General features: G+C 58.9%; 56 protein-coding genes and 2 pseudogenes (2 of these 58 only partly in view). 40 read left to right on the top strand and 18 right to left on the bottom strand.

Features of this window, described 5'->3' with window-relative positions; translation table 11 throughout:
- The 3 genes in view from HHJ16_RS11670 to HHJ16_RS11660 are tightly spaced (each overlapping or abutting the next) and all read right to left on the bottom strand, a layout consistent with a single transcriptional unit that may run on beyond the window.
- Positions 1-166 carry the 5' end (the start) of an extracellular solute-binding protein gene (locus HHJ16_RS11670; RefSeq protein ID WP_296900707.1) on the bottom strand. 671 nt of this gene lie to the left of the window's left edge, so only the first 166 of its 837 coding nucleotides appear in the window; it begins with the start codon at positions 164-166; its stop codon lies beyond the left edge, outside the window.
- A complete protein-coding gene (locus tag HHJ16_RS11665; protein ID WP_296900705.1) occupies positions 163-852 on the bottom strand; it encodes a phosphate ABC transporter ATP-binding protein in 690 nt (229 codons plus the stop codon). The genes HHJ16_RS11670 and HHJ16_RS11665 overlap by 4 nt, the downstream gene beginning before the upstream one ends.
- Positions 849-1613 (bottom strand): ABC transporter permease, encoded by a 765-nt coding sequence (locus HHJ16_RS11660; protein ID WP_296900703.1) that lies wholly within the window; start codon positions 1611-1613, stop codon positions 849-851. The genes HHJ16_RS11665 and HHJ16_RS11660 overlap by 4 nt, the downstream gene beginning before the upstream one ends.
- 167 nt (positions 1614-1780) lie before the next feature.
- Between HHJ16_RS11660 and HHJ16_RS11655 the strand changes: the two genes are divergently transcribed.
- Positions 1781-2884 carry a substrate-binding domain-containing protein gene (locus HHJ16_RS11655; RefSeq protein ID WP_296900702.1) on the top strand — a complete coding sequence of 368 codons (1104 nt, stop codon included), beginning with the start codon at positions 1781-1783 and terminating at the stop codon, positions 2882-2884.
- Positions 2885-2930: 46 nt separating this feature from the next.
- Here the strand turns inward: HHJ16_RS11655 and senA are convergent, their stop codons facing one another.
- The gene (senA, locus tag HHJ16_RS11650; protein WP_296900700.1) at positions 2931-4166 is read right to left on the bottom strand and encodes a selenoneine synthase SenA; all 1236 of its coding nucleotides are present in this window, start codon (positions 4164-4166) and stop codon (positions 2931-2933) included.
- Between the two features lie 70 nt (positions 4167-4236).
- Between senA and senB the strand changes: the two genes are divergently transcribed.
- Together senB and selD are read left to right on the top strand one after the other, a co-directional pair.
- Positions 4237-5259, top strand: a complete 1023-nt coding sequence (gene senB / locus HHJ16_RS11645; protein ID WP_296900801.1) for a selenoneine biosynthesis selenosugar synthase SenB — start codon at positions 4237-4239, stop codon at positions 5257-5259.
- A 22-nt stretch (positions 5260-5281) separates the two neighbouring features.
- Complete coding sequence (gene selD, locus HHJ16_RS11640) at positions 5282-6346, top strand: selenide, water dikinase SelD (RefSeq protein WP_296900698.1); 1065 nt, start codon at positions 5282-5284, stop codon at positions 6344-6346.
- A 66-nt stretch (positions 6347-6412) separates the two neighbouring features.
- Here the strand turns inward: selD and dxs are convergent, their stop codons facing one another.
- From dxs to xseB, 3 genes are read right to left on the bottom strand one after another with little or no spacing between them, the layout of a single operon-like run.
- A complete protein-coding gene (dxs, locus tag HHJ16_RS11635; RefSeq protein ID WP_296900696.1) occupies positions 6413-8311 on the bottom strand; it encodes a 1-deoxy-D-xylulose-5-phosphate synthase in 1899 nt (632 codons plus the stop codon).
- Positions 8312-8342: 31 nt separating this feature from the next.
- Positions 8343-9263, bottom strand: coding sequence for a polyprenyl synthetase family protein (locus HHJ16_RS11630; protein ID WP_296900695.1), 921 nt, complete (start codon positions 9261-9263; stop codon positions 8343-8345).
- Between the two features lie 48 nt (positions 9264-9311).
- The gene (gene xseB, locus HHJ16_RS11625; RefSeq protein WP_296900693.1) at positions 9312-9593 is read right to left on the bottom strand and encodes an exodeoxyribonuclease VII small subunit; all 282 of its coding nucleotides are present in this window, start codon (positions 9591-9593) and stop codon (positions 9312-9314) included.
- 294 nt (positions 9594-9887) lie between these two features.
- Here xseB and HHJ16_RS11620 point away from each other — a divergent pair, with 294 nt between their 5' ends.
- The 3 genes from HHJ16_RS11620 (at position 9888) to HHJ16_RS11610 (ending at position 12950) form a co-directional block, all read left to right on the top strand.
- Complete coding sequence (locus HHJ16_RS11620; RefSeq protein WP_296900691.1) at positions 9888-11006, top strand: aromatic ring-hydroxylating dioxygenase subunit alpha; 1119 nt, start codon at positions 9888-9890, stop codon at positions 11004-11006.
- A gap of 111 nt (positions 11007-11117) precedes the next feature.
- Positions 11118-12020, top strand: a complete 903-nt coding sequence (locus HHJ16_RS11615; protein ID WP_296900689.1) for a DMT family transporter — start codon at positions 11118-11120, stop codon at positions 12018-12020.
- Between the two features lie 18 nt (positions 12021-12038).
- The gene (locus tag HHJ16_RS11610; RefSeq protein ID WP_296900688.1) at positions 12039-12950 is read left to right on the top strand and encodes a sulfurtransferase; all 912 of its coding nucleotides are present in this window, start codon (positions 12039-12041) and stop codon (positions 12948-12950) included.
- A gap of 66 nt (positions 12951-13016) precedes the next feature.
- On the opposite strand, the gene HHJ16_RS11605 is transcribed toward HHJ16_RS11610, so the two are convergent.
- Positions 13017-13217 carry a hypothetical protein gene (locus HHJ16_RS11605; RefSeq protein ID WP_296900686.1) on the bottom strand — a complete coding sequence of 67 codons (201 nt, stop codon included), beginning with the start codon at positions 13215-13217 and terminating at the stop codon, positions 13017-13019.
- Between the two features lie 158 nt (positions 13218-13375).
- Between HHJ16_RS11605 and HHJ16_RS11600 the strand changes: the two are divergent.
- Positions 13376-13651 (top strand): annotated as a pseudogene (locus HHJ16_RS11600) (NAD(P)-dependent oxidoreductase); the annotation flags it as partial.
- A 78-nt stretch (positions 13652-13729) separates the two neighbouring features.
- Here HHJ16_RS11600 and HHJ16_RS11595 read toward each other — a convergent pair.
- The gene (locus HHJ16_RS11595; protein WP_296900684.1) at positions 13730-14641 is read right to left on the bottom strand and encodes a dienelactone hydrolase family protein; all 912 of its coding nucleotides are present in this window, start codon (positions 14639-14641) and stop codon (positions 13730-13732) included.
- A gap of 360 nt (positions 14642-15001) precedes the next feature.
- Between HHJ16_RS11595 and HHJ16_RS11590 the strand changes: the two genes are divergently transcribed.
- Positions 15002-15955, top strand: a complete 954-nt coding sequence (locus tag HHJ16_RS11590; protein ID WP_296900799.1) for a cytochrome-c peroxidase — start codon at positions 15002-15004, stop codon at positions 15953-15955.
- A 109-nt stretch (positions 15956-16064) separates the two neighbouring features.
- On the opposite strand, the gene polA is transcribed toward HHJ16_RS11590, so the two are convergent.
- Complete coding sequence (gene polA / locus HHJ16_RS11585; RefSeq protein ID WP_296900682.1) at positions 16065-18905, bottom strand: DNA polymerase I; 2841 nt, start codon at positions 18903-18905, stop codon at positions 16065-16067.
- Between the two features lie 153 nt (positions 18906-19058).
- Between polA and HHJ16_RS11580 the strand changes: the two genes are divergently transcribed.
- Genes HHJ16_RS11580 through HHJ16_RS11570 form a run of 3 tightly spaced genes read left to right on the top strand, consistent with a single transcriptional unit; the run spans position 19059 to position 21243 of the window.
- On the top strand, positions 19059-19412 hold the full coding sequence (locus HHJ16_RS11580) for a hypothetical protein (protein WP_296900680.1): 354 nt from the start codon (positions 19059-19061) through the stop codon (positions 19410-19412).
- A gap of 36 nt (positions 19413-19448) precedes the next feature.
- Positions 19449-20399 (top strand): homoserine kinase, encoded by a 951-nt coding sequence (locus HHJ16_RS11575; RefSeq protein ID WP_296900678.1) that lies wholly within the window; start codon positions 19449-19451, stop codon positions 20397-20399.
- Positions 20400-20436: 37 nt separating this feature from the next.
- Positions 20437-21243, top strand: coding sequence for a BPSS1780 family membrane protein (locus HHJ16_RS11570; protein WP_296900676.1), 807 nt, complete (start codon positions 20437-20439; stop codon positions 21241-21243).
- 27 nt (positions 21244-21270) lie between these two features.
- On the opposite strand, the gene HHJ16_RS11565 is transcribed toward HHJ16_RS11570, so the two are convergent.
- Complete coding sequence (locus HHJ16_RS11565) at positions 21271-23721, bottom strand: UvrD-helicase domain-containing protein (protein ID WP_296900674.1); 2451 nt, start codon at positions 23719-23721, stop codon at positions 21271-21273.
- A gap of 21 nt (positions 23722-23742) precedes the next feature.
- On the opposite strand from HHJ16_RS11565, the gene HHJ16_RS11560 reads away from it, so the two are divergent.
- Positions 23743-24474 carry a hypothetical protein gene (locus HHJ16_RS11560; RefSeq protein WP_296900672.1) on the top strand — a complete coding sequence of 244 codons (732 nt, stop codon included), beginning with the start codon at positions 23743-23745 and terminating at the stop codon, positions 24472-24474.
- A gap of 212 nt (positions 24475-24686) precedes the next feature.
- Entirely contained in the window at positions 24687-25664 is a 978-nt protein-coding gene (locus HHJ16_RS11555; protein WP_296900670.1) for a GMP reductase, read from the top strand.
- Between the two features lie 16 nt (positions 25665-25680).
- Here the strand turns inward: HHJ16_RS11555 and HHJ16_RS11550 are convergent, their stop codons facing one another.
- The 3 genes from HHJ16_RS11550 to HHJ16_RS11540 all read right to left on the bottom strand — a co-directional run bounded on the left by HHJ16_RS11550 (position 25681) and on the right by HHJ16_RS11540 (position 28781).
- Positions 25681-26586, bottom strand: coding sequence for an alpha/beta hydrolase (locus HHJ16_RS11550; RefSeq protein ID WP_296900668.1), 906 nt, complete (start codon positions 26584-26586; stop codon positions 25681-25683).
- A 171-nt stretch (positions 26587-26757) separates the two neighbouring features.
- The gene (locus HHJ16_RS11545; protein ID WP_296900666.1) at positions 26758-28611 is read right to left on the bottom strand and encodes a DEAD/DEAH box helicase; all 1854 of its coding nucleotides are present in this window, start codon (positions 28609-28611) and stop codon (positions 26758-26760) included.
- Positions 28612-28622: 11 nt separating this feature from the next.
- A complete protein-coding gene (locus HHJ16_RS11540; RefSeq protein ID WP_296900664.1) occupies positions 28623-28781 on the bottom strand; it encodes a hypothetical protein in 159 nt (52 codons plus the stop codon).
- Between the two features lie 364 nt (positions 28782-29145).
- Between HHJ16_RS11540 and HHJ16_RS11535 the strand changes: the two genes are divergently transcribed.
- From HHJ16_RS11535 to HHJ16_RS11510, 6 genes are all read left to right on the top strand, one after another.
- Entirely contained in the window at positions 29146-29856 is a 711-nt protein-coding gene (locus tag HHJ16_RS11535) for a c-type cytochrome (RefSeq protein WP_296900797.1), read from the top strand.
- Positions 29853-31154, top strand: coding sequence for a cytochrome c (locus HHJ16_RS11530; RefSeq protein ID WP_296900662.1), 1302 nt, complete (start codon positions 29853-29855; stop codon positions 31152-31154). Before HHJ16_RS11535 ends, HHJ16_RS11530 begins: the two co-directional genes overlap by 4 nt.
- Positions 31155-31364: 210 nt before the next feature.
- Positions 31365-31508 (top strand): hypothetical protein, encoded by a 144-nt coding sequence (locus HHJ16_RS11525; RefSeq protein ID WP_296900660.1) that lies wholly within the window; start codon positions 31365-31367, stop codon positions 31506-31508.
- 16 nt (positions 31509-31524) lie between these two features.
- Positions 31525-31821: a VF530 family protein gene (locus tag HHJ16_RS11520; protein ID WP_296900658.1), complete on the top strand. Its 297-nt coding sequence runs from the start codon at positions 31525-31527 to the stop codon at positions 31819-31821.
- Between the two features lie 90 nt (positions 31822-31911).
- Positions 31912-32559, top strand: coding sequence for a pseudouridine synthase (locus tag HHJ16_RS11515; RefSeq protein ID WP_296900795.1), 648 nt, complete (start codon positions 31912-31914; stop codon positions 32557-32559).
- A gap of 55 nt (positions 32560-32614) precedes the next feature.
- On the top strand, positions 32615-33370 hold the full coding sequence (locus HHJ16_RS11510; RefSeq protein WP_296900656.1) for an SDR family NAD(P)-dependent oxidoreductase: 756 nt from the start codon (positions 32615-32617) through the stop codon (positions 33368-33370).
- Between the two features lie 64 nt (positions 33371-33434).
- Here HHJ16_RS11510 and HHJ16_RS11505 read toward each other — a convergent pair.
- A pseudogene (locus tag HHJ16_RS11505) lies at positions 33435-33773 on the bottom strand (polyphosphate kinase 2); the annotation flags it as partial.
- Positions 33774-33826: 53 nt separating this feature from the next.
- A complete protein-coding gene (locus HHJ16_RS11500; protein ID WP_296900654.1) occupies positions 33827-34264 on the bottom strand; it encodes a universal stress protein in 438 nt (145 codons plus the stop codon).
- 306 nt (positions 34265-34570) lie between these two features.
- On the opposite strand from HHJ16_RS11500, the gene HHJ16_RS11495 reads away from it, so the two are divergent.
- The gene (locus HHJ16_RS11495; RefSeq protein WP_296900652.1) at positions 34571-34702 is read left to right on the top strand and encodes a GDCCVxC domain-containing (seleno)protein; all 132 of its coding nucleotides are present in this window, start codon (positions 34571-34573) and stop codon (positions 34700-34702) included.
- A gap of 102 nt (positions 34703-34804) precedes the next feature.
- Here the strand turns inward: HHJ16_RS11495 and lolD are convergent, their stop codons facing one another.
- Together lolD and HHJ16_RS11485 are read right to left on the bottom strand one after the other, a co-directional pair.
- Positions 34805-35512 carry a lipoprotein-releasing ABC transporter ATP-binding protein LolD gene (gene lolD, locus HHJ16_RS11490; protein ID WP_296900651.1) on the bottom strand — a complete coding sequence of 236 codons (708 nt, stop codon included), beginning with the start codon at positions 35510-35512 and terminating at the stop codon, positions 34805-34807.
- Positions 35513-35516: 4 nt separating this feature from the next.
- Complete coding sequence (locus tag HHJ16_RS11485; protein ID WP_296900649.1) at positions 35517-36773, bottom strand: lipoprotein-releasing ABC transporter permease subunit; 1257 nt, start codon at positions 36771-36773, stop codon at positions 35517-35519.
- 42 nt (positions 36774-36815) lie between these two features.
- Here HHJ16_RS11485 and HHJ16_RS11480 point away from each other — a divergent pair, with 42 nt between their 5' ends.
- The 20 genes from HHJ16_RS11480 to HHJ16_RS11385 all read left to right on the top strand — a co-directional run.
- A complete protein-coding gene (locus tag HHJ16_RS11480) occupies positions 36816-37859 on the top strand; it encodes a hypothetical protein (protein ID WP_296900647.1) in 1044 nt (347 codons plus the stop codon).
- Positions 37860-37893: 34 nt separating this feature from the next.
- Positions 37894-39618, top strand: a complete 1725-nt coding sequence (recJ, locus tag HHJ16_RS11475) for a single-stranded-DNA-specific exonuclease RecJ (RefSeq protein ID WP_296900645.1) — start codon at positions 37894-37896, stop codon at positions 39616-39618.
- Positions 39619-39991: 373 nt separating this feature from the next.
- On the top strand, positions 39992-40642 hold the full coding sequence (locus HHJ16_RS11470; RefSeq protein ID WP_296900643.1) for a Crp/Fnr family transcriptional regulator: 651 nt from the start codon (positions 39992-39994) through the stop codon (positions 40640-40642).
- 269 nt (positions 40643-40911) lie between these two features.
- Positions 40912-41265: an iron-sulfur cluster assembly accessory protein gene (locus HHJ16_RS11465; RefSeq protein ID WP_296900641.1), complete on the top strand. Its 354-nt coding sequence runs from the start codon at positions 40912-40914 to the stop codon at positions 41263-41265.
- Positions 41262-42698, top strand: a complete 1437-nt coding sequence (gene sufB, locus HHJ16_RS11460; protein WP_296900639.1) for a Fe-S cluster assembly protein SufB — start codon at positions 41262-41264, stop codon at positions 42696-42698. Before HHJ16_RS11465 ends, sufB begins: the two co-directional genes overlap by 4 nt.
- A complete protein-coding gene (sufC, locus tag HHJ16_RS11455) occupies positions 42695-43489 on the top strand; it encodes a Fe-S cluster assembly ATPase SufC (RefSeq protein ID WP_366557487.1) in 795 nt (264 codons plus the stop codon). The genes sufB and sufC overlap by 4 nt, the downstream gene beginning before the upstream one ends.
- On the top strand, positions 43486-44808 hold the full coding sequence (gene sufD, locus HHJ16_RS11450; RefSeq protein ID WP_296900637.1) for a Fe-S cluster assembly protein SufD: 1323 nt from the start codon (positions 43486-43488) through the stop codon (positions 44806-44808). The genes sufC and sufD overlap by 4 nt, the downstream gene beginning before the upstream one ends.
- Positions 44805-46073, top strand: a complete 1269-nt coding sequence (locus HHJ16_RS11445; protein WP_296900635.1) for a cysteine desulfurase — start codon at positions 44805-44807, stop codon at positions 46071-46073. The genes sufD and HHJ16_RS11445 overlap by 4 nt, the downstream gene beginning before the upstream one ends.
- Positions 46070-46558: a Fe-S cluster assembly sulfur transfer protein SufU gene (gene sufU / locus HHJ16_RS11440; protein WP_296900633.1), complete on the top strand. Its 489-nt coding sequence runs from the start codon at positions 46070-46072 to the stop codon at positions 46556-46558. The genes HHJ16_RS11445 and sufU overlap by 4 nt, the downstream gene beginning before the upstream one ends.
- 36 nt (positions 46559-46594) lie before the next feature.
- On the top strand, positions 46595-47155 hold the full coding sequence (locus HHJ16_RS11435) for a NifU family protein (protein ID WP_296900631.1): 561 nt from the start codon (positions 46595-46597) through the stop codon (positions 47153-47155).
- A gap of 178 nt (positions 47156-47333) precedes the next feature.
- Positions 47334-48503, top strand: a complete 1170-nt coding sequence (locus tag HHJ16_RS11430) for an NnrS family protein (RefSeq protein WP_296900629.1) — start codon at positions 47334-47336, stop codon at positions 48501-48503.
- 34 nt (positions 48504-48537) lie between these two features.
- Positions 48538-49014 (top strand): Rrf2 family transcriptional regulator, encoded by a 477-nt coding sequence (locus HHJ16_RS11425; protein WP_296900627.1) that lies wholly within the window; start codon positions 48538-48540, stop codon positions 49012-49014.
- Positions 49015-49152: 138 nt separating this feature from the next.
- Positions 49153-49578 (top strand): hemerythrin domain-containing protein, encoded by a 426-nt coding sequence (locus HHJ16_RS11420; protein WP_296900625.1) that lies wholly within the window; start codon positions 49153-49155, stop codon positions 49576-49578.
- 117 nt (positions 49579-49695) lie between these two features.
- Positions 49696-49893, top strand: coding sequence for a DUF2892 domain-containing protein (locus tag HHJ16_RS11415; protein ID WP_296900623.1), 198 nt, complete (start codon positions 49696-49698; stop codon positions 49891-49893).
- Between the two features lie 247 nt (positions 49894-50140).
- Complete coding sequence (locus HHJ16_RS11410) at positions 50141-51001, top strand: 3',5'-nucleoside bisphosphate phosphatase (RefSeq protein ID WP_296900621.1); 861 nt, start codon at positions 50141-50143, stop codon at positions 50999-51001.
- Between the two features lie 89 nt (positions 51002-51090).
- A complete protein-coding gene (locus HHJ16_RS11405) occupies positions 51091-51726 on the top strand; it encodes an L-threonylcarbamoyladenylate synthase (protein ID WP_296900618.1) in 636 nt (211 codons plus the stop codon).
- 45 nt (positions 51727-51771) lie between these two features.
- The gene (locus tag HHJ16_RS11400) at positions 51772-52440 is read left to right on the top strand and encodes a site-2 protease family protein (RefSeq protein ID WP_296900616.1); all 669 of its coding nucleotides are present in this window, start codon (positions 51772-51774) and stop codon (positions 52438-52440) included.
- A 31-nt stretch (positions 52441-52471) separates the two neighbouring features.
- Positions 52472-53779 (top strand): tryptophan--tRNA ligase, encoded by a 1308-nt coding sequence (locus HHJ16_RS11395; protein WP_296900614.1) that lies wholly within the window; start codon positions 52472-52474, stop codon positions 53777-53779.
- Between the two features lie 174 nt (positions 53780-53953).
- Positions 53954-54301: a metalloregulator ArsR/SmtB family transcription factor gene (locus HHJ16_RS11390; RefSeq protein ID WP_296900613.1), complete on the top strand. Its 348-nt coding sequence runs from the start codon at positions 53954-53956 to the stop codon at positions 54299-54301.
- A 20-nt stretch (positions 54302-54321) separates the two neighbouring features.
- Positions 54322-55445: the 5' portion of an efflux RND transporter periplasmic adaptor subunit gene (locus HHJ16_RS11385; protein WP_296900611.1), read on the top strand. It continues 1 nt past the right edge of the window; only the first 1124 of its 1125 coding nucleotides appear in the window; the start codon lies at positions 54322-54324; only part of the stop codon is in view: it crosses the right edge, with 2 bases visible at positions 55444-55445.

Here is a 55445-nt window from a genome sequence, read left to right as displayed (position 1 = left end):
CAGGCAACAGGACACCGAACAGCCCGGACTGCTCGGTGGAGGTGGTCGAGGCCATCACAATGCTGGGTGTTTGCGCTGTCGAAACAGTCGCTGCAAACACAAGCGATGCAAGCGCCACGACCCGGATAGAGCTAACAAGGCTCCCCTTCATGTTTAAACCGTTCATCCAAGTTCTCCCTTTAAAAAAATTTCAGCTGCTTCAGGCAACGGCCCGTTAAAGAAAGCTTCCGTCAACAAATCAGCCACCAGGCGCCCTTGCTCCAGATAGATGACACGGCTCGCCAGACGTTTGACCTGGCCGAGGTTGTGACTGCTAAAAATCAGTGTCATACCGGCGTCCGCGAATTCAGCCATCAGGCGCTCCACCTCGCGCTTGGCCGTGGGGTCCAGGCTGGACGTAGGTTCGTCGAGCAGCAAGACCTGCGGCTTGAGCGCCCAGGCCCGCGCCAGTGCGACACGCTGCTGCTGCCCGCCCGACAGCGCTTTGGCACCGCGGTGCGCCAGGTCTTCCAGGCCCACGCGCGCAAGCGCCTCCAATGCCTGCGCTTTGGCAGGCTTCCAGGCCACGCCTTTTAACCACAGTCCCAATGCCACATTATTGAGAACGCTGGCGCGCAACATGTAGGGACGCTGAAACAGCATCGCCTGGCGGGCATTCAAATCACACTGAAAGTTCCCCGCCACCGGCCGCACCAGACCATGCAGTGTGCGCAGCAGGGTGCTCTTGCCACTGCCGTTCGCGCCCACTAGCGCCAACCGTTCACCGGCTTTGACGCGCAGCGTGCAGGCGGTCAGCGCGTTGATGTGTCCGAAGCGCACGTTAATGGCCTGCAGATCAAAAAGTTGTGTCACGCGTGCAAGCCTCCGGCGACCGGGCGCTCTGCCAGCGTCGACATCGCGTCTGCCAGCGGATCTCCGGCCTGCTCGCGCCAACGCCGCACCAGCGCAATCAGAACATTCAGCACCAGCACAATGCCGAGCAGCAAAATACCCAGCGCCAGCGCCAGGGGCAAATCTCCCTTGCTGGTTTCCAGCGCAATGGACGTCGTCATGACGCGCGTGAAACCATCAATATTGCCGCCCACCACCATAACGGCGCCGACCTCGGAAATTGCGCGGCCGAACGCGGCAATCAGCACCGTCAGCAACGCATAGCGCTCGTCCCATAAAAGGATCAGGCTGCGCATGAAGCGGCGTGCGCCGAGCGACTGAAACTGTTCGCCATGGCTTCGGTCGGCATCTTCAATGGTCTGCCTTACCAGCGCCATGACGACCGGTAGCACCAGCACCGACTGCGCCAGCACCATCGCCTTGAAGGAAAACAGCCACCCCAAAAAACCCAACGGTCCGGTGCGCGACAGCAGTAGGTACACCACCAGTCCGACCACCACGGACGGCAAAGCCAGTGCGGTGTTCAGCAACGCCAAGACCACGCCACGCCCCTGGAAGCGCGCCACCCCAAGCCAACTGCCCAGCAGCAAACCAGTACTGCAGGCGATGACACAGGCGGTCGCGCTCACAGACAGCGATCGGAGGACGATGCTCGCCAACATGGGATCGAACGAGGTGATGAGCGAAAAAGCCGTGACGGCGCTGTCTGAAAAGGTGTTCATGCGAGAGGTTTTGCGGAACTTTATCTTAGGACACAAGGCCCTGAGTACGCATCGGTAATCACCGTTATGAAGTCGTTTGCATAGGAAAATCAAACTTCCCGGGGCTTGAAGCCGGTCTGTTCGCACTGGGGGTCGCGCTCATAATCACGTCATCGCCTCCACCCTCCATGCATAAAGTCGAACTCTCTTACCTCTTGACGCCACAGCGCGGCAAAGACGCCCTGATACGCAATCCCTTGATGGACCTGCTCCAGGCAGTGCGCGACCAGGGCTCCATCTCCAAGGCGTCCAAAGCGCTGGACCTTTCTTATCGGAACGTCTGGGGTGCGCTCAAGGACTGGGAACGAACCTTGTCGCGGCCGCTGATTGTCTGGGACAAGGGCCAGCGCGCCCGACTGACCGAATTTGGCGACAAATTGCTGTGGGCCGAGCGTCAGGCGCAGGCCCGACTCGCGCCGCAGATTGAGGCCCTGCGGGGGGACATTGAACGCGCATTTTCAACCGCGTTTGACGAGAATATCCACGTACTCACGCTGTACGCGAGCCACGATGCGGCGCTGTCTGCCCTGCGCGAGCAAGCCAGCGCACATGGCCTTCACCTCGACATCCGGTTCATGGGCAGTGTCGATGCGATTGCGGCGTTGAACGCGGGACGCTGCAAGATGGCGGGCTTTCACACGCTGGAACAACCCGGCAGCAACTCGGTGGCCGCACAGACCTACCGAAGCCTTCTGAAGCCGGGTCTTCATAAATTGATCGGTTTCGCGCATCGCCAGCAGGGCCTCATCGTGGCTAAAAACAACCCCCTCGGCATTGCCAGCCTCACCGATTTGAAGCGACCGGGTCTTCGCTACGTTAACCGCGCCGAAGGAGCCGGCACGCGTGTGTTGCTAGACCAGCTACTGGCCGAAGCCAACCTGCTGGCGTCGGATATTCAGGGTTACGCCAGCCAGGAGCCCTCCCACACGGCGGTGGCCCAAGCCATTGCCAGCAACTCGGCGGATGCCGGGTTAGGCATAGAAGCTGCCGCGGTTGAGAAAGGATTGGGCTTTGTGCCTCTGATACAGGAGCGCTACCACTTGGTGTGCCTGAAGTCCGAATTGCCGGCGCCGCAGGTGCAGGCGCTTCTCAACGAACTGCGGAGCCGTGACTGGCAAATCACGCTGAAAAAACTGCCGGGATATAACGGCGATCACGCCCAAAGCGGGCAGGTGCTGTCGTTGCGTGCGGCGTTGCCGTGGTGGAGTTACCGCAACAAAAAAGCTGATTAAAAACCGCGGTAGCCTCCAAAGAGGCTTTATTAGTTCGGCGCTCCTGCTACGGCGAACAAGATCTGAATCCACAGAAAATATCGTCACGCTCAGGCAGGTAGAAGTTGCGATATTTCGGGTGCTTAAGGCGCGCGCGGGTGGCAAATGAGGCACCGCGCAACACCTTGTGCGACCCGAACCAGGGCTGCGAATAAGCCAGGTAGGGATCGGCTGCAAAACCCGGGTAAGGACGGAACGTCGTACCCATCCACTCCCAGACATCGCCCCAGCGAAAGCCCCGCCGCGCCGCCGTGTGCGCAGCGACTTCCCACTCTACTTCGGCTGGCAAACGGCGCCCGGCCCAGCGGCACCAGGCGTCGGCCTCCCACCAAGTCATGTGCATCGCCGGCTGACCGCCTTGCATGCGCACCGGCTGACCAAACCGGGTTTGCAGGACGGCGCCGCTGCCCAGGCTTATCTGCTCGACATAACGCGGACCTCTGCGGCCCTCCCCTCTGGCGGCAATTTGCAGCCACTCCCAGCCTCCAGGATGCCAGAGTTCTTGGCGGTCGTAACCGCCATCGCCGACAAACTCCACGTACTGCGCCCAAGTCACCGGCTGGGCATCGATTTCAAACTCGGGCACGCGGAGGGCATGCACCGCCTTTTCGTTGTCGAACACAAAACCGGCCCCTGTGCTTGCCGCGCTACCCATCTGCCATACGGTGGCAGGAATCAGCAGCGGCTCGCGCACGGCCACTGGCGGCGGGGTGAACGCGGCTCGCAAAGGCTTGTCCAGCGGCAAGCCCAAGGTTTGGGCGGTGTAGGCAAAGGCCTCGCCGTGCATGTCTTCGTGAAACAGGCACAGGCGGTAAAAGTAAAGCGCGTCATCACTTTCGTCCTGATTCCCGATCTTTCCCAGCAGGTCCAGCGTGCTTTCCAAAGTGTCAAGCAAATACGCCCGGGAACTGCCCACGTCCGGCAAGGCCAGCGACCAGCGCGTGTCATGCGCCACCTGGCCAGAGTCCCACCAACGATCTGCGTTCGGTTCCAGGGAGGCCAGTCGCGCATGGTCGGGCTCACAGCGCGTGCCCAGTGCCCGCTGCAGGTTGCGGCTTATCCACCATTCCTGAAACCACCCTACGTGGCCCAGTTCCCAAACCGGAGGGTTTACCGTGGCGAGTTGGGGCACTTCAAAATTAACCCCTTCCAGCGCATTCTGGAACTGGCTGAACAGGTGCAGCGTATGATTGCGCGCGTCTATCAGCGCGAGCGACAAAAGCTCTCTTCCCCCTTTACGCATGAGGGTCGAATCAATCAGGTCCGGGCTCGCTGTCGAAGGCGAACCGGGCAAAGCGGGTGATGCATTAGGTATGGAATCTGAAGCCAAAACTATAGTCCTGATAAGCCCGTCAATGGCCGAATCCAACAACGGCAACTGGCACACTGCGCACCGCTGGGCACGATTTCTATCGAGTCATTGTGACATTACGCTGGCGCAGCAGTGGCCGGGAAAGCCGGAATCCTCCGACGACTTCACGCGCCACACGCCGCAAGCGATGATTGCCTTGCACGCCCGCCGTTCGGCCGCCTCCATCCAGGCCTGGGCACAAGCGACCCCCGAAAAACCGCTGATCGTGGTGCTCACCGGAACCGATCTTTACGGTGACATCCGCAGCAACGCCGATGCGCAGCAGTCACTGGCACTGGCGTCTCATATTGTGGTGTTGCAGGACGCCGGACTTCAGGAGCTGCCGGAGGAGTGGCGCGCCAAGACGCGAGTGATTTATCAGTCAGCCCCCCCATTGACGCCAGCCCGCAAATCCAGCCGCCGTTTCGGTGTGCTGATGGTCGGCCATCTGCGCGAAGAAAAAGATCCGTTGACTTATATGCGGACGGCGTCCCACGACTTTCCGGCGGGCATTCACTTTGACCAAATAGGATTGGCGCTGGAGCCGCGTTTCGCAGAGGCCGCCCGCACCACGGGACTGCGCGCGCCCCGCTACCGCTGGCTGGAGGGTCTGCCGCGCGCTGCGACGCGCCAGCACATCAAACGGGCGCACGTACTGGTGAATTGCTCGAACATGGAGGGCGGCGCGCAAGTCATTCTGGAGGCAGTGCAGTCGGGAACGCCGGTGTTGGCCTCACGCATCAGCGGCAATATCGGCATGTTGGGGGAGGACTATGCCGGGTACTTTTCGCCGGGTGATGATGCGCAGCTTGCAGCTCTCATCAGACGCTGTGCGGCAGAGACTGGCTTTTTGAACCTGCTGCAAAGGCAATGCAGAGCGCGTGCCTATCTGTTTGAGCCGCAAGAAGAAAAACGCCTTGTCATAAACTTGCTTGCATCTGCATTAAATGAAGACAGTCCGGCGCAGCGCGCTGCGCGTATTTAAAAACACCTCTAAACACTTTCTGATGATTACGCCTGACACTCCAATAACGCGCGCCACACCCCGATTAACCAGCCTGTCGCACGGAGGCGGCTGCGGTTGCAAGATCGCCCCGGGCGTTCTGAGCGAGATTCTTAAAAACTCCAGCAACCTGCCGATTCCGCCGCAGCTGCTGGTGGGCATCGAGACTGCCGACGACGCTGCGGTATACCAACTCAACGACGAACAGGCACTGATCGCCACCACCGACTTCTTCATGCCTATCGTTGACGACCCGTATGACTTTGGCCGCATCGCCGCCACCAACGCCATCAGCGACGTCTATGCCATGGGGGGCACGCCCATCATGGCGCTGGGGCTGGTCGGCATGCCCATCAATGTGCTGCCGCTGGAGACAATCGGCGCAATTTTGCGCGGTGGCCAGGACGTTTGCCGCGACGCCGGTATTCCAATTGCGGGCGGTCACACGATTGATTCCGTAGAACCGATTTATGGACTCGTCGTGCTGGGGTTGGTTCACCCGTCCCGCGTGAAGAAAAATTCAGGCGCCCAAGTGGGTGATGTGCTGGTACTGGGTAAGCCGCTGGGCATCGGCATACTTTCCGCGGCGCTTAAAAAAGATGCGCTGAGCGCTGAAGGTTATACCCGCATGATTGCTCTGACCACGCAGCTTAACAAGCCCGGCATTGCACTGGCCCAACTCGATGGCGTACACGCACTGACCGACATCACCGGCTTTGGCTTGGCGGGCCACACCTTGGAGCTGGCGCGCGGCGCGGGCCTCCAGGTCCGAATCGACTGGACCCGCACACCGCTGGTCGTTGGCGCAAGCGCGCTCGCGGAGCAAGGCTACATCACCGGAGCTTCTGGACGGAATTGGGCCAGCTATGGCTCTGAGATCAGCTTGCCCGCCACATTTTCGGAAGTAGACAAGGCTTTGCTCAGCGATCCGCAAACTTCGGGCGGCTTGCTGGTTTCCTGCAGCGCCAACAGCGCCGCTGAAGTGCTGGCGATTTTCCGGGCGCAAGGTTTTGGCGATGCAGCGGTAATCGGCGAAGTCATCCCTGGACACGGCGTCAGCGTTTACTGAGACGTTGACGCGTCGACACGTTCGCCAGGTACTCTTGCATGCTGCGCCCTGGCGGGCCAAAGCAGTTTAAGCCACCGACTTGAGTGCCGGCTTGGCAGGCCTGTCGGATTGCTGGAGCGCACCAAAACGACCGCTGATTGACGCCTCGATGCCAGCAGCGTCCAGACCTTGCAAAGCCAGCAACTTGGCCGGGTCGCCATGCTCGATAAATTCGTCCTTCAGGCCCAACTGAAGCAGCGGTTTGACGACGCCTGCGGCCTGAAGCGCTTCGCCTACAGCACTGCCAGCTCCGCCCATGATGGCGCCTTCTTCCACGGTGACCAACGCTTCGTGGCTGGCGGCCACTTTCAGCAACAGCTCAATGTCAAGCGGCTTCGCCCAACGCATATTAACCACGGTCGCCCCGAGCTTTTCCGCAGCTAGCAGCGCGGGATACAGCAAGGTACCAAAGGCCAGGATGGCGATGCCGGTCCCCTCCCGGCGAATCTCACCCTTGCCAAACGGCAGCGACTGCAACCCGGCCTCGGTTGCGACGCCAGCACCCGGTCCGCGCGGATACCGCACGGCCACCGGATGATTCTGCTCAAAGGCTGAGGTCAAGAGCTTGCGGCATTCGTTCTCATCGGCCGGGCAGGCGATGCTCATGTTGGGAATACAGCGCAGAAAGGGGATGTCGTACGCGCCTGCATGGGTGGCACCATCGGCGCCCACCAGGCCCGCCCGGTCAAGCGCAAACACAACCGGCAGGTTCTGCAACGCCACGTCGTGAATCAACTGGTCGTAGCCGCGCTGTAAAAAGGTCGAATAGATCGCGACCACCGGTTTCAGCCCCTCGCAGGCCATGCCAGCGGCAAAGGTCACCGCGTGCTGCTCGGCAATGCCCACGTCGTGGTAGCGGCTGGGAAAGCGCTGGTGAAACTCGACCATGCCCGAGCCTTCACGCATCGCCGGGGTGATGCCGACCAAGCGGCTATCTTGCTCCGCCATATCGCAGAGCCAGTGGCCGAAGACTTGAGTGAATGTCTGCTTGGCCGGCGCACTGGATTTCTGCAGGCCCATGGCCGGATCAAACTTACCGGGGCCGTGGTAGGCGATGGGGTCGGCTTCGGCCAACTTGTAGCCCTGGCCCTTTTTGGTAACGACGTGCAGGAACTGCGGTCCCTTGAGGTGCTTGATATTTTCCAGCGTGGGGATCAGGGACTCCAGATCATGACCGTCGATGGGACCGATGTAGTTAAAACCAAAGTTTTCAAACAACGTCGCGGGTACCACCATGCCCTTGGCGTGTGCCTCGAGTCGTTTGGCCAGTTCCAGCAGCGGTGGCGCTACCCTGAGAACCTGCTTGCCGACATTTTTGGCTGACGCGTAAAAACGCCCGCTCATCAATTGGGCCAAATAGCGATTCAAGGCGCCCACCGGAGGGCTGATGCTCATGTCGTTGTCGTTGAGCACGACCAATAACTTGCAGTCGTCATGAACGCCCGCATTGTTCAGGGCCTCAAACGCCATGCCGGCACTCATTGACCCGTCACCAATGACGGCTATTGCGTGACGGTCTTCCCCCTTTTGCTGGGAAGCCAGCGCCATGCCGAGCGCCGCAGAAATTGAGGTTGACGAATGCGCGGTGCCGAAGGTGTCGTACGGGCTTTCGTCCCTGCGGGGAAAGCCCGAGAGGCCGCCGAACTGGCGCAGGCTGCCCATGCGCTCGCGTCGCCCGGTCAGAATTTTGTGCGGGTAAGTCTGGTGACCCACGTCCCAAACCAGGCGGTCATCGGGGGTATTGAAAACATAGTGCAGCGCCACTGTCAGTTCTACCGTGCCAAGGTTGGAGCTTAAATGACCGCCCGTTTTGGAAACACTGTCGATCACATAGGCACGCAACTCGTCGGCCAAGGTCTTCAGCTGGGCACGGGGCAGCCGTCGCAAATCGGCAGGGCTGTTGATGGTTTCAAGCAATTGGTACATCTTGGTGAATTTTCAGGGCAAGAGCGCTTGCCTAGTGGTGGCGATTGACCAGCATATCGGCCAGCGCCTGCAATGCATGGGTATTCTGAAGCCCGCTGGCTTCCAGACTGGCCAAGGCTTGGGCCAGCAATTGCTGGGCGTAATTTTTTGAGGCCTGAAGTCCCATCAGCGAAACGAAAGTGGGCTTGTCTTGCGCCGCGTCCTTGCCCGCTGTCTTGCCGAGCGTGGCCGAGTCAGCCGTCACATCCAGAATATCGTCCACCACCTGAAATGCCAGGCCCACGGTGGCACCATAGTCGCGCAGCGCGGTTTGTGCGGCCAGCGGGATGGCGCCACAGGCCGCCCCCATCATCACGCTGGCCTGCAGAAGCGCGCCGGTTTTAAGTCGATGCATAGCGTGCAGTTGCTCGGAGCTCAAAGGCTTGCCGACACTCGCAAGATCGATCGCCTGTCCCCCCGCCATACCTTGAAAGCCTGCCGCCTGGGCCAGCATGCGGCAAAGACGGGCCTGCGTTGCGACCTCTACCGAGCCGTCATCGGGCGTGAGAAATTCAAACGCCAATGCCTGCAAGGCATCACCGGCCAGTAGCGCCTGCGCCTGGCCAAACTTGACGTGCACCGTGGGCTTGCCGCGACGCAACACGTCGTTGTCCATGCACGGCATGTCGTCATGCACCAGCGAGTACGCATGAATCAGCTCCACCGCGCAGGCCGCGCGCAGAGCCGCGTGTGCATTGCCATTCGAAGCTTCACAGGCCGCCATCACCAACAGCGGACGCAGGCGTTTGCCGCCATCCAGCACGGCATAGCGCATGGCATCGCCCAAGCCAGCAGGCGCAGGGGTGTCGATCGGGCTGACCACCCAGCAGGACAAGGCCTGCTCGACGTTGGCAAGCTGCTCCGCACTCCAGGCGCTCAGCGTGAATAAAGGCAGTTTTTCAGGGGCGTTCAATCGGGAATCTCTTAGGCTTAGGCGCTTGTGTGTTGATGACTCTGCCAGTTACTCTTGCACCCAAGGCTTCAACTCCGTGCCTTCCAGCACTTTAATCTGGGTTTCTACCGCTTCCAGCTTGTCCCTGCAAAACTTCAGCAGCTGCGCACCGCGCTGATAGCCGATGAGCAGCTGGTCCAACGGCAACTGCCCTGACTCGAGACCGGCGACCAACCCCTCAAGCTCTTGCAGTGCAGCCTCGTAACTGACGGGCAATGGGGAAGGCGAGGCTGCACGCGCTCCGGAAGCGGACAAATTGGACGATGTGGAGGACGCGGAGCTTTTAGCCATGATATTTTACGGAAGGCCTGATTTTAGGCCGTTGCAGGGAAATTCGGGCTCTGGCACCAGAGCGACACCCCATTATCAGGTGGCACCGCGCAAAGGCCTGCCAACCGTCCCCCGCAGGTAGAATTAATAATTATTTTCAACAACAGCGCTCAGCAGCAGTTTAAGACTTGCCCCCTGCCAAACATTGCGGCGTTGTTTCCCTTTGTATGCTGTTGCCCGGCCTCTCAAGTCATCTGGCTTTTCCACCGGCCTTCGCAGCCTGTCTGCGACGGCCGGTTCACTGAAATTACTCGCATGTCCGATCTAAATCTTCGCCTGTTGCAAGCCACCAGCCAGCTCCCCATCTCCAGCTACTTTGATGCGGGGCTGTATGAGCGCGAGCAGCAAAGGCTATTTGCGCGCTGGCCGCGTTACCTTGGGCATGAATTGGCGGTACCTAATCTAGGTGACTTTTATACCATTCCCCAAGAGGGCGATGGCCGAGCACTGGTTCGGAATGCTTCAGGTATTGAGCTGATTTCCAATGTCTGCCGCCACCGTCAGTCCACGATGCTGCAAGGCCGCGGCAACACGGGCAGCAACATCGTCTGCCCGCTTCACCGCTGGACCTACAACACCTCCGGCGAGCTGATCGGCGCGCCGCACTTCGAGGTCGATCCCTGCCTGAACCTGAACCGTTACAAAACCACCACCTGGAACGGCTTGGTGTTTGAGGACAACGGTCGCGACGTTGCAGCGGAGATGGCGTCTTTGGGCCCCAAGGCCGATCTTGATTTCTCGGGTTACCAGCTCGACAGGGTGGAGCTGCACGAGTGCAACTACAACTGGAAAACGTTTATTGAGGTGTACCTGGAGGACTACCATGTCGGCCCTTTCCACCCCGGACTCGGAGCGTTTGTGACCACTGACGACTTGCGCTGGGAACTGAGTCCGCACCACTCGGTGCAGACCGTGGGGGTATCCGACAAGCTCGGCAAGCCCGGCACTGCAACCTATAAAAAATGGCACGACGTGGTGCTTCAGTACCGCAAGGGCATGCCCCCCAAGCACGGCGCCATCTGGCTTACCTACTACCCGCATGTGATGGTCGAGTGGTACCCGCATGCGCTGGTAGTTAGTACGCTGCATCCGCAAGGCCCGGACAAAACGCTCAACGTGGTGGAGTTTTTCTATCCCGAAGAAATCTACGCCTTCGAGCGCGAGTACATGGACGCGCAACAAGCCGCTTACATGGAGACCTGTATTGAAGACGATGAACTCGCGCTTCGCATGGATGCGGGCCGCAAAGCGCTGCTACTGCGCGGGGACAACGAGTTCGGCCCCTACCAGAGCCCCATGGAAGACGGTATGCAGCACTTTCACGAGTGGTACCGCCGTGAAATGGGCGCCAGCAAAACCACACAAACGATTTAGGGGCCTGACCCTCACTTTGTTACCCGACACATTTTTCATCTACTTAATCGCTAGCCGCGCCATGTCCTATTTGGCTTAGGCCAATTCATCTCCAGAAAGACTTTTTACGCGATGCAAGCCTTCTGGATGATTCTTTCCTCGTTCTTGTTTGCCAGCATGGGGGTGTGCGTCAAATTCGCATCCGAGCACTTCAACCCTGCTGAGTTGGTGTTTTACCGCGGCGTCCTGGGCATTCTTTTTATGACGGCCTATGCCCACGCACGCCGCACCTCTTTGCGCACCACGGTGTTGGCTATGCATGCCTGGCGCAGCGTCATCGGCGTGATGTCGCTGTCAGCCTGGTTTTACGCAATTGCCCACCTGCCGCTAGCCACAGCCATGACGCTCAACTACATGAGCAGTGTCTGGATTGCCACGTTTCTGGTGGGTGGCGCGCTCATGCTCGGGAAGTCCGGCAAAAAAGGGCCCAGTCAGGGACCGCTGGTGCTGGCGATTCTGGCCAGCTTTACGGGTGTGGTCATGCTGCTCCGCCCTGCGATGGACCAAAACCAGTCCTTTGCTGGCCTGATTGGGTTGATGTCAGGCCTGGGCGCCGCGTTTGCTTACATGCAGGTCATGGCGATTTCACGCCTGGGTGAACCCGAAACGCGAACCGTTTTTTATTTTGCCGTGGGCACTGCCATCGCTGGCGCTTTGGGCGTGCTGGTGATGGGCATTTCGCCCTGGAACTGGCGGCATGCGCTGTGGCTACCACCGCTGGGCATTCTGGCCTCCCTTGGCCAGTTGGCCATGACCAAGGCCTATTCCATGTCCGAAAATCATGGCGGAACCCTGATGGTGGCCAATTTGCAGTATGCGGGTATTGTCTTTGCCGCGCTGTACAGCTTGATTCTGTTTGGCGACAATATTCCCCTGATGGGCTGGGCTGGCATGGCGCTCATCATCGTCAGCGCTATTGCCGCCACAGCGTTGCGGGCGCGCGCCGCGCCCGACGCACCCGCTGAAGAGCATTAATCACTCCAGGAGCATGAGATGACTTACACAACCCTGATTTCTGCCGAGCAGCTTCAGTCTTTGATGACGAGCGGTGAACCGCTGCGCGTGTTTGACTGCAGCTTTGATCTGATGCAAGTGCACGCCGGTGAGCAGCAATACTTGGCCTCGCACATTCCCGGCGCCGTATACGCCCACCTGGACACTGCGCTAACTGCCAAACACGGTGTTAATCCAGCCAAGGTCGGTGCCCAAAGCGTCATCATGGCCGCTGGTGCCGATGCCCCCGCCTCGGGTGGCCGCCACCCGTTACCGAACCGCGAAAAATTCGCCACATGGCTCTCGAGCGTAGGCTTTTCCAACGAGATGCAAGCAGTGGTGTATGACCGCAACGGGGCCAACTTCTGCGGCCGCCTGTGGTGGATGCTCAAATGGGCGGGCCACACCAATGTAGCCATGCTCGATGGCGGACTGCAGGCCTGGCAAGCCGCTGGCGGTATCGTCAACAGCGGTGAGGAGTCGTCACATTTTCAAGCCAGTTTCATGCTGGCCCCTACTCTGGCGGTGTTGGTCGATAGCCAAACGGTGCTGTCCCGGCTTGGAAACCCCGCCCAAACTCTCCTTGATGCGCGCGCGGCACCCCGCTTCAGAGGCGAAATCGAACCACTGGACCCGTTTGCCGGCCACATTCCAGGTGCACTCAACCGGCCTTTCGGTCAGAACCTAGGCCCCGATGGCAAGTTCAAGCCTGCAAAGCAGCTCAAGACAGAATTTGAAGCCTTGCTGGGTAAGCGCGACCCAAGCTCAGTGGTGCACTACTGTGGTAGCGGTGTGAGCGCACTTCCTAATCTGATCGCCATGGCGGTCGCGGGCTTAGGTATCACTGGCCTTTATGCAGGCAGCTGGAGTGACTGGTGCAGCGATCCGCAACGGCCGATCGAGCAGGGGTAATTTCGCGAGTGGACCCTGGCGCCGAAACGCCTCAGTCCCTTTTAAACCCGCTCCGTCCCAGACAAATTAGCCGCCCGGGGCGCTCGCACCCTTTGCGGGCGCTTGCGTACCCGAATCGGTACCCGTGGCAGGGCTGCTCATCGGCGCAGAATATTTGCTGGTGTCATCCACTTTTTTGCCACAAGCGCCGAGCGCCAACGCAGAAGCCAGAACGGTGGCTACGGCGATGCCTTTGGCCGCAGCGGATTTAATTTGAGTTGCGTGCATGTCAGTTTCCTTTAAAACGTAAATCGACTGGATGTCAGCCAAACTTGACTCTAACCAACCCCCGCGTTTTCCCCATGAGACACCCACTCAAGCCGTTGTAAGGGTTTTTCGATTGGGCACGCTTAGGCGGGCCTGACACCCACCGGAAGGTGACTTGCGTCAACGGTGCTCGCGGCGCCATCGTGCAGGAAGACGCCCTGCTCAATGCCTTGAACCACAGCACCCTGCGCGCTGCAGGCGTGGACGTGTTTGCGACCGAGCCGCTACCGCTGGATTCGCCCTTGCGCATCCACCCCAAAGTAAGCGCATTGCCGCACATCGGCTCAGCCACGCTGGAGACGCGGCATCATATGGCGGTAATGGCCACGACTAATTTGCTGAAAGCCCTTGCCGGTGAGCGGCCGCTAGCGGTATTTGATGCGGCGGCAGCTTAGCGATAACGACGGCTTGGCAAAGAGGGATGACCGGGCGCTAAGCAGTTGATGCCAAATGAATGCAATGCTGTGCGCACGTCAGGCGACGCCATGGGTTTTGAACCACTCCAACGCACGCTTCCAGCCATCTTCTGCCGCCGGCTTGCGATAGCTGGGACGGTAGTCTGCGTGAAAAGCGTGGCCAGCTTCGGGGTAGACCACAAATTGAGAAGCTTTTGCAGCGGCGTTGCCATTCTTGCCCGCTTCAGCCAAAGCATCTTTCATCTGGTTAATGGTGGTCAGAGGAATGCCGCCGTCCTGCCCACCGTAAAGGCCCAGCACAGGCGCCTTGATGTCGGCGGCCAAGTCCATCGGTTGTTGGGGCGTCAGCTCAGAAGATTTTCCTGCCAGGGAACCGTACCAGGCCACTCCCGCCTTGACGGTTTTCCGCTGCTCGGCATACAACCAGACAATGCGACCGCCCCAGCAAAAGCCGTTAATGCCGACTTTTTGAGTATTACCGCCGTGGGCGCCCGCCCATTTCACCGCCCCATCCAGGTCGGCCATGACTTGCTCGTCAGGCACTCTGGAGACCACATCAGAGATAAGTTTGGAAATCTCGCCGTATTTGCTGGGGTCGCCTTGGCGGGCGTAGAGCTCGGGCGCAATGGCGAGGTAGCCCGCTTTAGCAAAGCGGCGAACGGTATCCGCTATGTATTCATGCACGCCAAATATTTCCTGGACAACCAGAATTACCGGCAAATTCGTCTTGCCGGCGGGGGCGGCGAAATAGGCCGGCACCTGGAAGCCGTTGACTTCAAACATGGTCTCACCCGCCTGAAGGCCTTCTGCCGAGGTTTTGATGGCGGTCTGCGCCATGATGGGCATGGCAGCCGCTGCGTAGCCTGCACCCAGCGCAGCCTTCAAAGCCGTGCGCCGGCTAACGCCACCATCGGTGCTTTGACCGGGCAGCAGCGCGTTGAACTCATTCATCTGATCGGCAGGAAGCATAAAACTCTCCAAGGGTTGAACATGAAAGACTTTGGAGTTTAGGCGGCCAGAGAAATATTGCTAGCTTCTCCCCTTTGGAAAACCCTGGCGCGGTGGGGTGATCAGGGATGGAGATTCTCTAATTACGAACTCCCGCGCCAGTCCTACGCCTGTAGCAGACACCACGCCATAAATCTCACTCATTTTCCCGTGCTGCTGAACGCCGCGAAGCGGACACGCTGGAGGCTGGCTCTAATTGTCAAAAGTCATAGAGTTGACATTAAATATGATTAAAATCACACAAATCCAGTGCTTTAAAGGTAAATCGTGCTTACTAAATCGATTCCATTAACCTTTGCGGTCGTCGCTTGTGCCGCCCTGATGGCGGCCGGGAGTGTGATGGCTCAGGGCCAAGAACCTATTCGTCCGATTCAAGCCGCCAAAGTTACGGCGCCGGCAAAGGTCGAGTTGGGGAAAAAACTCTTTTTTGACCCACGCCTGTCCAAGTCAGGCTCCATTTCTTGCAACTCATGCCATAACCTGAGCATGGGCGGCTCTGACAACCTGAAGACCTCCATCGGTGACAAATGGCAAAAAGGTCCGATCAACTCTCCCACGGTGCTGAATTCCAGCGGCAATATTGCCCAGTTTTGGGACGGCCGCGCGAAGGACCTGAAAGAGCAGGCCGGCGGCCCGATTGCGAACCCGGGTGAAATGGCGTTCACGCACGAACTTGCCGTGGACATGCTGCGCTCTATTCCCCAATACGTGAGCGAATTTAAAAAAGTGTTTGGCAACGACAAACTGACGATTGATGAAGTAACTGCCGCCATCGCAGCGTTTGAAGAAACCCTGGTCACGCCGAATTCACGCTTCGACAAATGGCTGAAAGGGGACCACAAAGCCTTGAAGAGCCAGGAGCTGGCGGGTTACAAGCTATTCAAGGCGAGCGGTTGCGTGGGCTGCCACAACGGGCCCAACCTCGGCGGTAACTCCTACCAAAAAATGGGCGTTGTAGAAGCGTTCAAGACCACCAATACCGCGGAAGGTCGTTCGGCGATCACGGGTAAGGATGCGGACCGCTTCAACTTCAAGGTGCCTACTTTGCGCAATGTGGAGTTGACCTACCCGTACTTTCATGACGGCTCGGCCAACACCTTGGGCGAAGCAGTGGACACCATGGGTCGCCTGCAATTGGGCCGCAAATTCACAGATACAGAAAATACTGAGATCGTGGCTTTTTTGAAGACCTTGACCGGCGATCAACCCAAACTGACTTTGCCCGCCTTGCCGCCTTCAAGCGACAAAACCAAACGGCCTCATCCGTTCGAATAAGCCGCGCCGTCCGTTGGACCGCTGACCTTGCCACCCTGAGTGGCTGCAGTTTTTAGGGAACGAAGACAAGAAGGGACACTCGCGCATCAGTGTCCTTGACCGCAACGCTTCAGTGCGCCTTTTCCCAATTAGGTCCAAAGCCGATCTCAGCCAAAAGCGGCACCTTCAGGTCGGCCACCCCGGCCATGAGTCGCGGAATTTCGGTTCTGACCCATTCGACTTCAGCCTCGGGCACTTCAAATACCAGTTCGTCGTGCACCTGCATGATCATTTTGGTGCCACGATGTTCGCTATCAAGCACTTGCTGCACCTTGTTCATGCTGAGCTTGATCAAATCGGCGGCCGTGCCCTGCATAGGCGCGTTGATGGCAGCGCGTTCGGCAGCGCCACGACGAGGACCGTTCGGCGAATTAATCTCGGGCAAATACAGGCGGCGGCCAAACACGGTTTCGACGTAGCCTTGGCTCTTGGCCAGTTGCCGGGTGGCATCCATGTAGCGTTTGACACCGGGGTAGCGTTGAAAATACTTGTCGATGTAAGCCGCTGCGGCCTTGGTGTCAATGCCCAGATTGCGCGCCAGGCCGAAGCTGCTCATGCCGTAAATCAAACCGAAGTTAATGACCTTGGCGTAACGGCGCTGCTCACTGGAAACTTGATCGGTGGCGACGCCAAACACCTCTGCAGCGGTCGCGCGATGCACATCCATGCGATCGTGAAACGCCAGCGATAAAGTGGTATCTCCGCTGATGTGGGCCATGATGCGCAACTCGATTTGGGAATAGTCGGCACTGGCGATCACACAGCCCGGCGGGGCCACAAAGGCCTCACGCACCCGCCGGCCCTCGGCAGTTTTCACCGGAATGTTCTGCAGGTTCGGGTCGTTGCTGGACAATCGGCCCGTAATGGCGACCGCCTGCGCGTAGTGAGTGTGCACCCGACCCGTTTTGGGGTTAGCGAGCTGGGCCAACTTGTCGGTGTAGGTGCCTTTAAGTTTTGAGAGGCCCCGATGCTCGAGGATTTTGGCGGGCAGCGGGTAATCTTCTGCCAGTTTTTCAAGTACCTCCTCATCGGTGCTTGGCGCGCCGCTCGGGGTTTTTTTGACAATCGGCAGGCCAAGTTTGGCGAAAAATATTTCACCAATCTGCTTGGGCGAACCGAGATTGAATAGCTGGCCCGCCAGTTCGTGCGCGTCAGCCTCCAACTGCAAAATGCGCACGCCGAGCTCGCCGCTTTGTTTGGCCAACGTGGGTGCGTCAATCAGCACGCCATTGCGCTCGATGCGGTACAGGGTCTCGCTGCTTTTAATTTCCAGCTCATAAATAAAACGCAGTTTCTCGCTGGCCTCAATTTGGGGCCACAACACGCGGTGCACGTCCAGCGTCTGGTCGGAGTCTTCGCACGAATACTCGGCAGCCTTCGCAATATCAACCTGGTTGAACTTGATTTGGTTGACACCTTTGCCGCAAAGGTCTTCATAGTTGATTCCGCTGCGCCCTAGGTGTCGCTCGGCCAAGCTCGCCAAGCCGTGTGGTTTGTGCGCTTCCAGCACATAACTCTCCAGCATGGTGTCGTGGACATAGCCCTGCACTTCGATGCCGAAGTTGGCAAACACGTGCCGGTCGTACTTGACGTGCTGGCCCAACTTGGGCTTGCTACGATTTTCAAGCCAGGGTTTAAGCCTTGCGAGCACCTCATCACGCGGCAATTGAACCGGGGCATCAGGGTAGTCGTGCGTCAGCGGGATATAAGCGGCTTCCCCGGGCGTGACACTGAAGCTCAACCCCACAATCTGGGCGCGCATTTCGTCCAAAGAAGTGGTTTCTGTGTCAACAGCGACCAGTTCGGCAGCTTCAATTTTCGCCAACCACTTGTCAAAATCCTGCCACGTAACAATAGTGTCGTACTGGAGGTTGGTGGCGCGATCCGCTAGCGGCGTCTGTAGAAAAACAGGTCCGTCAAACAGGCCGGGTTCGTTCGAAGACACCAAAGCGGTCGTAGAAGTCGTTGAGCGCGCCGCTGCATGGCGCCCGTCGGGTCCGCCAATCATTTCAGGGGAGGTACTTTCGCTGTCGATTTGACGAACCAGCCCCTTAAATCCATATTTGTCGTAAAAAACTTTCAGTGCATCCGTCTGCTGGCCACCTATAGCTATTGATTCCATAGCAGGCAGGCCATCGATGTAATCCATCAGATCGCAATCTTTCTTGATGGTTAACAAGGCACGTCCTTTGGGCAGCCAGTCCAGCGACTGGCGCAGGTTGTCGCCGACCACGCCTTTGATCTCGCTGGCACGTGCCACCAACGCATCCAGCGAGCCGTACTCCAGCAACCACTTCACGGCGGTTTTGGGTCCCACCTTTGGAACGCCGGGAACGTTGTCCACAGCGTCGCCAACCAGGGTCTGATAGTCCACCATCAAACGCGGCGGCACGCCAAATTCGGCCTCTACGCCGGCCAAGTCGCGGCGGCGGTCGTTCATGGTGTCAATGACAGTGATGTGCTCATCGACCAGCTGGCTCAAGTCCTTGTCGCCGCTGGAAATAATGACAGCGATCCCCTGCCGCGACGCCATGCAGGCGAGCGTCCCAATCACATCGTCGGCCTCTACGCCAGGCACGGCCAGCACTTTCCAACCCAAAAGGCGCACCACTTCGTGAATCGGCTCGACCTGGCTGCGCAAGTCATCCGGCATCGCCGAGCGCTGGGCCTTGTACTCGGGGTACAGCGCATCGCGAAATGTCGGGCCCTTCGCGTCGAACACACAGACGGCGTAATCGGCGCGTACATCCTTTCGCAGCTTTTGCATCATGTTGATCATGCCGCGGATGGCTCCCGTGGCCGGGCTGTCAGGGTCGCCCGGACTGACGCGCAAGTCAGGCATGGCATGAAAAGCCCGGTAGAGGTAGCTGGAGCCGTCTACCAGCAGAAGTGTTTTGTTGTCAGAACTCATAAGGCCAGATTGTCGGGGATATCGGCCAACTGCTCCAGACCCGCCAGGAGGCCGCTGTGACCCTCTTTGGCAACACCTTGAAAGCGCTCAAAAGACGGCGCCCGCCTTGCCAAACCCTTTGTCAGCGAGGCTTGGCCAGCCTACAATAGAAACATGAAAAACGCTCTTCTCCCCCTCTTTTTCGCTGCTTTTGCCATTTTGCCCATGGCCGCCGCAGTGGCGCAAACACAGGTGCCGGCGGAAAACGCCGAGACACCTAAGGGGGCCAAAGCGCCAACCAATGCGACGCGTCCGGATCGCGCCATTCAGCACATCCGAACCGAGGATGCTGGCTCCCGCATTGACGAGTTGCGGGTAGGCGGCGAGACCGAGAAAATCACGGTCCAACCCAAAACCGACGTTCCCGCTTACGAAGTGAAGCCCGCAGAAGGTGCCCGAGGCAATGCACCGGCTGCAGCGAGCGGTGACACGAACGGCTCGCGGGTCTGGAACGTTCTGAAGTTTTAAATTTTTAGTCGTTAGTCACAGGGTTCCATCTCAGGCATGGCCGTATTTACCGAAGTCTCGTTTGACGAGGCTGCTGATTTCTTGCGCCCCTTGAATTTAGGGGAACTGCAATGCATCCAGGGCGCTGCAGGCGGGATCGAAAACACCAACTACTTCATAGACACGACCGACGGTTCGTACGTGCTGACACTGTTTGAGCGCCTGTCCGCTGAGCAGTTGCCGTTTTATCTGCACCTCATGAAGCATTTAGCCATGCGGGGTATTCCAGTGCCGGACCCGGTCGCGGATGCCAAAGGTGCCATCCTGCACCAGCTCAAAACCAAGCCTGCCGCCGTGGTCAACAAACTGCGCGGCCACAGTGAACTAGCCCCCAAACCCGCGCATTGTTCTGGCGTTGGTGAGATGCTGGCTCGCATGCATCTGGCTGGGCAGGACTACCCCCGGCAGCAGCCCAACCTGCGCGGTTTGAACTGGTGGAATGACACCGTGCCCGTGGTACTACCGCTCATGACTCAAGACCAGCGCAGCCTGATTCTCGGGGAGCTGGCCTACCAGAACCATATCGCGGCATCCTCTGCCTACCGCAGTCTGCCACGAGGCGTTGTTCATGCGGATTTGTTTCGCGATAACGTGATGTTCGAACACGGCAAACTCACCGGTTTTTTTGATTTTTACTTTGCCGGCTGCGATACTCTTTTGTTTGACATCGGTGTCTGTCTGAATGACTGGTGCATCGATGTGGCTACTGGTGTTCAAGACGCGGCGCGTGCCGACGCTTTCATGGCCGCCTACCAGAGCGTGCGCCCTTTGACGGCGCAAGAACGCACCTTGCTGCCGGCGTTGCAACGCGCAGGAGCACTCCGCTTCTGGATTTCGCGGCTGTGGGATTTTCAATTGCCGCGCGAGGCGGCGGTGCTGAAAGCGCACGATCCGGGCCATTTTGAACGTGTGTTGCGCGAGTTGCTGCTTCACCCTTACCGCCTATAACTTACTGAAAATCCGGGCCATTTCCCGGCGTTGTCTCATGAAACTAAATATCGTTCCCGCGCGCACCGGCCTGACATGGGTCAAGCTTGGCATCACCACTTTCATAAAGCAGCCGCTGGCCATGTCGGGCCTGTTCTTTATGTTCATGGCGCTGCTCTCGGTCGCATCGCTGGTGCCGTTTGTAGGCGCGGCGCTGGCACTGGGCCTGTTGCCGGCTGCCACGCTGGGACTAATGGCCGCCACGCAGGAAACCACCAAAGGCAACTTTCCAATGCCTTCTATTTTGATCAGTGCGTTTCGTGCCGGCCGACAGCGGATGCGGGCCATGATGGTGCTGGGCGCGCTCTATGCTGCTGGCTTTTTAAGCCTAATGGGGGTGTCAGCGCTGTTTGACGGGGGCCAGTTTGCCAAGCTCTATCTTGTGGGTGGCGCCATCACCGAAGAGCTGGTATTGCAAAGCGGCTTTCAAATGGCGATGTGGGTGGCGATGGGACTTTACCTGCCCCTGTCCCTGCTGTTCTGGCATGCCCCTGCGCTCGTGCACTGGCACGGTGTATCGCCGGTCAAGAGCCTGTTTTTCAGCTTTATGGCCTGCTACAAAAACTTTGCGGCGTTCACCGTGTTCGGGCTGGCCTGGACCGGGGTCTTTGTCCTCGCCGTCGTCCTGGTGTCGCTGATTGCCAGTCTGGTCGGCAACCCTGCTGTAGCGACCGCGGCGATGTTTCCGATCGGCCTGGTGATTGTGGCGATGTTTTTTACGTCGATTTATTTCACGTTTCGCGACAGTTTTGTACCGCCCCATTCCGACGAGTTACCTCTTGACCCGGCTACCAATATCCCGTAAGTGCCCCATCATCATGTCACCGAGGGCCTAAACCACCGTCAGTTTGGCCACAGTCAAAGCCAGCCATTTCACGCCGTGTCGCGTGAAATTGATTTGTGCGCGTGCGTCGTCACCGCTGCCTTCGAGCATCAGCACCTTGCCCTCACCAAACTTGGCGTGAAACACTGCCATACCGGATTTCAGTCCATGCGCGGGCGGATTGCGCTGCGGCGGAACCGGTGGACTTGCAAACCGATCCGAACTGGCTGATTTTGAAGAAAAAACACTGCTGGCCCAGTCTGAGCGGCCAGCGCCCGCCGCTGCATTACCAGCGCCCTGCCAGCCACTTCCCGCCAGCCCCAAACCAGAAGCAAAGCCCTGATTCTTCGGTGTGATCCATTTCAGCGCGGCTTCCGGCAACTCTTCAAAAAACCGGCTTTTGAGGTTATAACGCGTCTGCCCGTGCAACATGCGGGTCTGCGAGTGGCTGAGGTACAAGCGCTTGCGAGCGCGGGTGATGGCCACGTACATCAGTCGGCGTTCTTCCTCCAGACCGTCGTGGTCACTGATTGAGTTTTCGTGCGGAAACAGGCCCTCTTCCAGCCCGCTGATGAATACGCAGTCGAATTCCAGGCCCTTGGACGAATGCACAGTCATCAGCTGCACCGCGTCCTGACCCGCCTGGGCCTGGTTGTCTCCGGATTCCAGCGCAGCGTGCGTGAGGAAAGCCGCCAGTGGCGACAGCGTCTCACCGGTGTCGGTGTCGGGTGCCAAAAATTCCGGAGGAAGCTCGATGCCTGAAGGCGCGGACGGATCCAGCCCCTGACTGGCGGGCGACTGGGTGAGGCGCCCGCCCAACTCGTCCACCGGCAAAGCCACGGCGTCGCGGCCAAAACCTTCCTGGCTGACGAACGACTCGGCGGCGTTCACAAGCTCGGACAAATTCTCCAGCCGGTCCTGGCCTTCCTTTTCGGTCTTGTAATGTTCTTCAAGCCCACTGTGTTGCAGCACCAGTTCGATGATCTCGCGCAACGTGAGGCCGCTGGTCTGCTCTCGCAAAACATCCAGCTTGGCGACAAAAGCCCCCAAATTGGCGCCCGCCTTGCCCGCCACGGCGCTGACCCCATCATGCAGCGAGCAGCCAGCACCCCGCGCAATGTCCTGCAGCTGTTCGATACTGCGCGCACCGATGCCGCGTGGCGGAAAGTTGACCACGCGCATGAAGCTGGTGTCGTCGTGCGGATTCTCCAGCAGGCGCAAATAGGCCAGCGCATGCTTGATTTCGGCACGCTCGAAAAAGCGCAGGCCGCCGTATACCCGATACGGCACGCCCGCATTAAAAAGCGCCGTTTCCATCACCCGGCTTTGCGCATTGCTACGGTACAGCAGCGCAATTTCCTTGCGCTCGGTGCCGTCACGTACCAACTGGCGTACTTCCTCGACAAACCATTGCGCTTCGGCGAAGTCACTGGTGGATTCGTACACCCGAACCGGCTCGCCAGGGCCAGCCTCGGTCCGGAGGTTTTTACCCAGTCGCTTGCTGTTATGGCTGATCAACTCGTTCGCAGAATCCAGAATGTTGCCGAAGCTGCGGTAGTTGCGTTCAAGTTTGATCTGGTGGGTAACGTGAAACTCGCGCACAAAGTCGGCCATGTTGCCCACGCGAGCGCCCCGAAAGGCGTAGATACTTTGGTCGTCGTCACCGACTGCAATCACCGAACCGCCCGGCATAGCGGGAACCATTTGATCCCCTTGTGGCGACTCTGCGCCCTGCCCCGCCAACATCTTGATCCAGGCGTATTGCAGCTTGTTCGTGTCTTGAAATTCATCGATGAGAATGTGGCGAAAGCGCCGCTGGTAATGCTCGCGCACCGAGACATTGTCGCGTAGCAACTCATAGCTTCGCAGCATCAGTTCGCCAAAATCCACCACGCCTTCACGCTGGCATTGCTCTTCGTAAAGCGCATAAATCTCGACCTTTTTTCGCCCCTCTTCGTCGCGAACCGGCACGTCTTTGGCCCGCTGGCCGTCTTCCTTGCAAGCAGCAATAAAGCGCATGAGCTGCTTCGGTGGAAAGCGCTCATCATCCAAGTTGAACTGCTTGCACAGCCGCTTGATGGCAGACAGCTGGTCTTGGGTGTCCAAGATCTGGAAGCTCTGTGGCAAATTGGCCAGCTTGTAATGCGCCCGCAAAAAGCGATTGCAAAGGCCATGAAAAGTACCAATCCACATACCGCGTACATTGACCGGTAACATGGCGGATAGACGCACCAGCATCTCCTTGGCCGCCTTGTTGGTGAATGTCACGGCTAGAATACCGCCGGGCGAAACCTGGCCTGTTTGCAGCAACCAGGCGATGCGGGTAGTGAGCACCCGGGTCTTGCCAGAGCCCGCCCCGGCGAGAATCAGAGCATGGGTGGCGGGCAAGGTCACCGCGGCCAGCTGCTCTGGATTAAGATTTTGTAAGAGGGGAGATGTTGGCGCGACTTCTGAGAACATCCCTCATTGTAGAAAGCCCCGATGAAACCGTTTCCTCCTTATGCTTCAGCCCTCGTTATGACCTGCCTGCTCACGGCCTTGGCAGGGCTGGCACCGCTGCGCAGCGCACAGGCTCAGTCGTTTTGCGCCAGCGACGGCCAGCCCCGGTCGGTGCAGCTCCTGGAGCGCTTTATGAACGCAGATTGCGAGCACTGCTGGTCCGACCCGGCCACGCCTCAACCGAGTGTCGGCCAAATCGCCTTGGACTGGGTCGTTCCCGGTAGCAAAGGGGACGATGCCCCACTGTCCGCAGTAGCCAGCCGCGACGCGCTGGCCCGGCTGGAAGCCTTGGGCGAAAGCCGTCCGGCGGAGGTCAAAACCAGCCTCCATTCGGTGAAGGAACTCCGGGGCACCACGCTACGTGTTTCACACGGTTTGCCGTTAAATGACTATCTCGGAACGTCCATCGAACTCAGCCCCATTCCGGTGCTGGCGAAGCGTCAGCGCTTAAACGCTTGGCTCGCCCTGGTCGAGACCCTGCCAGCGGGCACCGAAGGTTCGCCTGTGGAGAGAAATCTGGTCCGCAACGTCATTCAGACCTCATGGGGCGTGCGCAACCAGCGCCTAAAAACAGATCAGAGTCGTTTTTTTGAAGCGCGCTCCATGAGCATTCCATCGGGCACCGACCCAAACCGCCTGCGCGTGATTGGTTGGGTGGAAGACGAAAGGGGCCATATCTTGGCGGCCGCGCAGTCGCGCTGCAAACCGACCTGAATTGCAGCAAATCCGGCTCGCCTATAACGGGTATATCAGGATCACCATCGCGCCGGGCCGCCTGAACGCCTAGAATCGGCCACCGGGCCCAAGCAATTGCGCCCGGTTTTTTGTTTCAAGCATTGCCCTTAGGGGTGATGGCTTGCAAACAATAGCCGGTCCAATCCAAGCGCCTTCTGTTTATCAACAGTTTTTTAGGAGCTTGGGACATCATGGAAATTTTCGACTACGACAACATTCTGCTGCTGCCGCGCAAGTGCCGCGTGGAAAGTCGTTCCGAATGTGACGCCTCTGTAGAACTTGGAGGGCGCAGCTTTCGCATACCGGTGGTACCGGCCAACATGAAAACGGTGGTCAACGAAGACATCTGCGCCTGGATGGCCCGGAACGGGTATTTTTACGTGATGCACCGTTTTGACCTGGACAACCTTCAATTCACCAAATCGATGAAAGCACAAGGCTTGTACGCATCCATTTCGCTGGGTGTTAAAAAGCTCGACTACGACACGGTAGACCAGTTGGCAGAGCTGGATCTGGTGCCCGAGTACATCACGATTGATGTGGCGCACGGCCATGCCGATACGGTGCAGAAAATGATCCGCTATCTGAAGAAGAAGCTGCCCGCCGCGTTCGTTATTGCGGGCAACGTGGGCACGCCAGAAGCCGTGATTGACCTCGAAAACTGGGGCGCTGACGCCACCAAGGTGGGCATTGGCCCCGGCAAGGTCTGCATCACCAAAATGAAGACTGGCTTTGGCACGGGCGGCTGGCAGCTGTCGGCGCTCAAGTGGTGCGCGCGCGTGGCGACCAAGCCCATCATTGCCGATGGCGGCATACGCGAGCACGGCGACATCGCCAAATCAGTGCGTTTTGGGGCCACCATGGTGATGATCGGCTCCATGCTGGCAGGCCTCGAAGAAAGCCCTGGGAAACCGGTGGAGGTCGACGGCAAGCTCTTCAAAGAATATTACGGGAGCGCCTCGGACTTCAATAAGGGTGAGTACAAGCACGTCGAGGGCAAGCGCATTCTGGAGCCGGTCAAGGGCAGCCTTGAAGACACGCTGCGCGAGATGGAGGAAGATATTCAGAGCGCCATCAGCTATGCGGGGGGGGTAAGGCTCATGGACATCCGAAAGGTCAACTACGTGATCTTGGGCGGCGACAACGCGGGTGAACATCTGCGGATGTAATTCAGACCGGTGAAGGCTAGCGCGGCTGCGGGCCAAGGCCGAGCAACTCGAGCGTCAACTGGTTCAGACGATGGGAGGGCTCGGTCAGCGCTTCCAGCACGCTGAAATGGTTGAGCCCCGGCAGAGATTCGCACACTGGCACGGTCTTGCTTCCCCACGCCTGCCGTATCAATAAGTTCTGCCGCAAAAATTCGTCGCTTTCGTCGGCCCCCACCACGCTGTGAAGCGTGCCCTGGCCAGGACGCGACAGCGAAGCCGGGCTCGCTTGCTGGACATGTTCGGGCGTCAACTTCAAATTCTGAAGAAAGGGTGTGTGGCGAAGCGGCTCCAGATCGTACAAGCCTGAAATGGAGAGCGCCTTCTTGACAAGGTCTGGCGGCAGATCAGGCGCATGCTCTTTCCAGTCGCAGGCCAGCAGCATGGCCGCCAAGTGCCCGCCGGCGGAGTGGCCCGCGACCGTGATGCGCTGCGGGTCACCCCCATAGTCAGCAATGTGACGCCAGGTCCACACCAATGCTTCGACCATCTGCAAGACAATTTCAGGAATGGTCACTGCCGGGCACAACGCGTAGTCGGGCATCACCACACAGGCACCGGCCTGTGTCAAATGCGGCGCCAAGAAAGAATGATCAACCTTGCCCAGAGAACGCCAGTATCCGCCGTGGATAAACACCAGCACCGGCGCACCAGGCTTCACCGGAGCGGCGGCGCCAGCACTGAATCCGTTGGGCGGAAAAATATCCAGGGTCTCACCGACGTTGTGGCCGTAGGGGACGTCCAGATGACAAGGCAAGCCCTTGCGCTCACTTTCGGACTCTCTGGTCCAGCGCGTGAAGTGCTCCGCATAGTCGGGTACCAAAGCCCGGTTGTTGTACATACGGTCTAGCCATTGAGTATCCCAAACGGGCTCGGTGCTTTTCATGGGAGCTCTTTCAAAATTTTGGTCCGGAGTTGCATCTTGGCACAGCTGGCTTCTTCCGGAATAAAAAAACCGACCCGACCTCCGTGGGTATTTGTCCGACCCATGAAAAAAGGCCGGTACAAACCTTGCGGTCTGTACCGGCCTTTTAGCGCCGAGGCTAATTAAAACTGATCAGTCACGTACCGGCTTTGAAAACTTGCCAGCCTTCTTGGCTGCATCGCGGGGCACAAACACTTTTCCAGCTGGTTTGGCAAAACCGGGTTTACGATTTGCAAAATCAGGACGTGGTGCGAAGCCTTCGTTGCGAGCGCCAAAGTGACGGTCTTCGCGTGGCGCAAAGCTATTGCCGCCGCCAAAGCCGCGATCATCTTCCCGGCGAGGCGCACGATCTGCAAAGTTGCGGTCGCCGAAACCATTGCCCTGAGGCGCGGGCCGACCCTGGAAGGAGCCGCCACGGTCATCACGGTTGCCGCCGAAGCCGCCGCCGGCAGGCCTTCTGCCAGCGAAACCGCCACCACCGCCGCCAAAACTACGGCCGCCACGGTCAGGACCATTGCCAAAATTACCGCGGGGGCGCTCGGAGGTTGGTGCGAAGCGCTGCTGTGGCTCCAACCCGGCAATCACGCTGGGTTTGAGGTTTTGCTGCGTGTAATGTTCGATATCCTGAATCTTGCGACGGTCGCGAAACTCGGCAATAGTGATTGCCTGACCAGCGCGCCCGGCACGGCCGGTACGGCCAATCCGGTGCACATAGTCTTCCGCTTTCATTGGCAGGCCGTAGTTGATCACGTGGGTGATGGTCGGCACGTCCAGGCCGCGGGCAGCCACATCGGTTGCCACCAGAATCTGGACGCGGCCGTCACGGAAAGCCATCAAGCGGCGGTTGCGAAGACCCTGGCCCAAAGCGCCATGCAGCGCCACAGCGCTAAAGCCGTCTTGCACCAAATCGTTGGCCAAGCCATCACATTCGACCTGCGTACAGGCGAACACGATGGACTGGTTGATGGTGGTGTCGCGCAGCGAGTGATCCAGCAGCTTGCGCTTGTGGGTCATGTTGTCGGCCCACAGCAAGGATTGCGTGATCGAAGCGTGTTTTTCGTGTGGGGAGTCGATCTCCACGCGCTGCGGCTGACGCATCACGCGGGTGGCGAGTTGCATGATGCGCGGCGCAAAGGTGGCACTGAACATCATGGTTTGCTTGCGCTCAATCGTCAGCTGGTTGACTTCGGTCAGATCGTCGGCAAAGCCGAGGTCAAGCATGCGGTCAGCTTCGTCGACCACGAGGAACTGCACCTGATCCAGTTTGATCTGCATACTACGCTGCAGATCCAGCAAACGGCCAGGCGTGGCTACCACCAGGTCGGCATTTTGCAACTTGGCAATTTGCAGCTGGTAAGGAATGCCGCCAACCACGTTGGCAATGCGCAGGCCACGGCAATGTCGAACCAGATCAATCGCGTCGGCGCAAACCTGTTGGGCCAACTCGCGGGTTGGGCAAAGAATCAGCGCACCGGGTGTGGCCGCTTTGAAGTTGCGGGCGTTCGTCGGGTCTTTGCGCTTCGGTTTTTTCGGAGGCGCTTCGCCCCTGGCGATGGCTTCCGCACTGTGGCGTTCAAATTCAGCACGTTCATTGCGCTCGGCTTCTACTTGTTGCATGAGCAGGGTGTGCAACACAGGCAGCAAAAAGGCCGCGGTTTTGCCACTACCGGTCTGGCTGGAAACCTGCAGGTCGGTGAATTTGGCCGCTTTGGGGTCAGCGTCCAGCGCCTGCATGGCTTTGGGGATGGTAGCCAGCTGCACTGCAGTCGGCTGGGTAAAACCCATATCCGCCACGGCTTGGAGCAGTTCCTTGGCGAGACCCAGCTTCACAAAGCCGTTGGGCTGAGGAGCAATCGCTTCCAGCGACGTTGCTTCAGCAACCGGGGCGTCGGAAAAGTCAGGAATCACGTTGAAATCGGCATCGGGCGCCGTGTCGGCAATGGCTTCAGGCAAAAAGTCGCCGCGAGCCTCAAAAGAGTCAGTCATGTTTATTCTCACTAATCACCTGCACGCAACGCTTTTGGCGAAGGACAGGAAACTCCACCTCCCGCGATGCAGAAGGCTTCGTTCATGGTTAATAAAACATCAACCATCAAACGAATATGCGCTTTAGGCGAAAAAAGAGCCTGAAGCATTGACTCTTTCAAGAGAGTCAAAAAGTGTGAGGTAGATGTACAAATGCAGCACACACCGTGCAACTGCAAGCCCATGATTATGGCACGGTTTGCGGATTCGCGCTAGTCGGTTCTCTCACCCAGCTTATGCGCCACTGCGATCCGAACCAGCCGGGCGTGAACTGCTTTACGTTCCAGAATCCCATGCGCTCGCCAGCTACGCGGTTTGATGAGGTGTTGTTCAAAAATAGATCACTTTCACTTTTGCCACTCAAGTTGCACCCAGCCCGCCACTGTGAAAGCAGACTTTGTGAGGCATGATTCCCTCATGACAACGACCCCGCTAGATTCCCTGACGCGCAGGCTTGCCGCGTTTTTCTTAATCGCCTGCAGCCTGGCAGGCGCCATGACAGACCCGGTAATGGCCGCCGCATCTTTTGAAGACACTATTGCCCAGCGTGCCATGGCCTGTACCGCCTGCCATGGCACGCTGGGCCGCGCGGCACCGGATGGCTATTACCCACGTCTGGCCGGTAAACCGGCGGGCTATCTCTACCACCAGCTTCTTAATTTCCGCGACGGGCGTCGCCACTACGGCCTCATGACGCAATTGCTGGAACCGCTGGATGGGCCGGTAGGCGACGCCTACCTACTGGAAATTGCGCAGTATTTTTCCCGCCTGGAGGTACCCTACCCCGCCCCGCTGCCCGCGACGGCTTCGGCGGATGTATTGCGTCGAGGCCAGCGCCTGGTGACCCAGGGCGACGCCGAGCGGCGTATCCCGGCCTGCGTGCAATGCCATGGTCCGGCGATGACGGGCGTTGCACCGGACATTCCGGGCCTGTTGGGGCTACCGCACGATTACCTCAACGCACAGTTAGGCGCCTGGAAGACCGGTCAGCGTGGTGCCCAAGCGCCCGACTGCATGAAAGAAGTCGTGTCTCGCCTTACTCTGGATGACATCAATGCAGTATCTAGCTGGGTGGCCGCACAACCCTTGCCTACCAGCACCAAGCCCGCAGCGGCCCTTCCGGCCCTTCCGGCACTTGCGCCAGGCGCCACGGCGATGACCTGCGGAAGCGCGCCCGTCACCGCTCAACGGAAAGATCCGAAATGAACAAAATGGTCAAGGTCGTGTTTGGGTTGAGCTTGCTGATCGCTGGCGCAGCAGCGCTGATATGGACCTTGAATGTACGTGACGAAAGTGATCTGAATGCGCCAAGAGCCGCCGCTGGGCTCAGTTCCGACCTGATTGCCCGGGGCGCTTATCTGGCACGTGCCGGCAATTGCGCGAGCTGTCACACCGCACGGGGCGGTCAGAGCTATGCAGGGGGTCGCGGTATCGAAACGCCTTTTGGAACCGTGTTCACTTCCAACCTCACGCCCGATGAGAAAACTGGTTTGGGAAGCTGGTCATCCGCACACTTCTGGCGGGCCATGCACAACGGACGCTCAAAAAGCGGTCGATTGCTCTACCCCGCCTTCCCGTACTCCAACTACACCCAGGTGACGCGGGAAGATTCGGATGCACTCTTCGCCTACCTTGGCAGTCTGCCTGCGGTAGCGCAGCCCAACCAGCACAACACGCTGCGCTTTCCTTATCAATCGCAGGCCGCACTGGCAGTTTGGCGTGCCCTGTATTTCAGTCCCGGCGTGTACCAACCGGATGCCAGCCGCAACGCTGAATGGAATCGAGGCGCTTACCTGATCAAGGGTTTGGGTCACTGCAGCGCCTGCCACACCGCACGCAACGCGCTGGGTGCGACCAGCGAAGGGCTGGATTTGGCCGGTGGCTTGATCCCGATGCAGAACTGGTACGCGCCGTCACTGACTTCCCCGCACGAAGTGGGCGTGGGCGATTGGGATCGGGCGCACATCGTGAGCTTGCTCAAAAACGGCGTGTCGGCACGCGCCTCAGTGGCCGGTCCAATGACCGAAGTGGTACTTCGCAGCACACAGTACCTGAGCCTCGAAGACCTGGGCGCGATGGCCCAGTTTTTAAAAGAGCTCCCGAAGCCGCTCACGCGATCCGACGCACTTGACGCGCCTACCGCTGCCGCCCCCACCACGTCGTCCGCCACTGCAGCAAAAGGTACCAAGCTTTACGAACACTATTGCGCGCAATGCCACGGCGATGCCGGCCAGGGCGTGGCCAATGCTTACCCCGCGCTCGCCGGAAATCGTGCCGTGGTCATGAAATCGACCGTAAATCTGGTGCAGATTGTGCTCAACGGTGGCTTCTCGCCCGCCACCGAAGGCAATCCACGGCCTTTCGGCATGCCGCCCTTTGTCTTGGTGCTCGGGGACAATGAACTGTCGGCTGTGCTCACGCACATCCGCAATTCCTGGGGCAACCAGGCCAGCGAAATCACCGCCCTGGAAGTGAACCGAATCCGAGCGAACCGGGCGCCATGAACAGACGCGTTGCAGTATTGGCCCAGGAAGCGCTGAAGTCACGCACCGCCACCGGCCCACACGGGTGTAGGGGCCCTTGCCCACCCGTCGCTGATACCTGGCAGCTTCAGGACAACGCTTCTGCTCAGATTTTTGGGAATGATTGTCCGAACATAGCCGTCAAGCCGTTGCTTGCACCGATAATCGGTCCATAAACTAATGGAGAAAACCATGGCAAAAGGTCAGCAAAACACCAGCAAAATGGTCAAGAAGCCCAAGAAGGACACGTCACCGCCCAAAACCGTGTCGCCCGATGCTGTCCGCCCGACGGTGGTGACGCAAGTGCCGTTACGGGGCAAGCTGAAAAACAAGTAGGCGGTTCGTGGCTGTGATGTCTGACTCATCTGCTGCGCATCCAGATGCCGCACGGCAGCCGGACAACCCGCTGCACGGCGTCACCCTGGAAACCATCGTCACGGTTTTGGCGGATCACTATGGTTGGGAGAACTTGGGGCAGCGTATCGCCATTCGTTGCTTTACCAGCGACCCCAGCCTGGCATCGAGCCTGAAGTTTTTACGCAAGACGCCCTGGGCACGTGAAAAAGTAGAGAGCCTGTATCTGTTTATGCTGCGCGAAATCAAGCGTGACAGCCCCCCGGTTCACAACTTTCCACCGCCCCGATCCTAAGCGTGCCCCGGTGAAGCCAAAGCGTCGGCGGCGGCCATCATGATGCACAATCAGCTGCAACGCAGTAACCCGACACGTCCTGGCGCCGCAATGGAAGAGGTCGAAGTCATTTACGGCGACGAGTGCTTGCTGGTGTTCAACAAGCCGGCAGGACTGCTATCGGTGCCCGGGCGCGGCGAAGACAAGCAAGACTGCTTGAGTAGTCGCGTGCAACGGCGCTACTCCGACGCCTTGATCGTGCACCGCTTGGACATGGCCACCTCGGGCCTGATGCTGATGGCGCGGGACCTAGCCACCCAGCGCGCGCTGGGTAGATTATTTGAAAACCGGGAAGTCCATAAACGCTACATAGCGGTCGTGAATGACTGCCTGCCCCGCCTGCAAAGCCCCGACGGTTGGGGGCTGATCGATCTGCCCATCGTTGTGGACTGGCCGCATCGGCCCCTGCGAATTGTTGACAGGACCCACGGCAAACCGAGCCAGACCCGGTGGCGGGCGATGGAGTATGACGGGATCACGAACAGCACCCGCGTCGAACTGGAGCCGGTCACAGGCCGTTCGCATCAGTTGCGCGTGCATTTGCAGGCGCTCGGTCATCCGATACTGGGGGACACCCTGTATGCCCCTGAAAACGTGCAGGCCAAGGCGCCCCGCCTGCTGCTCCATGCCGCTGCCTTGCGGCTTACGCATCCAGGCAGCGGCAGGCTGCTGTCTTTTCAAAGTGCACCCGACTTTTAGTTGGGCGCGGCGTTATCGATTGCAGGCTGGCCACCCTGCCGCTAACATGCAAGGCATGACGCAGCATCTCACTCTACTTACCGGCGCCTCGCGCGGCATGGGTCTTGCAATTGCCCGCCAATTACTCAGCCAAGGCCACACGGTGCTTTGCATTTCGCGCAGCGTTTCGGATGCGCTGGCGCAGCACGCTGAGCGCGCTGGTTCTACCGTGCTGCAATGGACCCACGATTTGGCCGAAGGTGCTGCACTCAGCGTGCGGTTGGAAAACTGGCTGAACGAGCAAGGCGACGACGCCTGGACCAGCGCGACCCTCATCAACAACGCTGGCGTCATTCCGCGTATCGGCCCCCTTAGCGAAGCCGACGCTGCCGACCTCGCAAGGACTTTGCGCGTCGGGCTGGAGGCCCCGATGCAACTCACGGCCGTGTTTTTGCGTGCCACCGAAAGCTGGCGGGCCGAACGCAAGGTGCTTAACATCTCGTCAGGTTTGGGGCGCCGAGCCATGGCTTCCCAAGCCGCCTATTGTGCGGTCAAAGCCGGTATCGATCATTTCACCCGTTGTCTGGCCCTGGACGAAGCGCAGAAGTCGACGGGCGCCAAAGTCTGCTCGTTGGCGCCGGGCGTGATTGACACCGACATGCAGGCGCAGTTGCGCGGCGCAGACGGGTCGGCTTTCCCCGACCGGGATAATTTTTTGCAACTCAAAAGCGGCGGGCAGCTAACATCGCCTGAAGAAGCCGCACGCCGCGTGTTGAGTTATCTAGCGCGGCCCGACTTTGGATCGCATCCGGTTGCGGACATCAGGGATTAGGACTGTTTATACGCCCTGTATTGGTACCAGCAGCAGTTTCCGAAACCAGGACAGCCGAGGCCACTCAGTAAACTTGAGGCACCACGAAATTTTTCGAAACCGGATGCCGCCCATAGTCTTCATGGCGAATCCGCTCCGGAAGCACAAGCTGCAAATGCTCGGTTTCCTGGCACGGCATTTGTTGCAGGAGATGGTGAATGCAGTTCAGCCGGGCTTTCTTCTTGTCAACCGCCTGCACAACCCACCAACGCGCCTCCGGAATGTGGGTACGCTCCAGCATGCTTTCCTTGGCCCGGGTGTGCTCTTCCCAACGCCGGCGGGACTTTAGGCTCATGGGGCTGAGTTTCCACTGCTCGAGCGGGTCGTGGATGCCGCTTGGAAAACGGAGATTTTGCTCTTCGTCGTAGCTGTCGATCAGATCGCGGCGGATGCGCCGCATCAACGAGCGCGCCCGGCTTATTCGCGAACGACCAACACCGAAAAATGTGCATGCGACAGCACTTGGGCCGTGACGCTGCCCAGCACGAGTCTTTCCAGTCCGTGGCGTCCATGAGAGCCCATGACGACCAGATCCGCTTTCACGGCTTCCGCAGTTTCAAGGATGCCACGATAGATCGCATGTCCTTCAACGATCGATCCAGTCACGGCAATGCCATGTTCCTCAAAAGATTGCTTCGCGGCCTTGATCGCTTCCTCGGCTTCGGCGGTGGCCGCACTGAGGTATTCGGCCTGACCGTAGGAGAAATCCGTTCCGACCCCGGTAAAAGCGTAAGGGTCGATCACATAGATGACGGTTACCGTGCTCTTGAACGCCTCAGCGATGGCGATCGCTTTTCCGATGGCCTGGCTTGAGGTAGATGAGCCATCTACAGGAACCAGAAGGTGCTTGAACATGATGAAAACTCCTTAAAGCCATGAAAAGGTTCTCAGGCATGAACCGTTGCCCAGTCAATGCCCGCCACTAGCGATCGCGTGCAATATCCTACCCCGAATCAGTCACAGATCTTTGCACCGCAGGGCGCCGGCGGACAACTGCCAAGCGAATTTGGCCACTCGCCAGCCCATCGCGCAACAGGAACTCCAAAACTGGGCTTCTCAAGCCTGCTGCGGCGAGGAAATCAACCGGCACTTTACAGAACCACCTGCGGCCCGCAAGCTGAGAAGAGTTGACCGAGAGTCGACTAGATACGCCTCAAAGCGATGCGCCCCCACTGCGGTCACGTCGAGACTGAAACGATGCCGACCGACGCTTGCCAGTGGTTCAGCGAATGCGATCAATGCCATGCGTTGCTGAAGCCGAAAGTAGGCGATTGCTGCGTGGACTGCTCCTAAAGATCTGTCCCTTGCCCTCCGATTCAGGAGACTGGGAAAGGGCTTGGCGGCTGCCCCCGACCCAATCAGGACAGACCCTTCACGCCGAACCTCGCAGTGCCCCTAGCCCCCCTCCGACAACCGCCCCAACACCAGCCTGCACTGGCGCCCGCAGCGCGCGGCCAACGCTTCATCGTGCGTGACCAGCACAAACGCCGTGCCATGCTCGTGGGCGAGTTGCAACATCAATGCAAAGACACCGTCGGCAGTGGAACGATCGAGATTGCCGGTCGGCTCATCTGCCAGCACGCAAGCGGGCCTGGTAACTAGCGCACGGGCAATCGCAACGCGCTGGCGCTCGCCGCCCGAAAGTTCGGAAGGACGATGATGGAGGCGATCTTGAAGCCCCACATCCGCCAGCATCTTTGCGGCGACTTGCCCAGCTTGCACGCGGTCTTGACGTCGAATCCATAGCGGCATTGCAACGTTGTCAAGCGCGCTGAACTCCGGCAACAGGTGGTGAAACTGGTAAACAAAACCGAGATGCTGGTTACGCAACTGGCCTTGCTGCGCGGCTGACAGCGTTGAAAGCGTTCGCCCTTTCAGCTCGACCTGGCCGCTGGTCGGCGCATCAAGCCCGCCCATGAGGTGCAGCAAGGTGCTCTTGCCTGAGCCTGACGCCCCGACGATGGCCAGCGTTTCACCGCGATGCACCTGCAAGTCGACACCTTGCAGCACGGTCACATTAAGGCGGCCTTCGGTGAAGCGTTTGGTAAGGCCGGTGGCCCGAAGCACCACTTCAGCTTGCGCTGCATTGACAGCGTTATTCATCAGCTCACTCATAACGCAGGGCCTCCGCCGGGTTCACTCGACTGGCGCGCCAGCTCGGATAAATCGTTGCCAAAAATGCCAGCACAAGGGAGATGACGACGATCGGCATGATGTCTGCGTATTGCGGGTCACTCGGCATGCGGCTGATGAGGTAGATGTCTTTGGGCAGAAAGCTGGCATTGAGCAAATGCTCCAGCGCGGGCACGATCACGTCAATATTGACCGCGATACCCAGTCCCAGCAACAGACCGGAGAAGGTTCCAATCACGCCGACCATGGCGCCCTGCACCATGAAAATTCCCATGATGCTTTTGGGACTGGCGCCCAAGGTGCGCAGAATCGCAATGTCGGCGCGCTTGTCGGTCACCGTCATGACCAGCGTACTGACCAGGTTGAAGGCGGCCACCGCGACGATCAGCGTGAGAATGATGAACATCATGCGTTTTTCAAGCTCCACTGCGGTAAACCAGTTTTTGTTCTGCCGCGTCCAGTCGCGAATAAGCAAGTCGCCGCTCAGACTTTTGGACAACTCAAGGGCGACTTCCCGCGCCTGGTGCAGGTCCTTGAGCTTGATTCGGATGCCGGTCGGTCCTTCGAGCCGAAAAATTTTGGCGGCGTCATCCTGATGCATCATGACCAGCGCCGAGTCATATTCAAAGTGGCCCGAATCAAAGGTGCCCACCACGGTCATCTGCTTGAGGCGCGGCAGCACACCCGCCGGGGTAATCTGGCCGCTAGGCGCAATCAGCGTGACGGTATCGCCCTCGCGCACACCCAGCGATCGAGCCAGCTCGCCGCCCAGGATCACGCCAAATCCACCACTGACGAGCTTGGGAAAGGCCGTATTTTTCAGTTGCACGGCAAGGTCGGTTACTTGCCCTTCAAGCGCGGGGTCGATGCCGCGCACCATGGTGCCTTTCATGTCTTCGCCGCGTGCCAGCAGCGCCTGCGCGCCAATAAAAGTAGCGGCGCCCACGACTTGCGGATTGGCCTTGATCTCGGCCAGGGTCTTTTGCGGGTCGGGCAATGCGCCACCGTTGGGGGCGAACACCTCGATGTGCGAGATCACGCCCAGCATGCGGTCACGAACTTCTTTCTGAAATCCGTTCATCACGCTCAAGACAATGATCAGCGCCGCCACACCGAGCCCAATGCCCAACATGGACACGCCCGAAATAAAGGAAATAAAGCCGTTGCGCCGGGTGGTGCGGCCAGCGCGGGTATAGCGCCAGCCCAAAATCAGCTCGTAGGGAATTTGCATAGCGCCGATTGTGGCATCCCCGACTGCTTGACAATAAGCGCCATGTCCGCCATTTCATCGACTCGCCCGTCCGAACACCTGTTGATTCCCTTTGCGGCCTGCAGCGCAGAAAGCTGGCTGCCCACCCTGCAGGCGCAACCGCCTGAAAGCTTTCAGCACTTAACGGAACTGCTGCGGGGCATGAAGCGCGTGCACATTGATGAGGCAGACGCCCACACCTTGTCGCCCCCTCACGAGCGGGCATTGGCCCGTGCGGAAGGGCTGGCGGTCGAAGGCGTGCCAGATGGACTGATTCCGTGGGCAGCCGGGGACCTGCCTGAGCGCCTGCAGGCCCGCGAGAACAAAGCCTGGGCCTGGGTCACTCTCTGCCACTGGGCGATGGGCCGCGAACACGCGATTCTGACCGATCCGGCAGCGCTGGCTTTAACTGAAAATGAGTCCCGCGCCCTGCTCATGGCGATGCAGCCTTATTTTGAAACCGATGGCATCAGGCTTCACTACCTTGCGCCCGAACGCTGGCTGGCAGAAGGCGAACTGTTCCGCAACCTGCCCACGGCGTCGCTTGACCGGGTGCTTGGCCGCAGCGTGGATGCCTGGCTGCCCGGCGCCGGCGCTGCCGAAGGTAAAGCCAATCCGCCCCTGGCAAGTGCTACCCCGTTTGAGGGCGGCGCCAGAACAATGCGCCGGCTGCAAAACGAAATGCAGATGCTGCTTTACACCCACCCCGTGAACGATGCACGGGCAGATCTTCGGCAGTTGCCGGTCAATTCCTTCTGGCTTAGCGGCACAGGTACGCTCAGCCAAAGCCGCTCCCAAAGGGAAAGAGAGCCCGTCCGTGTGCCCCGCACGCTGGCGCAGGCGGCTTTTTGCGATGACTGGACCGCTTATGCGCAGGCCTGGAAGGCATTGGATGCCGCCGAGGTCGCTCCGCTACTGGCTCGACAGCGTCGGGGCGAGTTCGTGCGACTGACGCTGTGCGGGGAGCGCAGCGCCCATACCTTTGAAACCATACAGCGTGGCTTCTTCGCGAGAATTTCAAGTCGCTTATCCCCCGTACGCACACTGGACCTGCTGCGGCAGCTATAAAAATCTTGGCAAACGAAGTTTTAAACTAGCCCCCATGAAAATACAGGTACGCGACGTGCCACCGCGCAGCGTCTGGGCCCTGCAGCAGGGAGGCATTCACCCGCTGCTGGCACAGCTCTATGCTGCGCGCGGCGTCCGTTCAATGGACGAACTCGACGATGGGCTGGCCAAACTGCTGCCGCCCGCCTCTTTGCAGGGAAGCCGGGAAGCTGCCCAGCTACTCGCCGACGCCATGGCCGCTGATAAAAAAATCTGTGTGGTGGCCGACTACGACTGCGATGGCGCCACCGCCTGCGCCGTGGCGCTGCGGGGCTTAAAACTGCTGGGTGCCAAACAGGTCAGCTACCTGGTACCGGACCGGGTGCTTGACGGCTACGGCCTGACACCGCCAATTGCCGAGCGCGTCAGCGCCAGCGGCGCCGACGTGCTGGTAACCGTAGACAACGGCATCGCCAGCGTCGACGGCGTGGCTCGGGCTAAAGCGCTGGGCATGCAGGTTTTAGTCACTGACCACCACCTGCCCGCGCTTAAAGACGGGCAAGTGGTACTGCCGTCCGCCGATGTCATCGTCAATCCCAACCAACCAGCGTGCCGCTTCGAGAGTAAATCAATCGCCGGGGTCGGTGTAATTTTCTATGTGCTGCTTGCGCTGCGCGCCGAGTTGCGAGCGCGCGGACTATTTGATGCCAGTTCGCAGCCCAAACTCGATACCCTGCTTCCGTTGGTGGCGCTCGGCACCGTGGCCGACGTGGTCAAGCTAGACGCCAACAACCGCCGCCTGGTCGCGCAGGGGCTCAAGCGCATCCGGGCCGGGGCCCTGCCCGCTGGCATTGCCAGCTTGTTCGCGGCCGCAGGACGCCATGCACCTATGGCAACGACGTTTGACTTCGGTTTCGCGCTCGGACCACGCATTAATGCAGCGGGCCGTCTCAGCGACATGACACTGGGCATTGAATGCCTACTCACCGATGACGGGGCGCGTGCTAGCGAACTGGCCGCCCTGCTCGACGGCATTAACCGCGAACGCCGAGACATTGAGTCGGGCATGCGCGAGCAAGCCCAACTGGCTGCCGACGCGATGATTGACGAGGATGAGGAGCCCCCGCCAGCCATCGCGATTTTCAATCCCGAGTTTCATGAAGGTGTGGTGGGTATCGTGGCCTCGCGTATCAAGGACAAGCTGCATCGGCCAACTTTTGTTTTTGCCGCCAGCCAGGCGCCGGGCAAGGGGCATGAACTCAAAGGCTCGGGCCGTTCGATTCCCGGCTTTCACCTCCGCGATGCGCTGGACCTGTTGGCCAAACGACAGCCCGGCGTGTTGCTGCGCTTTGGCGGCCACGCCATGGCCGCCGGCTGTACGATCGCCGAAGAAAACTTCGGGGCATTTGAGCAGGCGCTGCAACAAGTCGCCAGCGAATGGTTGGACGCCGCGACCCTGACGCGGCGCCTGGACACCGATGGCCCACTGGCGCCAGAATACCGGCGCGTCGATCTCGTCGACGCACTGCACCAAGAAGTCTGGGGACAAGGTTTTGCGGCACCCACCTTTAGCGAAGTAGTTGAGATAGTCTCGCAGCGGCTGGTGGGCGAAAAACACCTGGCACTCAAACTCAAACACCAAGGCCAACCGGTGGACGGGATCTGGTTTGGCCACACCGAATCTTTACCGGCTCGCGTAAAACTGGCCTTTCGGCTAGATGCCGATGAGTGGCAAGGCGTCAAGCGGGTGCGCTTTTTGGTGGAAGGCGCGGAACTTTAGGCCTGAATGGGGACATCGCAAGAGTCCGACGACTTTTGGGCGTGTCTGCCTACAGCCGGGCGAAGTCAGGGCGTTAACGATCAAGTTTCGAAAATTTCATCAACTTGCGTTAAACAACACCCCGAAGAGCACCTTATGAACACCATCATCTACATCGTCGGACTTGTTGTCATCATCGGCGTAGTCCTGTCTTATTTCGGCTTACGCTGAAGCCAAGCGTAGCAAGCTTGGGTAGGAGGCCAGTTGATTCATAGCGGCGAAGTGCCGGGAACCAACCCTCACCCCAGTTAAGTGCTACCAGACGCGGCGATCTGGTCACGCTTTTTTCGGGGTGCGCTGCAGGAGCTATCGAACGGGCCGGTACACTGCCTGAATGATCGACCCCGTCGCGCTTTATCCCGCGCTTGCGCACGTTGTTCCCACGCTGGCCGACCTGGGTCCATCTGTCGGCCCCTTAACGGTGGCGGTGGGCGGTGTGCTTTTTGACGAAAACGCGATTTGTCGGGGTTTTCCGATGGTGCTGGAAGGCGAGGTGAAAGTGTCGCGCCATTCCAGCGACGGGCGGTCGCTTGAGCTGTATCGGGTTGTCCCCGGTGAGCTCTGCCTGGTTTCCAGTGCCAGCCTGTTTCGCAGCCAACGACTGCTGGCCCACGGCGTTACCACCAAACCCACCACCTTGCTGCTGATACCGCCGCCGATGTTCATTCAGTGGCTCGAGACCCCCGCTTTCCGCAACGACGTATTGGGGCTGTTCGCCGAACGTATGGCGGATCTGACAGGTTTGATCGATGCCGTCGCCTTTCAGAAGCTGGACCAGCGGCTGGCAGCCTGCTTGCTGGGTCGTGGGCAGGACCTGGCGCTCACCCACCAGGTGCTGGCGGACGAATTGGGTACGGTGCGCGAAATCGTTTCGCGGCTGCTGCGTCGATTCGAACGGGAAGGATGGGTCGAGTTGGCGCGCGAGCACATCCACATCCGCGACAGCGCTGCGCTGCGCGCCATAGCCGCCGCCCTACCTGCTTAATTTGCTATTTATCAAATAGCAAATTAAGTTCCGGTCAGAGGGGGATCGAGGCAAAAATTCCTCAAAAAAAGTTAGGCCGGCTCAGAATCACCCTGAAGCCATCAGCGTGAAAGGCGTCGACGGCGTCATGCCAAACTATAAGGTATAACATCCGTATATCTTTATGATTTGAGCCCCAAAGGAGTTCCTAAAATGAGATTTCTAACCTACTCGTCACTTTTTGGACAACCCAAGACGGTCGCCTTCAATGGCGCGAAGGGTCTTCAACCATGACCATTACATTGACTGACGCGGCAGCAAAGCAGATTCACTCGCAAATTGCCAAGCGCGGCGCGGGGATCGGACTGCGCGTCGGCGTCAAAAGCGTGGGCTGCTCAGGGTTTGCCTACACCTATGAGGTCGCCGACGAACTGCGCGCGGGCGAGCAACGGTTTGAAGGACATGACGCCGCGCTGGTGGTCGCTTCGCAAAACCTCGCCGCCCTCGATGGTGCGCGTTTCGACTTCGTCACCGAAGGCCTGAAACAGTTTTTCAAGTTTGACAATCCGAACGTCGGCAACACCTGCGGCTGTGGTGAAAGCTTCAGCCTGAAGGCCTCCACCAACGGAAAAGGTGTTTTATGAGCGCTTTGCTTCAAAACCTCGTCAACCAGCCCTACAAGCATGGCTTCGTAACCGACATCGAGTCAGAGGTCGCAGCGAAAGGGCTGAGTGAAGAGACGATTCGAATGATCTCGGCCAAGAAGAACGAGCCGGAGTGGCTACTCGAATTCCGTCTGAAGGCGTTCCGCCACTGGCTGACGATGACGGAGCCGGAATGGGCCAACGTCAAGCATCCGAAAATCGATTTTCAGGCGATCAGCTATTTCTCGGCGCCCAAGCCCAAGCCAAAATTGAGCAGTATGGACGAGGTCGATCCGGAACTGCTGCGTACGTTTGAGAAGCTCGGCGTGCCCCTGCACGAACGCGCAGCGCTGGCAGGTGTGGCGGTCGACGTGATCTTTGACAGCGTTTCGGTGGCAACCACCTACAAGGCCAAGCTGGCCGAAGTCGGCATCATTTTCGGTTCGATCTCCGAGGCGGTGCATAACCATCCCGAACTGGTGAAGAAATACCTCGGCACGGTGGTCCCCACTGGTGACAACTACTTCGCGGCGCTCAATTCCGCAGTTTTCACCGATGGCTCGTTTTGTTTTATCCCAAAGGGTGTCAAGTGCCCGATGGATTTGTCGACCTACTTCCGGATCAACACCCAGGACACCGGACAGTTCGAGCGCACACTGATCATTGCAGAAGAAGGCGCCACGGTGTCTTACCTGGAGGGCTGCACCGCGCCCAAGTTCGATACCAATCAGCTCCACGCCGCCGTCGTTGAGTTGGTTGCGCTGGACAACGCCGACATCAAATATTCGACCGTGCAGAACTGGTACGCGGGCGACGAAGACGGCGTCGGAGGCATCTACAACTTCGTCACCAAGCGCGGCTTGTGCCGGGGCGTCAACTCTCGCATTTCATGGACCCAGGTCGAGACCGGGTCGGCGATTACCTGGAAGTATCCGTCGTGCGTGCTGATCGGAGACAACTCGGTGGGCGAGTTCTATTCGGTTGCGGTGACCAATCACCACCAGCAAGCCGACACCGGAACCAAGATGATTCACATCGGAAAAAATACCCGAAGTACCATCGTAAGCAAGGGCATTTCGGCCGGTCAATCCAACAATAGCTACCGTGGCCTGGTGAAGGTCTTGCCCACCGCCAAGGGCGCGCGGAACTATTCGCAGTGCGACTCGATGCTCATTGGTGAACATTGCAGCGCCAACACCTTTCCGTACATCCAAGTCCGAAACCAAAGCGCCACGGTTGAGCATGAAGCGTCCACGTCAAAGATTGGCGAAGACCAGATGTTTTACTTCGCGCAGCGCGGCATCGGTGCCGAAGAAGCGGTCTCGATGATCATCAACGGTTTCTGCAAAGATGTCTTCTCTCAGCTGCCGATGGAGTTCGCGGTTGAAGCCACCAAACTACTCGGGTTCAAGCTCGAAGGAAGCGTCGGATGATTGTTCAAAACAGCGAGTTGCTGTTGGAAGTTCGCGGCCTGTGCGCAAGCGTCAATGGCACTGAGATTCTCAAAGGCCTGGACTTGACCGTCAGGCGTGGAGAAGTCCATGCCATCATGGGTCCCAACGGCTCCGGCAAGAGCACCTTCGCCAAGGTACTGGCGGGTCACACGGCGTATCAGGTCACCAGCGGCGAGGTGCTGTTCGAAGGTCGGAACCTGCTTGAGATGGCCCCCGAAATGCGTGCCCGCGCCGGAGTCTTCCTGGCCTTCCAATACCCGATCGAAATACCCGGCGTCGGCAACAGCCAGTTCCTGCGTTTGGCCTACAACACCGTGCAAGCCGAACACGGGAACGATGAGCTGGATCCGCTTGAGTTCGATGACTTGGTGCGCGAGAAAATGAAGTTGCTCGAAATGAGCCCCGAGTTTCTTGAGCGCAGCGTTAACGAAGGCTTTTCAGGTGGGGAAAAAAAGCGCAACGAGATCTTGCAGATGGCGCTGCTTGAGCCGAGCCTGGCCATCCTGGACGAAACCGATTCCGGACTCGACATCGATGCGCTACGGGTCGTCTCGCAGGGCGTCAATCACCTCGCCAGCATCAACAACGCCGTTGTGCTGGTCACACACTACCAGCGCCTGCTGAACTACATCATCCCCGACTATGTTCACGTGATGAGCGGGGGGCGCATTGTCCGCACCGGCGGCAAAGAACTTGCGCTGGAACTTGAGGAGCGCGGTTACGACTGGATCGAGGCCGAGGCCGAGACTCAGGCAGGTAGCTTGTCATGATCACCGACAACGTGGTTTCCCTCGGAGTTGTCGAACGGCTTCTCACTGGCCAGAGCGAGGGGGGCACCGCGCACACTGCACCGAAGTTGCCATGGCTGAGCAAACTCCGCGCTGAAGCGGTCGAGCGCGTCGGCGCACTCACCGTCCCGACGGTGCGCGACGAAGCCTGGCGATTCACCGACATCTCAGCGCTGACCCGGCAGTCATTTCACCCGCTGCGCACACCAACCGCGTTGCAGGCCGGCGACGTCCAACACTTTTACATTGAAGAGGCGACGACCCGACTTGTCTTTGTCGATGGCGTGTATGCCTCACAGCTCTCCAGCCTGCCCACGGCGGATGGTCTCATCGTCGGCAACTTGCCCTCGATCACAAGTACACATGCCGCCGCCATACAGTCGCATTTCAGTCAGTACGCCCCCTTCCACGACCAGTTGTTTTCGGCGCTCAACACGGCATTCCTGCACGATGCAGCGGTACTTATTGTGCCGCGCGCCACCTTGATCGCAACCCCGGTGCATTTGCTCTTCATCTCAACGCAGCCCGGCTTGGCGAGCCACCCCCGCCTTCTGATTTTGGCTGAAGCTGACGGCGAAGTAACGCTGATCGAAGATTACGTTGCGTTGCATGATGGCGCGTACTTCACCAATTCGGTCGCGGAGGTTGCGCTCGCTTCGAACGCGAAGGTCGAGCATGTTCGGGTGCAGCGCGAGAGCCCCAAGGCATTTCACATGGCCAGCTGCGGCGTAGCGCTCGCCCATGCAAGCCGCTATCACTCGGTCAACATCGCACTCGGCGCGCAGCTCTCCCGACTTGATCTGCATGTCGTGCAAACCGCTGATGCTACCGAATGCTCACTCGACGGATTGGCACTGATCAGCGACAGCCAGCTTGCCGACACGCACACCTTCATTGACCACGCTAAGCCGCACGGCGTAAGCCGCCAACTGCATAAATGCATCGTAGGCGGGGCCGCGCACGCAGTCTTTAACGGCAAGGTGATGGTTCGGCCCGGTGCCCAGAAAACCGACTCCGCGCAGTCCAGCCGAAATCTGCTGTTATCAGGCAAGGCGCTGGTCGACACCCAGCCACAGCTTGAGATTTTTGCCGACGACGTCAAGTGCACGCACGGTGCGACCGTCGGACAGCTCGACAGCGAGGAAGTCTTCTACTTGCAGAGCCGCGGCTTTTCGGAAACGGCAGCACGCAATCTGCTGAGCTATGCATTTGGCGCCGAAGTCATTGAGCGCATCCCCATTGCGTCATTGCGACGGCAGCTCGAGCAGACGGTGCTCGCACAAACCACGGACCAGTCATGATCAGCACACCAGACGCCTTGGCAACACCCACAACGCGCTCGGCGGCGCCCTTCGACGTGGCGCGAATTCGGGCTGAATTTCCAATTCTCAATTTAATGGTCGCGGGCAAGCCGCTGGTCTATCTCGACAACGCCGCATCAAGCCAGATGCCGCAGCCAGTGATCGACCGCCTCGTGCGCTACCAGACGAGCGAGCACGCCAACATTCACCGGGCGGTGCATTACCTCTCAGAGACGGCCACCACCGCCTACGAAGCGGCACGCGTCAAACTGCAGCGTTTTATCAACGCGCGCGAAGCCCGCGAAGTGATCTTCACCAGTGGCACGACGGACAGCATCAACCTGGTGATGCAAGGCTGGGGCCGCAAATTCATTGGCGCTGGCGACGAAATCATTTTGACCGTTCTGGAGCACCACTCCAACATCGTGCCGTGGCAAATGCTCGCCGCCGAAAAAGGTGCGACGATTCGCGTTGTGCCGATCAACGACGCCGGTGAACTTCTGCTGAACGACTACGAAGCGCTCTTTAACGAGCGCACACGACTCGTCAGCGTCGGACACATATCGAACGCGCTCGGCAGCATCAACCCGATCAAGCAAATGATCGCGTTTGCGCACGCGCGTGGTGTGCCGGTGCTGATTGATGGCGCACAAGCTGCGGCTCACTCGGCGGTAGACGTGCAGGATCTGGACTGCGATTTCTATGCTTTTTCGGGACACAAATTGTGCGGACCAACCGGCATCGGCATTCTGTATGGACGGGCTGCACTGCTTGAGACGATGCAACCTTTCAAGGGCGGCGGCGACATGATCCGGACCGTGACCTTTGAAGAAACCACCTACAACACCATTCCGCATAAATTCGAGGCCGGCACCCCGCCGATTGCAGCGGCCATCGGACTCGGCGCTGCGGTGGACTATCTGTCAGCCATCGGTATGTCGGCCATTGCAACGCATGAGGACGCCTTGTTGCGCTACGCTACCGAGCAGTTGAGCAAGCTGCCGGGAGTGCGCCTGATTGGTACCGCACGGCATAAGGCGGCAGTGTTGTCGTTTGCGGTCGAAGGCATTCACCCGCACGACGTGGGCACCTTATTGAATCAGGAAGGCGTCGCCGTTCGTACCGGTCACCACTGCGCACAGCCGTTGATGAAGCGGCTGGGTGTAACGGCAACCTCGCGCGCCTCGTTCTCGTTTTACAACACATTCGCCGATGTCGATGCGCTCGTCGCCGGAATTCGCTCTGTTCAAAAGGTATTCGCATGAGCGCCGATCCCAAAGCGTTGTACCAGGAAGTCATCCTCGATCACAACCGCAAGCCGCGGAACTACGGCCTGCTCGACCACCCGAGCCACCATGCCGAAGGAGTAAATCCACTGTGCGGCGACCACATTAACGTCGCACTCGACCTGGCTGGCGATACGGTCGCAGGCATCGCCTTTCAGGGCGAGTCGTGCGCGATTTGCAAAGCATCCGCGTCGCTGATGACGGTGGCGGTCAAGGGCAAAAGCCGAAGTGATGCGCAGACCCTGATCCACGAGTTCGTTGACATGGCCACCGGCCGGCTTGACGTCAAGAACAGCCAGCACATCGGTCGGCTGGCGGTGTTCTCTGGTATCAGTGCGCTCCCGATGCGCGTGAAATGCGCCATTCTGCCGTGGCACACGCTGCAGGCTGCGTTCAATGCCGTGCCCAGCACGTCCACCGAGGACGATGCAGATCCGATGCACACACCGATCGGTGACGCGTGAGGCGACAAGTGGCGAACTTTCCTACAGGACATTAACATGCCAAAAATCGCCGAAATCGAAGACACACCAAATCCGAACGCGATGAAATTCACGTTGCGCGAACCGCTTACATGGGGCATTGCGCATTCGTATGAGAACGCGGAACAGGCCAAGGACGATGCGCTGGCGCGCGCTTTGTTCGCCATTGACCATGTGACTAACGTGTTCTATGTGGATCGCTGGATCACCGTCACGCAAGACGGTCAGGCCGACTGGAAGCAGCTGACGCGTGAAATCGCGGTTCCGCTGCGTGCTGCGCCCGCGGCTGGCGATCAATCCGCAGCAGCGGTTTTCGCGGCGCGGGCAACATTTGAGCATCTGAGCGAAGACGACCAACAGCGTCTGGAAGATATCAATGTAGTGCTCGACCTGGAGATTCGCCCCTATTTGCAAAGCGACGGCGGTGATCTGCATGTTCTCGGCCTCCATGGCAACCAGCTCGTCGTCCATTACCAGGGAGCCTGCGGCACCTGTCCGAGTTCGATTTCCGGAACGCTGCGGGGAATTGAAAACCGACTTCAGTCGATTGAGCCAGACATCGAAGTGGTCGCTGCTTAAAAGATTGCTACGGTGTCACTGATTAAAAGCACCGTTTCATTCACCATCCCTGCGAAATGTTTCGCAGGTTGACAACTGGCGCTGCACTCTTATAAGATACATCACAAATACAGCTTATAACTACCGCTTTTTCCCATTGCCGAATGCGGTGGTGACGGAGCCCGATCGTGAAAACATAATGTCAACATCAGCTCTACACCCCAAGGACCCCGCCCCTAACCTCCGCGCGTTTCTTGAACTTGCTTTTCGCCCGCTTTATTTGGCTGGCAGCGCGTGGGCGCTGATTGCCATCGCCGTTTGGATCTACGCTCCGCAAGTGCTGGCCGGCCCGCTGCAGGGCATCGCCTGGCACGCGCATGAAATGCTCTGGGGTTTTGTCGCAACCATCGCGGTCGCTTTTCTTATGACCGCTGGCAGCAACTGGACCGGGATCAACCCGATGAAAAACTACACACTAGCCGCCGCCTGCGTTCTTTGGCTGGTGGCGCGGATGGGCTTTCTGATCGGCGGTAACGACCTATTTTGGATCGCGATGGCGGCGGAACTTGGCTTCTTCCTGCTGGCTGCGGCAGCGATGATGCGCGCGGTAGTCCTTGCCAGGAACGCGCGCAACTACGCCGTGCCTTTGCTGTTGCTTGCGCTGGGCGGTGCCGACGCCTTGTACTTGCTCGCCGCGCGTGGAGGCGACTATGCGCTGCTGATGCAACGTTTTAACGCGGGGCTTCTGGTAATGGCGTTAATCGCGCTCCTAATCAGCAGACGTGTGATCCCGTTTTTCGCCATGCGTGCCGTCGCTGGCCTGAAGATTCCAAAACACACCCGTTCGGGACAGTTGCAGCTCGTCGCGTGCGCTGCGGGTGCGGTTTCTATACTTGCAGGACTACAGATTGCAACCGCTATAGCGCTTGGATTTGCCGGCATCGTGTCGTTGGTTCAAGTGGTGACCTGGAAGCCTTACGCCGTGCGCAACCACCCCCTGCTGTGGATTCTCTATCTTGGCTACACCGGCCTGGGAATTGGTTTGTTAATAACCGCGTGCGGTGCGGCGGGTGTGCCTATTCCGCCCGCGTTGCCTGTGCACGTGATTGCCATAGCCGGTTTTTCAGTGCTGATCATCGGAATGCTGACACGGACCTCGCTCGGTCATCTTGGCCGCCCGCTCGCCGTCGATCGCAGCATGCTCATGAGTTATGGGTTGGTGCTTGCTGCCGTGACGTTGCGCCTTGCAGCCCTGGCACCGTCCGCCTTCAGCCCGCAGGCGTTGCAGCTATCTGCGGCGGCCTGGATTGCCGCATTCGCGCTCTTCCTTTGGCGCTTCGCTCCAATGATGGTTCGGCCACGACTATGAAGCAGCTAGCCTACTGGATGCACAGGAGCTTGCAATGCGTCTGACCACAATGAGCGATTACGCCATGCGGCTGCTGATGTACGTTGGGCAACATCCAGAGCGCCTGTGTACTATTTCTGAAGTGGCCCGCGCCTATGACATTTCCGAAGCGCACCTGATGAAGATCACGCACCAGTTGGGCTTGGCGGGTTGGCTGGAAACCGTGCGCGGCAAGGGCGGAGGGATGCGGCTCGCAGCCGCGCCGGAAGATATTAATCTGGGCGCCGTCGTGCGCAGCATCGAGCCTGATTTCTTTCTGGTTGACTGCCTCGCCAGCGGCACCGTGTGTTTGTTGACGGGAAATTGTCAATTGACGGGCATCGTCAGTGGCGCGCTGCAAAGTTTCATGCAGCATTTCGATCGTTATACGCTCGCGGACCTGCTGGCGCCAAACACTGCAGGCGCCGCCCGACTCGGGCCTTCGACGCAGCCGGTGATCTTCCGCAAACGGCCAATTCTCGCGGCAAACTGACAGCGTTGGTGCAGCAGTTAGCTTTCTCCGTTCACACCCACACCAACTCTGCGTTGAACCCAAAATACAGCGGCTCACTTTTTCCGACCAGAGCCCAGTTGACGTGGTGGATCGCATTCACCATTTTGGAGTTGCGGTATGAAGCGTTGCCAGGCCCTGCGCGGACTCTCTCGCGAGCACCATGAAGCGCTGGTCTTGGCGCGACACGCTTCCGCGACCGCAGCAAATCCGGGCAGTGAAGGTGCGCGGCAGCAACGCGATCATCTGCTTTTGCGCTGGGACGCGCAGTTCGAACCGCATTTCGCACTTGAAGAACGGGTGCTGCTGCCGGCCCTGGTCGCTGCCGGCCATCCCGGATTAGCCAGCGAAGCGCTGGCCCAGCACGCTGAACTGCGGCGCTTGGTCAAAAGTCTGGAGAGTGGCGAACCGCTGGCACTGGCGGCTTGGGGCGATGCCATGGCAACGCATGTTCGATTTGAAGAGCGTACCTTGTTCCCGTTGGCCGAAATAGCGCTCGATTTCAGCGCGTTGCCTGACCTGATGCCCCTTTTTGCTGCGCACTGACCCTTCCGCGCGCCCGCCACCCGCTCCGAGAATCGATAGTGTGTGACCCAAGTCACTTACGGCAGGCCGAATAACGTGTTCAATGTAGTTGGTTCAATAATTTTTAAGGAAATAGCCATGAAATCCAACGTCGGCGGCATTGACCGCATCCTGCGCATCGTCCTTGGCCTGGTCCTGATTGGTTTAGCCGCTAGCGGCACCATTGGCTTGTGGGGCTGGATCGGTGTCGTGCCACTGGCTACTGGCGCCATCGGTTGGTGCCCTCCCTACGCTTTGTTTGGCTGGAACACTTGCGCCATGAAAAACAAGACCTGACCGGCAGCCAAGTTGCGACGCCGCGCGAGCCGGGGCGTCGCGATCTTCTTTCAGAGAGAAGATTTTTCTGAAATGCTATTTTTAAAATAGCGTGTTCTGCTCGCTTTAAAGGTGCTGCAGAGCAAAAAGAATTGAAACATTCAGGATGCAGCCACTGCAAGGGTCGGCCTCAGTACGGCCCGGCCCAGAGATTGGGGGATTGACGCGCGCCGAAGCGCATGCACGTCGGAAAGCCTAAAATCGTTGAGTGATTTCTCAAAAAATTCTTAACGCCGACCTTCACTGCCACTCGGTTGTATCCGACGGCACCTTGACGCCCGAAGTGCTCGCCGAACGCGCGAAATCCAACGGAGTCGAGCTTTGGGCCTTGACCGACCATGATGAGGTGGGCGGTCTACACCGCGCCGCAGCAGCGGCCAAGTCGCAAGGACTGGCTTACCTCACCGGGGCCGAGATCTCCGTCACCTTTGCCGGTGAAACCGTCCACATTGTGGGCCTGGGTTTTGATCCAGACGATGCCAGGATGCAGCAAGGCTTGCGCAATACCCGGGGTGGGCGCGAGCACCGCGCCAAGGAAATGTCCGCGTCGCTCGAAAAAGTAGGCATAAAGAACGCTTTCGAAGGGGCGTTGAAGTTCGTCAGCAACCCGGAGCTCATCTCCCGCACCCACTTTGCCCGCTTTCTGGTGGAATCAGGCGTGTGCCGAGAGACGTCCGAAGTCTTCCGCAAATACCTGACTGAAGGCAAGCCTGGTTACGTGCCGCACCGCTGGGCCACGCTACATGATGCCGTGACCTGGATCACAAACGCGAGCGGCATTGCGGTGATTGCACATCCCGGCCGATATAAGTTCACACCCAACGAAGAATATGCGCTGTTTACAGAATTCAAAGCGCATGGCGGCCAGGGTGTAGAAGTTATCACCGGCAGTCACACCAAGCAGGAATATTTGAAATATGCCGAAACGGCGAAGGAATTTAGCCTGGTCGCGTCGCGTGGGAGCGATTTCCACAGCCCCGACGAAAGCTATACCGATCTCGGTGCGTTGCCGTTTTTACCGGGCGATCTGACACCAGTCTGGGAACTGCTGGCAGATCGGATTCAGTGACGCGGGTGTAGTCCGGCGCATCATTGCGGTTCCTGCCGCAACTGATCATTCAACTGCCACTGAAACATAAAAATTACGAAGCGCTTGCCATGGCCCAGTTTTTCGAAGTTCATCCTGACAATCCCCAGGTACGTTTCCTCAGTCAAGCGGTGGAATTGCTTGAGCGCGGCGGGATCGCCGCCGTGCCGACAGACTCCAGCTACGCATTGGTCTGCCGCTTGGATGATAAATCGGCGGCAAACAGCTTGCGGCGTATTCGCGGGGTGGACGACAAGCACCACCTGACCCTGCTGTGTCGCGATCTGAGCGAACTGGCAAACTATGCACGAGTGGACAACAAGCAATATCGCCTGCTTAAAGCAGCGACTCCCGGGCCCTACACGTTCATTTTGGAGGCCAGCAAAGAAGTGCCGCGCCGCGTCAGCCATCCGTCCCGCAAAACCATTGGCCTGCGCGTGCCCGACCACAAGGCATTGCAAGCCCTGCTGGAATTGCATGGCGGCCCGTTGCTGGCGACCACCCTCATCCCGCGCGGTGAGACCGAAGCGCTAAGCGACCCTCAAGACATTAAGGATCAGCTTGAGAATGAACTGGCGGCGGTGATTGACGCCGGCGCCTGCTACAAGGAGCCCACCACCGTGATCGATTTGACGGCGATGGCAGACGGCGGCGATCCCGTGGTGATCAGGCAAGGCCGCGGCAGCTTGGCAGTTCTGGGGCTGTAAAAGAGCACCAGGCCTCCGCGTTCCAGGGTCTGAGACAATCAGTCTATGGATATTGCCAACCTGATTCAAACCGTCGCCATTTATGCGCTGCCCGTGTTGTTCGCTATCACGGTACATGAGGCGGCCCACGGCTACGCAGCCCGCCATTTTGGCGACAACACCGCGTACATGCAGGGCCGCATGACCTTGAACCCCCTCAAGCACATCGACCCCATTGGCACCATCCTGATGCCGCTGTTGCTTTATTTTGCGACCTCGGGGGCTTTTTTGTTCGGCTACGCCAAGCCAGTTCCCGTGAATTTTGGTAATCTGCGCAACCCCAAACGCGACATGGTGTGGGTGGCGCTGGCCGGTCCCGCCTCCAACTTTGTGCAGGCTTTGCTGTGGGCTTTGGTGCTGGTTTTATTGGCCGGCCTCGGCTCTCAAGAGCTGTTCTTTATAAAAATGGCACAGGCCGGCATTTTGGTCAATCTGGTGATGTGGGCGTTCAACCTGTTTCCGTTACCCCCCCTGGATGGCGGTCGCATTCTGGTGGGCCTGTTGCCCTGGAAGCAGGCGCAATGGGTGGCACGCGTTGAGCCTTGGGGGTTTTTCATCGTGATGGCTCTGGTCATCGCCGGTGTAGTCGGCAACTTGTGGCTGCGCCCCTTGATGACTCTGGGCTACGCCGTGATCAATGCCTTGATGGCGCCGTTGCTCTCTGTGTTCGGCTAACGCTGTCCGGCCTCTCCTGAACACCCCCAGCATGAGTACCGCATCAGCGCAACGTTTTCTCACCGGCATCACCACCACCGGTACCCCCCACCTGGGCAACTTTGTCGGCTCCATCCGACCTTCGGTGGCCGCAAGTCGCCTGCCCGGCGTAGAAAGTTTCTACTTCCTCGCTGACTACCACGCGCTGATTAAATGCGATGAACCCGCGCGCATCCAGCGCTCCACCCTGGAAATCGCGGCCAGCTGGTTGGCAGCCGGACTGGATCCTGAACGCGCGACGTTTTACCGCCAGTCCGACATTCCCGAAATTCCGGAATTCACTTGGCTGCTAACCTGCGTGACCGGCAAAGGCGTTCTTAACCGCGCCCACGCTTACAAAGCCGCCATCGATAAAAACGAAGCGGCCGGCACCGACCCCGATGCCGACGTCACCGCAGGCCTGTTCATGTACCCGGTGCTCATGGGGGCTGACATCCTTATGTTCAAAGCGAACAAGGTACCTGTGGGACGCGACCAGATCCAGCACATTGAAATGGCTCGCGATATGGCACAACGCTTCAATCACCTTTACGGCAAGCATCTGGTGCTGCCCGAAGCGGTCATTGAAGAGTCGGTGGCGTTGCTGCCGGGCCTGGACGGGCGCAAGATGAGCAAAAGCTACGACAACACCATTCCCCTGTTCACGCCTCGTGAACAATTGCGCAAGTTGATCGCTGGCATCGTGACGGACTCCCGTGCGCCAGGGGAGGCCAAGGAAGTCGAGGGCTCTGCACTGTTCCAGATTTACCAAGCTTTTGCCAGCGCCCCCGAAACGGCCGCGCTGAGGCAAGCCTATGCCGAAGGCATCGCCTGGGGCGACGCCAAACAGCTGCTGTTTGAGCGCATCGATCGGGAAGTCGCTCCGCTACGCGAGCGGTACCACGAACTCATTAATGATCCTGCCAAAATCGAAGCCTTGCTACAGGCCGGTGCCCAGAAAGCGCGCAGCGTAGCAACCCCTTTCATGGGCGAGCTACGACAGGCGGTGGGCCTGCGCAACCTGGACTCTCTGTCTGCGGCTCCACGGACAATTAAAGCCGCTAAAATTGAAGCCCCGATCTTCAAGCAATACCGCGAAAAAGACGGCAAGTTCTACTTCAAGCTGCTCAACGCCGAGGCGCGTCTGGTGCTGCAAAGCCAAGGTTTTGACTCGCCAAAGGACGCGGCATTCACGATATCGATGCTTCAAAAAGAAGGGGCAGCCGCACTTCCCGCGCTGGAGGGCAAGGTTGCACGCGCGCAAGGCACAAGCGCCAGTGAACTCGATACCGCCCTGGCATTTTTTACTCTCCTAGCCTGATTGTCGGTTCGCTGGGGCTTGTTCCCGGCTAGGTTAGCAATAAAACTTTCCGGCGGATTACGCGACCCACAAAGGGTGCTCGACCCTTGGTCGGGAGTGGCTGTCTTTTGTTCGTCTGATATGGCCTAATTGACATATATATTGTTTTTATACATAATATGTTTATTGCAATTAATGGCAACGCCGACTTTCATGGTCACCCCTAATTTAAACGTCGAACAATTGCGCGAAGCTGCCGGTGAAGCCACCTCCATGCTGCGTGTCATGTCCAACGAAGATCGCCTTTTGCTGCTGTGCCAGCTTACGCAAGGAGAGGCCTGCGTGAGCGACCTGGAAAAATTAGTCGGAATCCGTCAGCCCACGCTGTCGCAGCAATTGGGCATCCTTCGTACCGAAAAAATTGTTTCAACAAGGCGCGAGGGGAAAAAAATCTTTTACCAACTTAGCGACCCGCGGGCGGTCTCTGTACTGGCAACGCTGTATGGTTTGTACTGCCCTGCGTCAACGCCGTCGGCCTCGTGATAACAACGCTCAAACTCTTCATGGCTACCTCTGATCGAACTCTTCCGTCCGCTAACCGGCACCCACGCTTTCACGTGATAGCAGCCGTTCCTTTGCTGGCCGCCTTCATGCTCGGGACCCTAGCGCCGCAGGCGCGCGCAGCCGGTCCCGCCCCAGCGGCCCCAGCCAGCACGTATGTGGTGGCCTATCGCAATGTTCCCGATGTAATCAGCTCCGAGGGCGTCGTTGAGGCCGTTCGTCAATCGACGCTTGCAGCGCAAATAGCGGGACAGATAGTCGAACTCAGGGTCAAGGTCGGCGATCGTGTGAAAGCTGGCCAGGTTCTGCTGCGTATTGATCCGCGCGCCGCCGAGCAAGTGGTGTCTGGCAGCCAAAGTCAGCTCGCGGAAGCGCAGGCCGGACTGACGAATGCGTTGCGCAGTTTTGAGCGCAGCAAACAATTGTTTGCGCAAAAATTCATTAGCAAGGCGGGACTGGATCAGGCCGAATTGGACTACAAGGCAGCCCAGGCTCGCGTTGGTTCGCTGCAGGCCAACGCAGGACAGGCAAGCACCGCCAAAACGTTTACGACCATCACCGCGCCTTACGCTGGCGTGATTGCCGCCACGCCGATCGAGGTGGGCGACATGGCAACCCCAGGCCGCCCGCTCGTCACTGTATTCGACCCCGACAGCATGCGCGTCATTGCTACGCTCTCGCAGTCCAGTCTGCGCGACGTACAACTGCAAATGCCGGTCCAGATTGAAGTACCTGCCTTGAAACGTAGCTTGACCGCGAAACAGGTCACACTCGTTCCGCTCGCTGACAGCCGCACCCACACCGCCAAGCTTCGGCTTGAATTGGGCGATGCTGCAGGCCTGTTACCAGGACAATTTGCGCGGGTCTACTTCGCTACCGGCGTGGCGCGCAAGCTGGTCATTCCAAATAGCGCCGTGCTGCGCCGCAGCGAGGTCACGGCGGTGTATGTGCAACGTGGAGGCGGACAGGCCCAATTACGGCAAATTCGCGTCGGCGATCTATCCGGCGACGGCTATATCGAAGTACTTTCGGGTTTACGCGAGGGCGAGCGTATTGCGCAGGATCCCGTCAAGGCCGGCCTTTTATCAGGCAGCCTCAAAAGCACCCCAGCGCTCCGCCAAGAATA

This window comes from Polaromonas sp. (genome assembly GCF_012927485.1).
Lineage (GTDB): Bacteria > Pseudomonadota > Gammaproteobacteria > Burkholderiales > Burkholderiaceae_C > Polaromonas.
This window is presented reverse-complemented; position numbering and strand designations above follow the sequence as displayed.

What these genes read in the sequence shown, in the direction of transcription:
- sufC (WP_366557487.1), top strand. Translation starts at nt 42,695, where the DNA reads ATGATTGTTCAAAACAGCGAGTTGCTGTTGGAAGTTCGCGGCCTGTGC.
- HHJ16_RS11480 (WP_296900647.1), top strand. Translation starts at nt 36,816, where the DNA reads ATGTCCGCCATTTCATCGACTCGCCCGTCCGAACACCTGTTGATTCCC.
- HHJ16_RS11435 (WP_296900631.1), top strand. Translation starts at nt 46,595, where the DNA reads ATGCCAAAAATCGCCGAAATCGAAGACACACCAAATCCGAACGCGATG.
- HHJ16_RS11590 (WP_296900799.1), top strand. Translation starts at nt 15,002, where the DNA reads ATGGCGGCCGGGAGTGTGATGGCTCAGGGCCAAGAACCTATTCGTCCG.
- senB (WP_296900801.1), top strand. Translation starts at nt 4,237, where the DNA reads ATGGAATCTGAAGCCAAAACTATAGTCCTGATAAGCCCGTCAATGGCC.
- senA (WP_296900700.1), bottom strand. Translation starts at nt 4,166, where the DNA reads ATGCGTAAAGGGGGAAGAGAGCTTTTGTCGCTCGCGCTGATAGACGCG.
- HHJ16_RS11595 (WP_296900684.1), bottom strand. Translation starts at nt 14,641, where the DNA reads ATGCTTCCTGCCGATCAGATGAATGAGTTCAACGCGCTGCTGCCCGGT.
- xseB (WP_296900693.1), bottom strand. Translation starts at nt 9,593, where the DNA reads ATGGCTAAAAGCTCCGCGTCCTCCACATCGTCCAATTTGTCCGCTTCC.
- HHJ16_RS11605 (WP_296900686.1), bottom strand. Translation starts at nt 13,217, where the DNA reads ATGCACGCAACTCAAATTAAATCCGCTGCGGCCAAAGGCATCGCCGTA.
- HHJ16_RS11465 (WP_296900641.1), top strand. Translation starts at nt 40,912, where the DNA reads ATGACCATTACATTGACTGACGCGGCAGCAAAGCAGATTCACTCGCAA.
- HHJ16_RS11550 (WP_296900668.1), bottom strand. Translation starts at nt 26,586, where the DNA reads ATGAAAAGCACCGAGCCCGTTTGGGATACTCAATGGCTAGACCGTATG.
- HHJ16_RS11565 (WP_296900674.1), bottom strand. Translation starts at nt 23,721, where the DNA reads ATGTTCTCAGAAGTCGCGCCAACATCTCCCCTCTTACAAAATCTTAAT.
- HHJ16_RS11470 (WP_296900643.1), top strand. Translation starts at nt 39,992, where the DNA reads ATGATCGACCCCGTCGCGCTTTATCCCGCGCTTGCGCACGTTGTTCCC.
- sufD (WP_296900637.1), top strand. Translation starts at nt 43,486, where the DNA reads ATGATCACCGACAACGTGGTTTCCCTCGGAGTTGTCGAACGGCTTCTC.
- dxs (WP_296900696.1), bottom strand. Translation starts at nt 8,311, where the DNA reads ATGTACCAATTGCTTGAAACCATCAACAGCCCTGCCGATTTGCGACGG.
- HHJ16_RS11390 (WP_296900613.1), top strand. Translation starts at nt 53,954, where the DNA reads ATGGCAACGCCGACTTTCATGGTCACCCCTAATTTAAACGTCGAACAA.
- HHJ16_RS11445 (WP_296900635.1), top strand. Translation starts at nt 44,805, where the DNA reads ATGATCAGCACACCAGACGCCTTGGCAACACCCACAACGCGCTCGGCG.
- HHJ16_RS11610 (WP_296900688.1), top strand. Translation starts at nt 12,039, where the DNA reads ATGACTTACACAACCCTGATTTCTGCCGAGCAGCTTCAGTCTTTGATG.
- HHJ16_RS11535 (WP_296900797.1), top strand. Translation starts at nt 29,146, where the DNA reads ATGACAGACCCGGTAATGGCCGCCGCATCTTTTGAAGACACTATTGCC.
- recJ (WP_296900645.1), top strand. Translation starts at nt 37,894, where the DNA reads ATGAAAATACAGGTACGCGACGTGCCACCGCGCAGCGTCTGGGCCCTG.
- HHJ16_RS11620 (WP_296900691.1), top strand. Translation starts at nt 9,888, where the DNA reads ATGTCCGATCTAAATCTTCGCCTGTTGCAAGCCACCAGCCAGCTCCCC.
- HHJ16_RS11570 (WP_296900676.1), top strand. Translation starts at nt 20,437, where the DNA reads ATGAAACTAAATATCGTTCCCGCGCGCACCGGCCTGACATGGGTCAAG.
- HHJ16_RS11520 (WP_296900658.1), top strand. Translation starts at nt 31,525, where the DNA reads ATGTCTGACTCATCTGCTGCGCATCCAGATGCCGCACGGCAGCCGGAC.
- HHJ16_RS11510 (WP_296900656.1), top strand. Translation starts at nt 32,615, where the DNA reads ATGACGCAGCATCTCACTCTACTTACCGGCGCCTCGCGCGGCATGGGT.
- HHJ16_RS11545 (WP_296900666.1), bottom strand. Translation starts at nt 28,611, where the DNA reads ATGACTGACTCTTTTGAGGCTCGCGGCGACTTTTTGCCTGAAGCCATT.
- HHJ16_RS11420 (WP_296900625.1), top strand. Translation starts at nt 49,153, where the DNA reads ATGAAGCGTTGCCAGGCCCTGCGCGGACTCTCTCGCGAGCACCATGAA.
- HHJ16_RS11575 (WP_296900678.1), top strand. Translation starts at nt 19,449, where the DNA reads ATGGCCGTATTTACCGAAGTCTCGTTTGACGAGGCTGCTGATTTCTTG.
- HHJ16_RS11525 (WP_296900660.1), top strand. Translation starts at nt 31,365, where the DNA reads ATGGCAAAAGGTCAGCAAAACACCAGCAAAATGGTCAAGAAGCCCAAG.
- HHJ16_RS11580 (WP_296900680.1), top strand. Translation starts at nt 19,059, where the DNA reads ATGAAAAACGCTCTTCTCCCCCTCTTTTTCGCTGCTTTTGCCATTTTG.
- HHJ16_RS11615 (WP_296900689.1), top strand. Translation starts at nt 11,118, where the DNA reads ATGCAAGCCTTCTGGATGATTCTTTCCTCGTTCTTGTTTGCCAGCATG.
- HHJ16_RS11660 (WP_296900703.1), bottom strand. Translation starts at nt 1,613, where the DNA reads ATGAACACCTTTTCAGACAGCGCCGTCACGGCTTTTTCGCTCATCACC.
- HHJ16_RS11495 (WP_296900652.1), top strand. Translation starts at nt 34,571, where the DNA reads ATGCGCCCCCACTGCGGTCACGTCGAGACTGAAACGATGCCGACCGAC.
- HHJ16_RS11430 (WP_296900629.1), top strand. Translation starts at nt 47,334, where the DNA reads ATGTCAACATCAGCTCTACACCCCAAGGACCCCGCCCCTAACCTCCGC.
- HHJ16_RS11530 (WP_296900662.1), top strand. Translation starts at nt 29,853, where the DNA reads ATGAACAAAATGGTCAAGGTCGTGTTTGGGTTGAGCTTGCTGATCGCT.
- HHJ16_RS11395 (WP_296900614.1), top strand. Translation starts at nt 52,472, where the DNA reads ATGAGTACCGCATCAGCGCAACGTTTTCTCACCGGCATCACCACCACC.
- HHJ16_RS11500 (WP_296900654.1), bottom strand. Translation starts at nt 34,264, where the DNA reads ATGTTCAAGCACCTTCTGGTTCCTGTAGATGGCTCATCTACCTCAAGC.
- HHJ16_RS11485 (WP_296900649.1), bottom strand. Translation starts at nt 36,773, where the DNA reads ATGCAAATTCCCTACGAGCTGATTTTGGGCTGGCGCTATACCCGCGCT.
- polA (WP_296900682.1), bottom strand. Translation starts at nt 18,905, where the DNA reads ATGAGTTCTGACAACAAAACACTTCTGCTGGTAGACGGCTCCAGCTAC.
- sufU (WP_296900633.1), top strand. Translation starts at nt 46,070, where the DNA reads ATGAGCGCCGATCCCAAAGCGTTGTACCAGGAAGTCATCCTCGATCAC.
- HHJ16_RS11560 (WP_296900672.1), top strand. Translation starts at nt 23,743, where the DNA reads ATGAAACCGTTTCCTCCTTATGCTTCAGCCCTCGTTATGACCTGCCTG.
- HHJ16_RS11405 (WP_296900618.1), top strand. Translation starts at nt 51,091, where the DNA reads ATGGCCCAGTTTTTCGAAGTTCATCCTGACAATCCCCAGGTACGTTTC.
- HHJ16_RS11655 (WP_296900702.1), top strand. Translation starts at nt 1,781, where the DNA reads ATGCATAAAGTCGAACTCTCTTACCTCTTGACGCCACAGCGCGGCAAA.
- HHJ16_RS11425 (WP_296900627.1), top strand. Translation starts at nt 48,538, where the DNA reads ATGCGTCTGACCACAATGAGCGATTACGCCATGCGGCTGCTGATGTAC.
- HHJ16_RS11555 (WP_296900670.1), top strand. Translation starts at nt 24,687, where the DNA reads ATGGAAATTTTCGACTACGACAACATTCTGCTGCTGCCGCGCAAGTGC.
- sufB (WP_296900639.1), top strand. Translation starts at nt 41,262, where the DNA reads ATGAGCGCTTTGCTTCAAAACCTCGTCAACCAGCCCTACAAGCATGGC.
- lolD (WP_296900651.1), bottom strand. Translation starts at nt 35,512, where the DNA reads ATGAATAACGCTGTCAATGCAGCGCAAGCTGAAGTGGTGCTTCGGGCC.
- HHJ16_RS11415 (WP_296900623.1), top strand. Translation starts at nt 49,696, where the DNA reads ATGAAATCCAACGTCGGCGGCATTGACCGCATCCTGCGCATCGTCCTT.
- HHJ16_RS11400 (WP_296900616.1), top strand. Translation starts at nt 51,772, where the DNA reads ATGGATATTGCCAACCTGATTCAAACCGTCGCCATTTATGCGCTGCCC.
- selD (WP_296900698.1), top strand. Translation starts at nt 5,282, where the DNA reads ATGATTACGCCTGACACTCCAATAACGCGCGCCACACCCCGATTAACC.
- HHJ16_RS11515 (WP_296900795.1), top strand. Translation starts at nt 31,912, where the DNA reads ATGGAAGAGGTCGAAGTCATTTACGGCGACGAGTGCTTGCTGGTGTTC.